The 56,790-nt window shown below is 59.5% G+C and carries 54 protein-coding genes and 1 pseudogene (2 of these 55 cut by a window edge); 29 read left to right on the forward strand and 26 right to left on the reverse strand.

Annotation, left to right across the window (positions count from 1 at the left end; all coding sequences use genetic code 11):
* Positions 1-1,667, forward strand: the 3' portion of a protein-coding gene (locus ACIQJ2_RS10330) for a response regulator (protein WP_400673447.1). The gene continues 1,585 nt to the left of window position 1, outside the view; the window shows 1,667 of its 3,252 coding nt (coding positions 1,586-3,252); the start codon falls outside the window, past its left edge; the stop codon is at positions 1,665-1,667.
* A gap of 108 nt (positions 1,668-1,775) precedes the next feature.
* Here ACIQJ2_RS10330 and mnmD read toward each other — a convergent pair whose 3' ends face one another.
* The gene (mnmD, locus tag ACIQJ2_RS10335; RefSeq protein ID WP_400673450.1) at positions 1,776-2,510 is read right to left on the reverse strand and encodes a tRNA (5-methylaminomethyl-2-thiouridine)(34)-methyltransferase MnmD; all 735 of its coding nucleotides are present in this window, start codon (positions 2,508-2,510) and stop codon (positions 1,776-1,778) included.
* Here mnmD and ACIQJ2_RS10340 point away from each other — a divergent pair.
* From ACIQJ2_RS10340 to ACIQJ2_RS10375, 8 genes are all read left to right on the forward strand, one after another.
* Positions 2,509-3,693 carry an NAD(P)/FAD-dependent oxidoreductase gene (locus ACIQJ2_RS10340; protein WP_400673452.1) on the forward strand — a complete coding sequence of 395 codons (1,185 nt, stop codon included), beginning with the start codon at positions 2,509-2,511 and terminating at the stop codon, positions 3,691-3,693. The genes mnmD and ACIQJ2_RS10340 overlap by 2 nt on opposite strands.
* 105 nt (positions 3,694-3,798) lie before the next feature.
* Entirely contained in the window at positions 3,799-4,506 is a 708-nt protein-coding gene (locus ACIQJ2_RS10345) for a DUF1045 domain-containing protein (protein ID WP_199142722.1), read from the forward strand.
* 219 nt (positions 4,507-4,725) lie between these two features.
* Positions 4,726-5,649, forward strand: coding sequence for an allantoinase PuuE (puuE, locus tag ACIQJ2_RS10350; RefSeq protein WP_400673455.1), 924 nt, complete (start codon positions 4,726-4,728; stop codon positions 5,647-5,649).
* A 1-nt stretch (position 5,650) separates the two neighbouring features.
* Positions 5,651-6,148, forward strand: a complete 498-nt coding sequence (uraD, locus tag ACIQJ2_RS10355; protein WP_400673457.1) for a 2-oxo-4-hydroxy-4-carboxy-5-ureidoimidazoline decarboxylase — start codon at positions 5,651-5,653, stop codon at positions 6,146-6,148.
* A gap of 77 nt (positions 6,149-6,225) precedes the next feature.
* Positions 6,226-6,588: a HepT-like ribonuclease domain-containing protein gene (locus ACIQJ2_RS10360; RefSeq protein ID WP_199142716.1), complete on the forward strand. Its 363-nt coding sequence runs from the start codon at positions 6,226-6,228 to the stop codon at positions 6,586-6,588.
* Between the two features lie 7 nt (positions 6,589-6,595).
* A complete protein-coding gene (locus ACIQJ2_RS10365) occupies positions 6,596-7,096 on the forward strand; it encodes an ureidoglycolate lyase (RefSeq protein WP_400673460.1) in 501 nt (166 codons plus the stop codon).
* Positions 7,093-7,449 (forward strand): hydroxyisourate hydrolase, encoded by a 357-nt coding sequence (gene uraH / locus ACIQJ2_RS10370; RefSeq protein ID WP_400673463.1) that lies wholly within the window; start codon positions 7,093-7,095, stop codon positions 7,447-7,449. Before ACIQJ2_RS10365 ends, uraH begins: the two co-directional genes overlap by 4 nt.
* A gap of 3 nt (positions 7,450-7,452) precedes the next feature.
* Positions 7,453-8,193: a metallophosphoesterase family protein gene (locus tag ACIQJ2_RS10375; RefSeq protein WP_400673465.1), complete on the forward strand. Its 741-nt coding sequence runs from the start codon at positions 7,453-7,455 to the stop codon at positions 8,191-8,193.
* Positions 8,194-8,233: 40 nt separating this feature from the next.
* Here ACIQJ2_RS10375 and ACIQJ2_RS10380 read toward each other — a convergent pair whose 3' ends face one another.
* From ACIQJ2_RS10380 to ACIQJ2_RS10395, 4 genes are all read right to left on the reverse strand, one after another.
* A complete protein-coding gene (locus ACIQJ2_RS10380; protein ID WP_199142701.1) occupies positions 8,234-9,373 on the reverse strand; it encodes an alpha-hydroxy acid oxidase in 1,140 nt (379 codons plus the stop codon).
* Between the two features lie 45 nt (positions 9,374-9,418).
* A complete protein-coding gene (gene guaD / locus ACIQJ2_RS10385) occupies positions 9,419-10,726 on the reverse strand; it encodes a guanine deaminase (RefSeq protein WP_400673469.1) in 1,308 nt (435 codons plus the stop codon).
* Positions 10,723-11,961 carry a urate hydroxylase PuuD gene (gene puuD / locus ACIQJ2_RS10390; protein WP_400673472.1) on the reverse strand — a complete coding sequence of 413 codons (1,239 nt, stop codon included), beginning with the start codon at positions 11,959-11,961 and terminating at the stop codon, positions 10,723-10,725. Before puuD ends, guaD begins: the two co-directional genes overlap by 4 nt.
* Positions 11,962-12,150: 189 nt before the next feature.
* Positions 12,151-13,047: a LysR substrate-binding domain-containing protein gene (locus ACIQJ2_RS10395; protein WP_400673475.1), complete on the reverse strand. Its 897-nt coding sequence runs from the start codon at positions 13,045-13,047 to the stop codon at positions 12,151-12,153.
* 126 nt (positions 13,048-13,173) lie between these two features.
* Between ACIQJ2_RS10395 and ACIQJ2_RS10400 the strand changes: the two genes are divergently transcribed.
* The gene (locus ACIQJ2_RS10400; RefSeq protein ID WP_400673477.1) at positions 13,174-13,353 is read left to right on the forward strand and encodes a hypothetical protein; all 180 of its coding nucleotides are present in this window, start codon (positions 13,174-13,176) and stop codon (positions 13,351-13,353) included.
* A gap of 222 nt (positions 13,354-13,575) precedes the next feature.
* Here the strand turns inward: ACIQJ2_RS10400 and xdhB are convergent, their stop codons facing one another.
* The 3 genes from xdhB to ACIQJ2_RS10415 all read right to left on the reverse strand — a co-directional run bounded on the left by xdhB (position 13,576) and on the right by ACIQJ2_RS10415 (position 18,235).
* On the reverse strand, positions 13,576-15,915 hold the full coding sequence (xdhB, locus tag ACIQJ2_RS10405; protein WP_400673479.1) for a xanthine dehydrogenase molybdopterin binding subunit: 2,340 nt from the start codon (positions 15,913-15,915) through the stop codon (positions 13,576-13,578).
* A gap of 3 nt (positions 15,916-15,918) precedes the next feature.
* Entirely contained in the window at positions 15,919-17,388 is a 1,470-nt protein-coding gene (xdhA, locus tag ACIQJ2_RS10410) for a xanthine dehydrogenase small subunit (protein WP_400673480.1), read from the reverse strand.
* A 70-nt stretch (positions 17,389-17,458) separates the two neighbouring features.
* The gene (locus ACIQJ2_RS10415; RefSeq protein ID WP_400673482.1) at positions 17,459-18,235 is read right to left on the reverse strand and encodes a 3-hydroxybutyrate dehydrogenase; all 777 of its coding nucleotides are present in this window, start codon (positions 18,233-18,235) and stop codon (positions 17,459-17,461) included.
* Positions 18,236-18,464: 229 nt separating this feature from the next.
* On the opposite strand from ACIQJ2_RS10415, the gene glpK reads away from it, so the two are divergent.
* The 9 genes from glpK to map all read left to right on the forward strand — a co-directional run bounded on the left by glpK (position 18,465) and on the right by map (position 26,385).
* Positions 18,465-19,961 (forward strand): glycerol kinase GlpK, encoded by a 1,497-nt coding sequence (gene glpK, locus ACIQJ2_RS10420; RefSeq protein WP_400673484.1) that lies wholly within the window; start codon positions 18,465-18,467, stop codon positions 19,959-19,961.
* A 75-nt stretch (positions 19,962-20,036) separates the two neighbouring features.
* Entirely contained in the window at positions 20,037-20,984 is a 948-nt protein-coding gene (locus ACIQJ2_RS10425; RefSeq protein WP_400673486.1) for an LD-carboxypeptidase, read from the forward strand.
* 123 nt (positions 20,985-21,107) lie between these two features.
* On the forward strand, positions 21,108-22,157 hold the full coding sequence (locus tag ACIQJ2_RS10430) for a serine hydrolase domain-containing protein (RefSeq protein WP_400673488.1): 1,050 nt from the start codon (positions 21,108-21,110) through the stop codon (positions 22,155-22,157).
* A 65-nt stretch (positions 22,158-22,222) separates the two neighbouring features.
* On the forward strand, positions 22,223-22,597 hold the full coding sequence (locus ACIQJ2_RS10435) for a YciI family protein (protein ID WP_400673490.1): 375 nt from the start codon (positions 22,223-22,225) through the stop codon (positions 22,595-22,597).
* Complete coding sequence (locus ACIQJ2_RS10440; protein ID WP_400673491.1) at positions 22,594-23,850, forward strand: RNA polymerase sigma factor; 1,257 nt, start codon at positions 22,594-22,596, stop codon at positions 23,848-23,850. Before ACIQJ2_RS10435 ends, ACIQJ2_RS10440 begins: the two co-directional genes overlap by 4 nt.
* Before the next feature lie 99 nt (positions 23,851-23,949).
* Complete coding sequence (locus tag ACIQJ2_RS10445) at positions 23,950-24,420, forward strand: SRPBCC family protein (RefSeq protein WP_400673493.1); 471 nt, start codon at positions 23,950-23,952, stop codon at positions 24,418-24,420.
* A 30-nt stretch (positions 24,421-24,450) separates the two neighbouring features.
* Positions 24,451-24,879 carry a DoxX family protein gene (locus tag ACIQJ2_RS10450; protein ID WP_400673495.1) on the forward strand — a complete coding sequence of 143 codons (429 nt, stop codon included), beginning with the start codon at positions 24,451-24,453 and terminating at the stop codon, positions 24,877-24,879.
* A gap of 52 nt (positions 24,880-24,931) precedes the next feature.
* On the forward strand, positions 24,932-25,444 hold the full coding sequence (locus tag ACIQJ2_RS10455) for a GNAT family N-acetyltransferase (RefSeq protein ID WP_400673497.1): 513 nt from the start codon (positions 24,932-24,934) through the stop codon (positions 25,442-25,444).
* Between the two features lie 182 nt (positions 25,445-25,626).
* Positions 25,627-26,385 carry a type I methionyl aminopeptidase gene (map, locus tag ACIQJ2_RS10460; protein ID WP_400673499.1) on the forward strand — a complete coding sequence of 253 codons (759 nt, stop codon included), beginning with the start codon at positions 25,627-25,629 and terminating at the stop codon, positions 26,383-26,385.
* 202 nt (positions 26,386-26,587) lie between these two features.
* Here the strand turns inward: map and ACIQJ2_RS10465 are convergent, their stop codons facing one another.
* Complete coding sequence (locus ACIQJ2_RS10465; protein WP_199142660.1) at positions 26,588-27,154, reverse strand: PadR family transcriptional regulator; 567 nt, start codon at positions 27,152-27,154, stop codon at positions 26,588-26,590.
* Positions 27,155-27,557: 403 nt separating this feature from the next.
* On the opposite strand from ACIQJ2_RS10465, the gene sbmA reads away from it, so the two are divergent.
* Entirely contained in the window at positions 27,558-28,823 is a 1,266-nt protein-coding gene (sbmA, locus tag ACIQJ2_RS10470) for a peptide antibiotic transporter SbmA (RefSeq protein WP_400673501.1), read from the forward strand.
* A gap of 140 nt (positions 28,824-28,963) precedes the next feature.
* Here the strand turns inward: sbmA and ACIQJ2_RS10475 are convergent, their stop codons facing one another.
* Complete coding sequence (locus tag ACIQJ2_RS10475; protein ID WP_400673503.1) at positions 28,964-29,944, reverse strand: polysaccharide deacetylase; 981 nt, start codon at positions 29,942-29,944, stop codon at positions 28,964-28,966.
* A 176-nt stretch (positions 29,945-30,120) separates the two neighbouring features.
* Here ACIQJ2_RS10475 and ACIQJ2_RS10480 point away from each other — a divergent pair, with 176 nt between their 5' ends.
* The 3 genes from ACIQJ2_RS10480 to der all read left to right on the forward strand — a co-directional run bounded on the left by ACIQJ2_RS10480 (position 30,121) and on the right by der (position 32,929).
* Positions 30,121-30,702, forward strand: a complete 582-nt coding sequence (locus ACIQJ2_RS10480) for an NnrU family protein (protein WP_400673505.1) — start codon at positions 30,121-30,123, stop codon at positions 30,700-30,702.
* 101 nt (positions 30,703-30,803) lie between these two features.
* Entirely contained in the window at positions 30,804-31,487 is a 684-nt protein-coding gene (locus tag ACIQJ2_RS10485) for a tetratricopeptide repeat protein (RefSeq protein ID WP_400673507.1), read from the forward strand.
* Positions 31,488-31,498: 11 nt separating this feature from the next.
* Complete coding sequence (gene der, locus ACIQJ2_RS10490; RefSeq protein WP_199142652.1) at positions 31,499-32,929, forward strand: ribosome biogenesis GTPase Der; 1,431 nt, start codon at positions 31,499-31,501, stop codon at positions 32,927-32,929.
* Positions 32,930-33,054: 125 nt separating this feature from the next.
* On the opposite strand, the gene ACIQJ2_RS10495 is transcribed toward der, so the two are convergent.
* From ACIQJ2_RS10495 to ACIQJ2_RS10530, 8 genes are all read right to left on the reverse strand, one after another.
* Positions 33,055-33,495 carry a MarR family winged helix-turn-helix transcriptional regulator gene (locus tag ACIQJ2_RS10495; RefSeq protein WP_400673509.1) on the reverse strand — a complete coding sequence of 147 codons (441 nt, stop codon included), beginning with the start codon at positions 33,493-33,495 and terminating at the stop codon, positions 33,055-33,057.
* 256 nt (positions 33,496-33,751) lie between these two features.
* The gene (locus ACIQJ2_RS10500; protein WP_400673512.1) at positions 33,752-34,864 is read right to left on the reverse strand and encodes a glycosyltransferase family 4 protein; all 1,113 of its coding nucleotides are present in this window, start codon (positions 34,862-34,864) and stop codon (positions 33,752-33,754) included.
* A gap of 238 nt (positions 34,865-35,102) precedes the next feature.
* The gene (locus ACIQJ2_RS10505) at positions 35,103-36,017 is read right to left on the reverse strand and encodes a sugar kinase (RefSeq protein ID WP_199142648.1); all 915 of its coding nucleotides are present in this window, start codon (positions 36,015-36,017) and stop codon (positions 35,103-35,105) included.
* A gap of 179 nt (positions 36,018-36,196) precedes the next feature.
* Entirely contained in the window at positions 36,197-37,195 is a 999-nt protein-coding gene (locus ACIQJ2_RS10510; protein WP_400673515.1) for an ABC transporter ATP-binding protein, read from the reverse strand.
* Positions 37,188-38,183: an ABC transporter ATP-binding protein gene (locus ACIQJ2_RS10515; RefSeq protein ID WP_199142638.1), complete on the reverse strand. Its 996-nt coding sequence runs from the start codon at positions 38,181-38,183 to the stop codon at positions 37,188-37,190. The genes ACIQJ2_RS10510 and ACIQJ2_RS10515 overlap by 8 nt, the downstream gene beginning before the upstream one ends.
* 1 nt (position 38,184) lies before the next feature.
* Positions 38,185-39,102, reverse strand: coding sequence for an ABC transporter permease subunit (locus ACIQJ2_RS10520; protein WP_199142636.1), 918 nt, complete (start codon positions 39,100-39,102; stop codon positions 38,185-38,187).
* Positions 39,099-40,022: an ABC transporter permease subunit gene (locus ACIQJ2_RS10525; protein ID WP_199142634.1), complete on the reverse strand. Its 924-nt coding sequence runs from the start codon at positions 40,020-40,022 to the stop codon at positions 39,099-39,101. Before ACIQJ2_RS10525 ends, ACIQJ2_RS10520 begins: the two co-directional genes overlap by 4 nt.
* A gap of 48 nt (positions 40,023-40,070) precedes the next feature.
* A complete protein-coding gene (locus ACIQJ2_RS10530) occupies positions 40,071-41,651 on the reverse strand; it encodes a peptide ABC transporter substrate-binding protein (protein ID WP_400673519.1) in 1,581 nt (526 codons plus the stop codon).
* A 295-nt stretch (positions 41,652-41,946) separates the two neighbouring features.
* Here ACIQJ2_RS10530 and ACIQJ2_RS10535 point away from each other — a divergent pair, with 295 nt between their 5' ends.
* Entirely contained in the window at positions 41,947-43,593 is a 1,647-nt protein-coding gene (locus ACIQJ2_RS10535) for an alpha-glucosidase family protein (protein ID WP_400673522.1), read from the forward strand.
* On the opposite strand, the gene ade is transcribed toward ACIQJ2_RS10535, so the two are convergent.
* From ade to ACIQJ2_RS10570, 7 genes and pseudogenes are all read right to left on the reverse strand, one after another.
* Positions 43,594-45,291, reverse strand: a complete 1,698-nt coding sequence (gene ade, locus ACIQJ2_RS10540) for an adenine deaminase (RefSeq protein ID WP_400673525.1) — start codon at positions 45,289-45,291, stop codon at positions 43,594-43,596.
* A 93-nt stretch (positions 45,292-45,384) separates the two neighbouring features.
* Positions 45,385-46,713, reverse strand: a complete 1,329-nt coding sequence (locus ACIQJ2_RS10545) for an aspartate aminotransferase family protein (protein ID WP_184703075.1) — start codon at positions 46,711-46,713, stop codon at positions 45,385-45,387.
* A gap of 368 nt (positions 46,714-47,081) precedes the next feature.
* Positions 47,082-47,399 carry a metalloregulator ArsR/SmtB family transcription factor gene (locus ACIQJ2_RS10550; RefSeq protein WP_199091911.1) on the reverse strand — a complete coding sequence of 106 codons (318 nt, stop codon included), beginning with the start codon at positions 47,397-47,399 and terminating at the stop codon, positions 47,082-47,084.
* Positions 47,400-47,774: 375 nt separating this feature from the next.
* Positions 47,775-48,260, reverse strand: a pseudogene (locus tag ACIQJ2_RS10555) (HugZ family protein); the annotation flags it as partial.
* Between the two features lie 36 nt (positions 48,261-48,296).
* Positions 48,297-49,346 carry a choline ABC transporter ATP-binding protein gene (gene choV / locus ACIQJ2_RS10560; RefSeq protein WP_199142624.1) on the reverse strand — a complete coding sequence of 350 codons (1,050 nt, stop codon included), beginning with the start codon at positions 49,344-49,346 and terminating at the stop codon, positions 48,297-48,299.
* Positions 49,343-50,188, reverse strand: coding sequence for a choline ABC transporter permease subunit (gene choW, locus ACIQJ2_RS10565; protein WP_400673530.1), 846 nt, complete (start codon positions 50,186-50,188; stop codon positions 49,343-49,345). Before choW ends, choV begins: the two co-directional genes overlap by 4 nt.
* 180 nt (positions 50,189-50,368) lie before the next feature.
* On the reverse strand, positions 50,369-51,325 hold the full coding sequence (locus ACIQJ2_RS10570; RefSeq protein WP_199142620.1) for a choline ABC transporter substrate-binding protein: 957 nt from the start codon (positions 51,323-51,325) through the stop codon (positions 50,369-50,371).
* A 234-nt stretch (positions 51,326-51,559) separates the two neighbouring features.
* Here ACIQJ2_RS10570 and ACIQJ2_RS10575 point away from each other — a divergent pair, with 234 nt between their 5' ends.
* From ACIQJ2_RS10575 to ACIQJ2_RS10590, 4 genes are all read left to right on the forward strand, one after another.
* A complete protein-coding gene (locus ACIQJ2_RS10575; RefSeq protein ID WP_400673533.1) occupies positions 51,560-52,141 on the forward strand; it encodes a thymidine kinase in 582 nt (193 codons plus the stop codon).
* A 96-nt stretch (positions 52,142-52,237) separates the two neighbouring features.
* The gene (locus ACIQJ2_RS10580) at positions 52,238-52,624 is read left to right on the forward strand and encodes a c-type cytochrome (RefSeq protein ID WP_400673536.1); all 387 of its coding nucleotides are present in this window, start codon (positions 52,238-52,240) and stop codon (positions 52,622-52,624) included.
* A 70-nt stretch (positions 52,625-52,694) separates the two neighbouring features.
* Positions 52,695-53,717 (forward strand): hypothetical protein, encoded by a 1,023-nt coding sequence (locus tag ACIQJ2_RS10585; RefSeq protein WP_400673539.1) that lies wholly within the window; start codon positions 52,695-52,697, stop codon positions 53,715-53,717.
* A gap of 198 nt (positions 53,718-53,915) precedes the next feature.
* On the forward strand, positions 53,916-55,055 hold the full coding sequence (locus ACIQJ2_RS10590) for a DUF2333 family protein (protein ID WP_400673542.1): 1,140 nt from the start codon (positions 53,916-53,918) through the stop codon (positions 55,053-55,055).
* A 150-nt stretch (positions 55,056-55,205) separates the two neighbouring features.
* On the opposite strand, the gene ACIQJ2_RS10595 is transcribed toward ACIQJ2_RS10590, so the two are convergent.
* Positions 55,206-55,937, reverse strand: a complete 732-nt coding sequence (locus tag ACIQJ2_RS10595; RefSeq protein WP_199142611.1) for a helix-turn-helix transcriptional regulator — start codon at positions 55,935-55,937, stop codon at positions 55,206-55,208.
* Positions 55,938-56,512: 575 nt separating this feature from the next.
* Between ACIQJ2_RS10595 and ACIQJ2_RS10600 the strand changes: the two genes are divergently transcribed.
* Positions 56,513-56,790: the 5' end (the start) of a hypothetical protein gene (locus ACIQJ2_RS10600; protein ID WP_400673546.1), read on the forward strand. 670 nt of this gene lie beyond the right edge of the window; the window shows 278 of its 948 coding nt (coding positions 1-278); its start codon is at positions 56,513-56,515; its stop codon lies off the right edge, out of view.

Here is a 56,790-nt window from a genome sequence, read left to right on the forward strand (position 1 = left end):
TGCTGGCCCGCAGCAATGCGGCGGATCGGGCGAAGTCCGAATTTCTTACCCATATGAGCCACGAGATCCGCACGCCGATGAACGGAGTTCTCGGCATGGCGGAGCTGCTTGCAAAAACCGGTCTCGACCCCAGGCAGAAGACCTTTGTCGATATCATCGTCAAATCCGCCAACGCACTCCTGACCATCATCAACGACATTCTCGATTTCTCGCGGATCGATACCGGCGAGATGCACCTGCGCAAGATGGCGTTCGATCCGGTCGAAGCAGTCGAGGATATAGCCGCGCTGCTGGCGGCTGCGGCATCGGAAAAGAACATCGAGCTGATCGTGCGCGCCGCTCAAGGCGTGCCGGCGGCCGTACTTGGCGATGCCGGGCGCTTTCGGCAGATCGTGACCAATCTTGTCGGTAACGCCATCAAGTTCACCGAGCGCGGTCATGTCCTGGTGGAGCTGGATAGCCAGCCCGATGTCGGCGAAGATGTCCTGCTCATGTTGCGTATCGCAGATACGGGCATCGGTATCCCGGAAGAAAAGCTCGGCAGCATCTTTGACAAGTTCTCGCTTGCGGATTCGTCCTTTGCGCGGCGCCTCGAAGGCTCCGGTCTCGGGCTTGCTATCACCGCCGGCCTGGTCGATCTTTTCGGCGGCTCGCTCTCTGTGGAGAGCGAATGGGGCAAGGGATCGGCCTTCACGGTTCATTTACCGATGCCGCTGGTTGCCGAGCGCGGCAGGGCGCCGGAATTGCCCGCAGACGTCAAGGGCGCGCGCATCCTGATTGTCGAGGACGGTGAGATCCACCGGAGCATATCCGGCGAACAATTGGCGCAGTGGGGCTTTGATGGCCATGTCGCCGAGGATGGCATGACCGCGCTCGCCATTTTGAATACAGCCTTCGACATGGGCGTGCCGGTCGATGCATTGGTGATCGACTGCAATATGCCCGATCAGAACGGCTATCAGCTGGCGCGAACCATGCGCGCGGATGTGCGTTTCGATGCCTTGCCGGTGATGTTTCTGACGTCGATGGGAGCGGTCGGCTGGGACAAGGAGTTCACGGCAATCAACGGCCAGGCGCATCTGATGAAGCCGGTGCGTGCCAATGTGCTGCGGAATGCGATCATCGACGTCGTGCGTACCTCGCGACGGCGACGAGCGAACAGTCAACAGAGCGCAGCCGTCCGGCATGTGCCGATCGAGGTCGAGGCTGCGGCTGCCATAAAGGCGACTGAGGACATGGATTCGACAGGCGCTGCCAATTCTATCGACGTTCTCGTCGCCGAGGATAACCAGGTAAACCAGATCGTCTTTACGCAGATTCTGCAGGCCACAAAGCTGCGTTTCTTGGTCGTCGAGAATGGCCAGGAAGCGGTGAACGCATGGCGCCAGCTACGGCCGTCGGTGATCCTGATGGATGTTTCCATGCCGATCATGAACGGTCATCAGGCGACGCGGATGATCCGCCAGTTCGAGGCGCAGGCAGGGCAGGGTTGGCATGTGCCCATCATCGGCGTAACGGCGCAGGCGCTGGAAGTGGATCGGGTCATGTGCATGGAAGCGGGCATGGACGATTGCCTGTCGAAGCCGATCAGCCCGGAGCTTCTTGAAGGAAAGATCCAGCGCTGGCTCGGCGATGGTGCAATGCACGCCGATCGCTCCAACACCTAGGGCATGATGCCGAAAAGACTATGCGGCTTTCGGGCGACATCCGCCTTACATGTTTGCTTCTGGAGCGGCTTCGGACTTTAGGTCGAGCAGACCTGAAGTCATCCGACTCTAGGCCGGTTTGACGCCGCAGAGCATTTCACGTTTGCCGGCAAAGCCTTGCCGTCTTTCCACTGTGAAACCCGAGGCCTGCAGATTGCGGCGCACGAAACCGGCCGCCGCGTAAGTGGCGAAGGTGCCTTTCGGAACCGTCTTGTCATAGAGCGCCTGCATTAGATCCATCGACCACATGTCGGCGTTGCGCGATGGCGCGAAACCATCGAGATACCAGGCGTCGAAGCCCGGCTGCGCATTGCTCACGCCTTCCAGCGCAGGGCCGCAGACGACGGTGAGACGTGTATGGGCATCGAGCCTGAGAGACAGGACACCTTGCGGGTCGCTCGGCCATGCGGCGACCAAAGCTTTGCGTTGATCGTTGATCTCGGGCCAGTGCGACAGGGCGCGATCGATTTCCGCGGCGCGCATCGGGTAAAGCTCGAAGGACATGAAGTGCAGCTCCGAGCCCGAGGTTGCCTGTTGTTGCCACTGGCGCCATGTCTCGCAGAAATTCAGACCGGTGCCGAAGCCAAGCTCGCCGATGAGGAAATGCTTCTGCTGCTCCCACCGTGAAGGCAAGCCATTCCCGGCCAGGAAGACATGGCCGCATTCCAGCCGCCCATCGGTCTGGCAATAAAAATGGTCGCCAAACGCCGGCGAATAGGGCATATCGCCGTCGCGCCATTCGAGCTCCGGGCTTGCCGCATTGGTTTCGGACGTGTCAGTCCGATCTGAAACTGGATCTGTCATGGAAAAAGCCGATAATCCTCCGAGACCTGCCGGTCAATCGTTCGTCGATCTGCTGATCGTCGGCGGTGGCATCATGGGCTTGTGGGCGGCCGTTCATGCCGAGCGTCTCGGCATTCAAACGCTGCTCGTCGATTCCGGCGGATTCGGACAGGGCGCGAGCGGCGGCCTGCTCGGGGCGCTGATGCCGCATATGCCGGACAAGTGGTCGGAAAAGAAGCAGTTTCAGTTCGATGCGCTCGTATCTCTGGAGGAAGAGATCGCCGGGCTGGAGGCTGCGACGGGTCTTTCTGCCGGCTATAGACGCGCAGGTCGTTTGATTCCGCTGCCGAAGCCGCATCTGCGGCAGATTGCGCTGGGTCATCAGAAGGATGCCGCAAACCATTGGCATCAGGGTGGGCGGGAATTTCACTGGCAAGTGCTTGATGCTGCACCCGCTTCGGACTGGATCGATCCCGGCGCCGGTGAGAGCGGCTTCGTCTTCGATACGCTGGCGGCGCGCGTGGCCCCGCGTGCGCTGCTGAATGTGCTGCAGAGGTTTCTCGCCTCAGCCAGACATGTAAGACTTGCGAAGGGGTTGAGTATCGATCGCATCGATCCCGACAATGGTGTGGCGACGACAGGTAGCGAGGATATCCGTTTCGGCCGCTGCATTCTGGCCGCCGGATACAGATCCTTTCCGGTCCTGGACGAACTGACACGCGATCGAAAATCGGCTTTGGGGCAGCCGGTCAAAGGGCAGGCCGCTTTGTTGAAGGCGGATGTCGATAGCACGCTTCCAGTCATCTTCCGCGACGGCCTCTACATTGTTCCGCACGAAGGCGGTCTGGTTGCGGTCGGCAGCACCAGCGAAAACCGCTTCGAAGATCCTCTGTCCACCGACCGTCAGCTCGACGATCTGCTGATTGCAGCCCGTGCGATGGCGCCGGTTTTGGCTGGTGCCGATGTGGTCGAACGCTGGGCCGGCTTGCGGCCGAAGGCTGTGGACCGCGATCCGATGGTGGGGCCTCATCCCGATCACCCGTCGTTGATCGCCCTGACCGGCGGTTTCAAGGTGAGCTTCGGACTGGCGCATCGGCTTGCGCAGGCGGCCGTTTGCGAGGCCGCAAGTGTGGCTTGCAGCTTCAACTTGCCGCAGAGTTTCACACTCGCCAGTCATATTGCAGTCGTATCACATAAAACGTGAATATACGCCCTTTCGGGTCGTCAATCTGTCACGCAAATCACCTATCTCCTTGGCCGTCGGGACCTGGCTCGGTCAGCCGGTTTGCTGTGATCTGGAGGAGATCTTATGCGCTATGCCATTTGCTTCACGCCGTCTGCGAGCGATCCGCTGACGCTCGTGGCCGCAAATTGGCTCGGCCGCAACGTCTACTCCGGCGAGATGGTCGAGCCGCCCGCTATACGCGGGCTCGGGATCCATGAGATTGCTTTTTATACCGCCGTCCCCCGTCGATATGGCTTCATGGGCCTGCTGAAGGCGCCTTTCAGATTGGCAGAGGAGATGTCCGAAGCGGCGTTGCTGCGCGATCTCATGCGTTTTTCAGGCTCGACCTCACCGTTCGAAATCCCGCGGCTGGAAGTTGCGCGGCTTGGCGGCGCATTGGGCCTTGTTCCGTCCGCGCCCAGCCAGCAGATGCACTTTCTCGCGGCTTCGCTGGTTCAGGCTTTTGATCTCTATCGTGCCCCGCTCACGGAGGCGGAAATCGAACGCATCGATCCGGACGGTCTTTCTGCCACGCAGTTTGCCAATCTGCATCGCTGGGGCCATCCGCATGTGATGGACGAGTTCCGCTTTCAGATGATGCTGACGGGCACCGTCAACCCCGGCGACATGCAGCGGATGGAACATGCAATGCGTGATTTCTTTGAGCCTTCGCTCATGGCACCCATTCCGGTCTCCAACATCGCGTTGATGATGGAAGACGGCTCCGGCGGCCCCTTCCGGGTTCATTCCCTCCATCCGATGGGCAAGGTGAGCGCGCGCAAGATTGCCTAGGTAGTCGGCAACCTTGTCTTACAGCATCGGCCCGAAAATCTGATACGCTTTTCGGAAAGCCTGATGCGTGGAATAAAAGAGATAGAGCGACTTCTGTGCTTACTAAACGAAGCACGGTGCTCTCGTGGCTTGCCATTGAAGAGAAAGTGATTTTCCCACTTTCCATCTCGACTTTCGTGGCATGGGTGCTACCGTTCCCCCACTAGAAAAGGTGGTTCAATGTCGGAAAATTACGCGCGCAATCTCATCGGCTACGGCCGTAACACACCCGATCCGAAATGGCCGGGCGACGCCCGCGTCGCGGTGCAGTTCGTGATCAACTATGAAGAGGGCGGCGAAAGCTGCATTCTTGATGGCGATGCGGGCTCGGAGAACCTGCTGTCAGAGATCGTTGGCGCCGCATCCTGGCCGAACCAGCGCAACCTCAACATGGAATCCATCTACGAGTATGGTTCACGCGCCGGCTTCTGGCGCTTGTGGCGGTTGTTTACCGAACTCAAGGTTCAGGCGACGGTCTATGGCGTGACGCTTGCCATGGCGCGCAATCCGGAAGCGGTTGCCGCGATGAAGGAAGCCGGATGGGAAATCGCCAGCCACGGCTATCGTTGGCTGGAATACAAGGATTTCTCCGAGGATCTGGAGCGCAAGCACATCCAGGAGGCGGTACGTCTGCACACCGAACTGACAGGCGAGCGCCCCTACGGCATGTATCAGGGCAAGCCATCCGACAATACGCTGCGGCTGGTCATGGAGGAGGGCGGCTTCCTCTATTCCTCCGACTCCTACGCGGACGATCTGCCTTTTTGGGTCGACGGCCTGAACGGCAAGCCGTTCCTGATCATCCCCTATACGCTTGAAACTAACGATATGCGCTTTGCCACGCCGCAGGGCTTCAATTCGGGCGACCAGTTCTTCACCTATCTCAAGGACGCTTTTGATACGCTTTACGAAGAGGGCAAGGAAGGCAGTCCGAAGATGATGTCGGTCGGCTTGCATTGCCGCCTTGTTGGCCGCCCGGGTCGCGCCGCGGCGTTGCGCCGCTTCATCGAGTATGTGCTGAAGCACGACAAGGTCTGGATTCCCCGTCGTGTCGAGATCGCCAACCATTGGCACCAACATCATCTTCCGACGGGCGAGCGCTAAGATGGTGTCGCGCGATGAATTCGTGAGCCGCTTCGGCGGCGTTTTCGAACATTCTCCCTCTATTGCCGAGCGCGCCTTTGACAGGGGTGCCATCACCGAGCCATTGACCTCGGGCGGCGTGCACGGCGCTCTGGTTGACGTTTTTCGCGCGGCGAGTGCCGACGAGCGGCTCGGCGTCCTGCGGGCGCATCCGGATCTCGCCGGTCGGCTAGCCATTGCCGGCGAGCTCACCGAAGACAGCCGCAAGGAGCAGGCGGGGGCTGGGCTCGATCGGCTGAGCCCGGCTGAGCATGCCCGGTTCACGGAGCTCAATTCTTCCTATGTGACGAAATTCGGGTTTCCCTTCATCATTGCAGTCAAAGGTCTCGGCAAGAATGATATCCTTGCCGCCTTCGAGACACGGATCGGCAATGACCGCGATGCCGAGTTTGAGACGGCAACCGCGCAGGTGGAGAAGATCGCGCTGCTGCGGTTGCAATCCATGCTTCCGGAGAGCTGATTTGCAGTCGGCGCTTCGTCCTGCCGTTCAGGCTTACGGCTGCCATTTGAGAATTGGCCCGGGAGGCGCCGCGTGACATGAGCCTGGACCGGCTGATTGCCCATCTCGACCATATACAGCAGGCCGGATCCGAAATCGGTCAGTTTCTGCAAGCAGCGGACAGGGCTGCCTTCTCCAATTCGGTTGAAAAACAGCGGGCCGTCGGCATGAATCTTATGCTGATTGGCGAAGCAGCGACCCGCATCGAGCAAGAATATCCGGAGTTTGTCGTTGACCATCCCGACTTGCCTTGGCATGTGATGCGCGACTTCAGGAATCGGATTGCGCAAGGGTATTTCGACATCGAGTTGAACGCCCTTTGGGATCTCGCCCATACATCTGTTCCTGAGTTGCTCCTGCAACTGGACTCCATTCGCCATTGGCGAGCGGAAGGCGAATAATCATTCAATGACACAGCATCTAGACATCAAACCTTTGACAAAGGCCGCATTCGCACCGTTCGGCGATGTGATCGAGGCCGATCCGGCAACGATGCGCTTCATCAATGGCGGAACCACAGAGCGCTTCCATGCGCTCTCCGCCGCCGAAGCCATCGGCGAGGGCGCGCGGGTTATCCTGAACATCTTCCGCGGCCAGCCGCGGGCCTTTCCTTTTGCGATCGAGATGATGGAGCGCCATCCGTTCGGCAGCCAGTGTTTCATCCCGCTGAACGGCCGGCCGTTTCTCGTCGTCGTCTCGCAGGATGATGACGGCAAGCCCGGCAAGCCGCAGGTCTTCTTGGCGCGCGGCGATCAGGGCGTGAACTACCGCGTCAATGCCTGGCACTATCCGCTGATGGCGCTTGGCGAGCAGAGCGATTTCCTCGTCGTCGATCGCGACGGGCCGGGAAACAATCTCGAGGAATATTTCTTCGATATTCCCTTCACCATCGGAGTGCCAGTGCTATGACCGGACTGACCACCCATGTGCTCGACACCGCCCTCGGCAGGCCGGCCGAAGGCCTGACCATCGACCTTTTCAGGATAGAGGGCGAAGCCCGTACCCATCTGAAGACGGTCGTGACCAATTCCGACGGGCGCGTGGATGGTGGCCCCATTCTCATCGGCGACAGTTTTGTCGCCGGCACTTATGAGCTGCTGTTCCGCGCGGGCGATTATCTGCGTGCGAGCGGTGTCAAGCTGACTGAGCCCGCCTTCCTCGACCTCGTGCCGATCCGTTTTGGCATTGCCGATACGACGGCGCACTATCATGTGCCGCTGCTGATTTCGCCCTATAGCTACTCCACCTATCGCGGGAGCTGACGCTTGCGGTTTGCTGCCATTGCGGATGTCCACGGCAATCATCTGGCACTCGAAGCGGTGCTGGAGGATATAAGTGCGCAGGGCATTACCGACATCGTCAATCTGGGCGATTGCTTCAGCGGTCCGCTGACCTCGGGCAAGACGGCGGACAGGCTGCTGGCGCTGAATGCTCTGACCGTGCGCGGCAATCACGACCGGTATCTGATCGAGCAGGCGCCGGAAGCGATGCATCCCTCCGACAAGGTGGCCTGTGCACAACTGACCGAGCAACATCTCGATTGGCTGCGCGGCTTGCCCTTTAGCGCGGTATACAGGGACGCTGCCTATCTCTGCCATGCCACGCCGGCGGCCGATAATGTCTATTGGCTGCAATCCGTCTCGGCGGATGGCCATGTCTATCAGAAGCCGGTCGAAGACATCGAGGCGCTGGCCGCAGGCATCGATTTTCCGCTGATCTTGTGCGGACACACGCATATTCCCCGTGTCGTCAGGCTTTCCGATGGCCGCCTGATCGTCAATCCCGGCAGCGTCGGCTGCCCCGCCTATGATGACGATCTGCCCCACTATCACAAGGTAGAAGCCGGCCACCCCTTCGCCTCCTACGCCATTCTTGAAAAGCAGGGCGAGACTTGGCTGCCAGTGTTTCGACAGGTCGCCTATGATCACATGGCGATGGCAGAGCTAGCGGCTGAAAATGGTCGCGCCGAGTGGGCGAGCGGCCTGGCGACGGGCTGGCTGCGGTAGAGCATGTCGCGAAAGTCTGCAGCGGTTATCGACACGCGTTTCAAAGATCAGCCAGGATCGACCGATCTACAGTCTTGATATCCCTCTTGCCGCAGAGTGCCATGGAGATATCCAGCTCCTTGCGGATGATCTCCAGAGCCAGCGTCACGCCCTCCTTGCCCATGGCACCCAGGCCATAGAGGAAGGGGCGGCCGATGAAGGTGCCCTTGGCGCCGAGAGCCACGGCCTTCAGCACATCCTGGCCGGAGCGAATGCCGCCATCCACATGCACCTCGATCCTGTCGCCGACCGCATCGACAATCCGGGGTAGCATGCTGATAGAGGAGAGGGCGCCGTCGAGCTGCCGGCCGCCATGGTTGGAGACGATGATGGCGTCGGCACCGGTATCGACGGCGGCCTTCGCATCTTCGACATCCAATATGCCCTTGATGATGAGCGGGCCACCCCATTGCTCCTTGATCCAGGCGACATCGCTCCAGGAAAGCTTGGGGTCGAACTGCGAATGCGTCCAATGCGACAGCGTCGTCATGTCGGAAATATCTTTGGCATGGCCGATGATGTTGCCGAAGGAGCGACGCTTGGTCTTCAGCATGTTCATGCACCAGCTGGGCCGTGTTGCCATCTGCCAGAGATTCTTCACCGTCATTTTCGGCGGTGCCGAGAGCCCGTTGCGGATGTCGTTATGGCGCTGGCCGAGGATCTGCAGGTCGGCCGTCAGCACCAGCGCCGAGCATTTTGCCGCCTTGGCGCGCTGGATCAGATTGAGAACGAAATCGCGGTCCTTCATCACGTAGAGCTGGAACCAGAAAGGCTGCTTCGTCACCGAGGCGATATCCTCGATCGAGCAGATGCTCATGGTCGAGAGCGTGAAGGGAATACCGAACTCCTCTGCCGCGCGCGCCGCCAGCATCTCGCCATCGGCGTGCTGCATGCCGGTCAGGCCGGTCGGCGCCAGCGCCACCGGCATGGAAGCCTTCTGACCAACCATGGTGGTGGCGAGCGACCGGTCGGACATGTCGACGAGGACGCGCTGGCGCAGCTTGATCTTGGCGAAGTCAGCCTCGTTCGCCTGATAGGTCGACTCCGTCCACGAGCCGGAATCGGCATACTGGAAGAACATTTTCGGCACGCGCCGCTCGGCGAGCTTCTTCAGTTCGGCGATGGTCAGCGGCGCGGTCATGGCTCTATGCTTTCTCAGTGGTGGTGTTGTGGTGGGTTCCCGACCCTATTGCAGGGTCGATTTCATCGGCTTTCCGGCGACGTAGGTTTCGACGACGGCGCGGTCGTCGCCCATGGTCTGCAACAGGAACAGCTCTTCGGTGAGGCTCTTCGTCACCTCCATCTTCAGCGCCATGGCCGGCGTTGCGGCGGCGTTGAGGACGATGAGGTCGGCTTCGGTGCCGGTGTCAAGCGTGCCGATCTTGTCGACAAGCGAGAGGGATTCTGCATTCCCGCGCGTCATGTAGTAGTAGCTTTCCAGCGGGTTCAGGCGTTCGCCGAGCAGCTGCTGGATCTTGTAGGCCTCATCCATGGTGCGCAGCATGGAATAGCTGGAGCCGCCGCCGATATCGGTGGCCACGCCGATGCGAACGGGCTTTTCGCGGCGCGCCAGCGCCTTCAGCGGGAAAAGGCCGGAGCCGAGAAAGAGGTTTGAGGTCGGGCAATGCACAGCGACGGAGCCCGCTTCGCTCATGGCGTCGGCTTCGCGCTCGGAAAGGTGGATCGCATGACCGAACAGGCTCTTGGGGCCAAGCAGGCCGTAGCGGGCATAGATATCGGTGTAGTCGATCGCGTCCGGATAGAGCTCGCAGGTGAACGTGATTTCGTCATGGTTCTCTGAGAGGTGCGTCTGGATATGCAGGTCTGGGAATTCGCGGGCAAGCGCGGCCGTCGCTTCCATCTGCGCCGGCGTCGACGTGATGGCGAAACGCGGGGTGATGGCGACGTGGTTGCGGCCCTTGCCGTGCCAATCAGCAATGACCTGGCGGGTCTCGTCGTAGCCCATTTCGGGCGTGTCGAGCAGGCCCTGCGGCGCGTGGCGGTCCATCATGACCTTGCCGCCGACCATGCGCAAGTTGCGCCGCATGGCTTCGCCAAAATAGGCGTCGGCCGAGGTCTTGTGTACGGAGCAATAGGCGACGGCCGTCGTGGTGCCGTGGCGGATCATTTCGTCGTAGAAATGTCTGGCGATGCGCTCAGCATGGGCGCTTTCGACGAAGCGGCATTCCTCGGGGAAGGTATAGGTGTTCAGCCATTCCAGCAGGTTTGCGGCATAGGAGGCGATCACCTGCATCTGCGGGAAATGCAGGTGCATGTCGATGAACCCCGGCAGGATCAGGTGCGGGCGATGGTCGACTTCGGTCACGCCTTCCGGCGCCTGCGCCTTGACATCAGCGTAGGGGCCAGCCGCGGCGATCACACCGTCTTCGATCAGCAGTCCGCCGTCGCTCTCATAGCTATAGCTATCGGCATCATCGAGGCTTTGAGGCAAACGCTTGAAGGACAGCAGGCGGCCGCGCAGAAGGGTGGTCATTGGCTTTTTTCTCCGATGGAGCTTTCGAACCAGGCGACCAGCAGCTTGCGTTCCTCGGGCGTCACTTCGGTGACGTTGCCCGGAGGCATGGCATGGCTGCGGCCGGCCTGGATATAGATCTCCCGGGCATGCATAGCGATTTGCTCGTCATTTTCCAGCACGACGTCCTTCGGCGGGCGGACAATTCCCTCAAAAACGGGCTCGGCCGCATGGCACATGGAACAGCGCGTCGAAACCATCTGCTTGACGGCCGGAAAATGCGCATCCGAGGCGAATTGCTGGAAGGCAGGCGAGACGGCATTGGCCTCTTTTTCGCCCGTCAGCACCTTCGGAACGGTCGAAAGCCATATGATGACGATGAAGAGGACGAGGGTGACGATCCAGGTCCACGTCGGGCGCCCCTGGCGGGCATGCGTAGTGTTAAACCAATGGCGGATCGTGACGCCCATCAGGAACACCAGCGCTGCGATGACCCAATTGTAAGCCGTGCCGAAGGCCAGCGGGTAATGGTTCGACAGCATGAAGAAGATGACGGGCAGCGTCAGGTAATTGTTGTGCAGCGAGCGCTGCTTGGCGATGCGGCCATATTTCGGGTCCGGCGTACGTCCGGCGATGAGGTCGGCGACGACGATCTTCTGATTGGGGATGATGATCATGAAGACGTTTGCCGACATGATCGTCGCTGTGAAAGCGCCGAGATGCAGGAAGGCAGCGCGACCGGTAAAGAGATGCGTATAGCCCCAGGCCATGAAGACCAGGACGGCGTAAAGCACGATCATCAGGCCCCAGGTATTGTTGCCGAGCGGTGATTTGCAGAGCAGGTCGTAGATGATCCAGCCGACTGCGAGCGAGGCCAGCGATATCAGGATTGCGACGGGAACGCTGACGTCAAGCACATGCCGATCGATCAGGAAGAGATTGGCACCACCGTAATAGACGATGCACATCATCAGGAAGCCCGAGAGCCAGGTGAAATAGCTCTCATATTTGAACCAGGTGAGGTGCTCCGGCATCTGCGCTGGCGCCACCAGATATTTCTGGATGTGATAGAAGCCGCCGCCGTGAACCTGCCATTCCTCCCCGTAGGCGCCGACCGGAAGATGCGGCCGCTTCACCAGCCCCAGATCGAGGGCGATGAAGTAGAATGAGGAGCCGATCCACGCTATGGCGGTAATGACGTGGAACCAGCGCACGGCAAAGGCCAGCCACTCCCACGCTATGGCGTATTCATACATTCGGTTCCCCTTTTCGTTCTTCGGCCAGATACCTTGCAAAATGTTGAGGTCGGATGGAAGGGGAGAGTTTGATCCACCGGCCGAAAGCCACGGTCTTATCGATTTTCGATCTACCGTCGGGCAGAATGGCAGAGACATAGCCGCCACAAGGCCGCCGCGACGCAATATGTCGGCAAGGCTTGATGAATCCTATGCCAGCGGCTGGCCGAACTCGCCGAGGATCCAGTTCCTGAATGCGCGAATTCTCGGCGTATGGCGCCTGTTTTCGGGATAAGCGACCCAGTAGTCTACACCATCCGTCGAGAGGATATCGAAGGGCTGGATCAGCCTGCCAGCGGCAACCTCGTCCGCGTAGAATTCCGGCGTCAGCACGGCGACCCCCTGACCGGCTATGGCTGCCGCGGCCTCGAAAGATTGCGCGCCGAGCCTGCTGCGGGGCCTGCCCTGAAGGCCCGGGTCGGGTATGCCCGCATCCTCAAACCACTGAACCCACCAGGGGTCGCCCGCGTCGATGATGCGAAGCTTCAGAAGGTCAGCAGGTTCATTTACGCCGCCGATGGTTGCCGCCAAAGCGGGGCTCAGCATGGGCGTGAAATTCATCTTCATCAACAGATGCGCGCGCAGTCCGGGCCACGATCCGCGGCCGGCGCGGATGGCGATGTCGGAAGGTACCCGGCCGAAATCGATGATGGATTCGGATGAGGACAAGCGAACGGCGACATTGGGATGCTTGAGCTGGAAGGTGCCGAGATGGCGGGCGAGCCACTGCGAGGCGAAAGTCGGGGTTGAGTGGATATGCAGCGTGGTCTCCGCGTCACCGCTAATCGAGGCCATGGCATCCTGCAGCATGGCGAAGGCCTCGGCGACTTTCGGCGCCAGCTGTTCTCCGGTGTCCGTCAGTTCGATCTGCCTCGGCCGGCGGAGGAAAAGGGGCTCGCCCACGGTCTCTTCCAGCAATTTGATCTGATAGCTCACGGCCGTCTGTGTCATGCCCAGTTCGTCGCCAGCGCGGGTAAAGCTACCAAGCCGGGCGGCGGCCTCAAAAACCCGCAGGGCATTCAGAGGGAAGCGTTTTGAAAGCTTCATGGATAAGTTCTCTTTATCTATACAGATGATAGTTCCATTGGAATATCAGCACTTTTAGCAGCAAACTACAATTCATATCGTTGATGGAATTGAGGTGTCGTTATGGATTGCTGTGTTGTGGAGCAAATGGAAGCAGCCAGGCCCACGGTTCTGGCGCGTGTTCTGGAAGCGCTGTCGCAGATCTTCACACGGTCGGGCGACCCATCGCCTGAGCTCAATCTGGATGAGGTTCCCGATCGAGTGAAGCGCGATATCGGTTTTCTCGACGGGCGCGAGCCACGTTATGAGGATAACAGGCTTCGATAAGCATCTATAGCGCCGCACTTCCTATGCGATGCGCAAAGGTCGCTGTAGCACTTTAAATCGTCTGCATAATTCTGTCCTCAAATCGATTCCGATTTAAGGAATTATGCATAGGCCGCTGGATGCTTATGGATGACGGGCGCTCGTATGAGCGCCCTTTTTTTATCGCAGCAAACCCCGATGCCTCGGGGCAACGGCCTAACCGCAGCGCCGCCGCTCGCATCGTCACATTCCCTTCAGTCGCTCGACGGCCATCAGCACTCGCTCGGGCGTTGCCGGTGCATCGAGGCGTGGGCAGACACGATAGTCCGCGACGCTTGCAACCGCCATGGATAGCGCCTCCAGCACCGAGATCGGCAGCATGAAGGGCGGCTCGCCGACGGCCTTGGAACGGCCGATGGTGGCTTCGGTATTTTCCGACCATTCGGCAAGACGGACGTTGAAGATCTTTGGCCGGTCGGAAGCGAGGGGAATCTTGTAGGTCGACGGTGCATGGGTGCGCAGACGGCCCTTGGCGTCCCACCAGAGCTCCTCGGTCGTCAGCCATCCCATGCCTTGCACGAAGGCGCCTTCGACCTGGCCGATATCGATCGCCGGATTGAGGGAGCGGCCGACATCATGGAGGATATCGGCGCGGTCGATCAGATATTCGCCGGTCAGCGTATCGATCGACACTTCCGAGCAGGCGGCGCCATAGGAGAAATAATAGAACGGCGTGCCGCGGCCAGCCTTGCGATCCCAATGGATCTTCGGCGTCTTGTAGAAACCGGCGGCCGAAAGCTGGACGCGGGCGAAATAGGCCTGCTTGACGAAATCGGGGAAGGGAATTTCCTCGGCACCGACGCGCACGCGGTTCGGAAGGAACTGAACCTCCTCGGCGCCTACGCCCCACTTTTCGGCCGCGAAAGCCACGAGCCTTTCCTTGAGCTGCCGGGCAGCGTCATAGGCTGCCATGCCGTTCAGATCCGAACCGGAGGACGCCGCCGTTGCCGAGGTGTTCGGCACCTTGCCCGTGGTCGTCGCCGTGATCTTCACCCTGTCGACATCGACCTGGAAACTGTCGGCAAGAACCTGCGCCACCTTGGTATAGAGGCCCTGACCCATTTCGGTGCCGCCATGGTTCAGGTGGATGGAGCCGTCCTGATAGATATGCACCAGCGCGCCGGCCTGATTGAAGGCGGTCATGGTGAAGGAGATGCCGAATTTCACCGGTGTCAGCGCGATGCCCTTGCGGATGAAGCGGCTGGAGCGGTTGAACTCGATGATCGCTTTGCGTCGCGCCTGATAGTCGGAGGACTGTTCCAGTTCATCGACGATGCGGTTGATGATGTTGTCGGTGACTTCCTGATGGTAGGGGGTCAGCGTTCGGCCCGAGCCTGGCTGGCCGTAGAAATTGGCGCGTCGCACCTCCAGCGGATCCTTGCCGAGGGCATAGGCGATCTCCTCGATCATGCGCTCGCCGCCGACCATGCCCTGTGGACCGCCGAAACCACGGAAGGCCGTGTTGGAAACGGTGTGCGTTTTCAGCGGCTTCGAGACCAGATGCACATGCGGGTAGAAATAGCTGGAATCCGCATGGAATAGCGCGCGGTCGGTGACCGGGCCGGAAAGATCGGAGGAAAAGCCGCAGCGTGCGGCATAGGTCGCGTCGACGGCATGGATGCGGCCGTCTTCGTCGAAGCCGACCTCATAGTCTACGAGGAAGTCGTGCCGCTTGCCGGTTGCGCTCATATCCTCGTCGCGGTCGGGACGGAATTTCACGGCGCGGCCGAGTTTCTTGGCGGCAACGGCTGCCAAAGCCGCAAACTGGTTGCCTTGCGTTTCCTTGCCGCCGAAGCCACCGCCCATGCGGCGCACGTTGACGGTTACGGCGTTCGACGGAATACCGAGGACATGGCCGACGATGTGCTGAATTTCGCTCGGATGCTGTGTCGACGACCAGACGGCGACCTCGTCATCCTCGCCGGGAACCGCCAGAGCGATATGGCTCTCGAGATAAAAATGCTCCTGGCCGCCGATGCGCATTTGCGCCTTGATGCGATGCTTGGCGTTGGCCATCTCGGCCTCAGGCTCGCCGCGCTTCAAAGTCATAGGCTCATAGACGAGCGGCGAACCATTGGCGAGCGCGCCGTCGATATCGCTCCAATGTGGCAGCTCGCGGTAATCTATCTTGGCAAGGCGGGCGGCGCGACGGGCTGTGTCGCGGGTTTCGGCGATGACGGCGAAGATCGGTTGGCCGTGGAATTCGACCTTTGCTTCGGCGAGCAAGGGCTCGTCATGCATGCCGTTGGAACTCGTGTCGTTGACGCCCGGAATGTCCGCGCCTGTGAAGACCCAAACGACGCCGGGATAGGCGCTGACGGCCGAAAGGTCGACGGAGACGATCTCCGCATGCGGGCGATCCGAGAGGCCGAGAGCGCCGTGGAGCAGGCCTGCGGGTTCGGGAATATCGTCGATATAGTCGGCTGCTCCGGTCACATGCTTATGCGCGGAATCATGGCGCAAAGATCCGTGCATCGATCCGTTGATGACGACCTTGGCTTCTTCGAAAGTGGACTTGTCCATGGCTCAGACCTCCTCCGCCGCAAAGCGCTTCAGTTCCTGCGGCGCACCAGCCGTTTCCAGGTAGAATCGGAGCAGCAGGTTTTTTGCTGTCAGTTGCCTGTATTCGGCGGTGGCGCGCCAATCGGTCAATGGCTTGTAATCGGCATCGAAAGCGGGGCGGACAGCTGTGACCGTCGCCTCCGTCCAGGGCTTTCCGACCAGTTCGGCCTCGACCGTGCGGGCGCGCTTCGGCGTGCCAGCCATGCCGCCGAAAGCGATGCGGATATCCGCGACCTTGCCTGCATTATCCAGCGTCAGATGGAAGGCCCCGAGCACGGCGGTGATATCTTCATCGCGGCGCTTCGTGATCTTGTAGACGGCAAAATGTGCGTCGGCGGCCGGATAGGGGACAAAGATGCTCTCGACGAATTCGCCGGGATTGCGATCCTGCTTGCCATAGTCGATGAAGAAATCTTCGAGCAGGAGGCTGCGGGTACCCGCTGCCGAGCGCAGCCTGACGGTGGCGCCAAGGGCGATCAGCGGTGGAGGACTATCGCCGATCGGCGAACCATTGGCGATATTGCCGCCGATGGTGCCCATGTTGCGAACCTGCTCGCCGCCGATGCGATTGATGAGGTTGGCAATAGCCGGGATTTTTTCCGCGATCACGGTAAAGGCTCGGCTGTAGCTGACGCCGGCGCCGATGGTCAGGCCCTCATCTTCGACCGCGATCTTTTGCAAGTCGGTCAGATGGTTGATGAAGACAACCGGGTTAAGCCTGCGCATCTGCTTCGTCACCCACAGGCCGACATCGGTCGAGCCGGCAACCACGGTCGCCTTGGGCTCATCCGCAAGCACCTGCGCCAAGGCAGCAACGGAGCCGGGCACGATGAGGCGGTCCTCACCCTCGGTAATGGTAATAGTGTCGCCGCCCTGCATGGCCCAGAGGCGGGCGATGATATCGGCTCGCGTCTTTTCCAGCGGATCGAAAAGAGCGCTCGGCCGCTTCTGGCTGACCTGCTCTGCCGCCTTGACGATGGGCTCATAGCCCGTGCATCGACAGAGATTGCCCTGAAGCGACTTTTCGATCTGCGCGCGGCTCGGCTTTTCCGTCGACAGCCAGAGGCCATAGAGCGACATGATGAAGCCCGGGGTGCAGAAGCCGCATTGCGAGCCGTGGCAATCGACCATGGCCTGCTGCACCGGATGCAGCGTGCCATTCTGGGCGGCGAGATGTTCGACGGTGACGACATGTGTTGCGTGCAGCGAGCCGACGAAGCGGATGCAGGCGTTGACGGACTCATATTGAAGCCCGCCATCGATGAGGCGTCCGACCAACACCGTGCAGGCGCCACAGTCGCCCTCCGCGCATCCTTCCTTGGTTCCCGTCAGGCGCCGCTGGAGGCGCAGGAAATCGAGCAGCGTCTCGGTGGGGCGCAGGCTGGATAGCGTGATATCCTCGCCGTTGAGGATAAAGCGGATGCTGTCGCTCATGTCGTTCCCGTTTTTTATTCGTTTGTCGGGCCGGAGGTGCTGACGCGAATCCGGCCCTAACCGCATATGGTTATGCCGCGGTCCAGCCACCGTCAATCGAGACGTGTGTGCCGGTGACCTGGCGTGCCTCGTCGCTTGCAAGATAGAGCGAAAGGGCTCCGATTTCCTCGGCCTTGACGAATTCATGCGTGGGCTGAGCCTTGAGGATGACTTCGTTCTTCACCTGCTCCTCAGTCATCCCTCGCGCCTTGGCCGTATCCGGGATCTGCTTTTCGACGAGCGGGGTCAGGACATAGCCGGGGCAAATGGCGTTTACCGTGACGCCGAATTCGGCAAGCTCAAGCGCTGCCGTCTTGGTCAGGCCGAGTATACCATGTTTTGCCGCGACATAGGCTGATTTGAAAGGGGAGGCGACGAGCCCATGCGCCGAGGCGATGTTGATGATGCGGCCGTACTTCTTCGCCTTCATCAGCGGGATGGCGGCGCGCATGGTGTGGAAGGAGCTGGAAAGATTGATCGCGATGATCTGGTCCCACTTCTCGATCGGGAAATCCTCGATCTTCTCCACATGCTGGATACCGGCATTGTTGACGAGAACATCGACGCTGCCAAAGGTGGAGTTGGCCGTTGCGATCAGATCGGCGATTTCGGCGGGTTTCGTCATATCGGCAGGATGATAGATCACCTTGCCGCCGCCTGAAGCTTCCAGCTTATCCTTGATAGCGTCGATTTCCTCCGGCTTTCCGAAGCCGTTGATGACGACGTTATCACCCTTTGCAGCGAAGGCCGCCGCGATGGCGAGGCCGATACCGCTCGTGGAACCGGTGACGACAACTGTTCTTGCCATGATCTTCTCCTTGGACAGCGCAGCTTTCTGCTGCAATGCAAAAGCGTTCGAACCTAGTCCCAAACCCGCGAACATGGCAATCGTATCGCCGTTAGGTTCTTTTGCGGCACCGCTGGCCGCGATGGTGTGAACAGGAAAGCAAATTTTCGATAAAAATTTCGTTTTGCTTTCTTTTCACATTCGTTTTGCTCGCGTATCTGTTGGTCGGACGAAAAATCGGGAGGAATGCATGAGCGGTTATGTCTTGGCGATCGATCAGGGGACGACGTCAACGCGGGCTATCGTTTTCGACGGCAAGATGAAGGTTGCCGGTGTGGGGCAGAAGGAATTCACCCAGCATTACCCGAAGCCGGGCTGGGTAGAGCACGATCCGGAAGAGATCTGGTCGTCCGTCCTCTTCACCGTTCGCAAGGCCATCGACGCCGCTGGCATTACCGCCAAGGATATCGCAGCACTCGGCATTACCAATCAGCGTGAGACCGTCGTCGTCTGGGATCGCGAGACCGGCAAGCCGATCCACAATGCCATCGTCTGGCAGGATCGCCGTACGGCCAGCTATTGCGAGAAGCTCAAACGGCAGGATCTCGAAAAACTGTTCACGCGCCGCACCGGCCTGCTGCTCGATCCCTATTTTTCCGGCACCAAGCTCTCCTGGCTGCTCACCAATGTGAAGGGCGCGCGTACTCGGGCGGAAAAGGGCGAGCTGTGCTTCGGTACGATCGACACTTTCCTGATCTGGCGACTGACGGGAGGTAAGAGTTTCTCCACGGACGCGACCAATGCCTCGCGAACGCTGATGTACAATATTGCCAGTAACGAATGGGACGACGAGCTGCTGGACATCCTGCGCGTGCCAGCCGCAATGCTGCCTGAAGTGAAGGATTGCGCCGCCGATTTCGGCGTGACCGATCCCGCGCTCTTCGGCGCAGAAATCCCGATCCTCGGTGTTGCCGGCGATCAGCAGGCGGCGACAATCGGCCAAGCCTGCTTCGAGCGCGGCATGATGAAATCCACCTATGGCACCGGTTGTTTTGCGTTGCTCAACACCGGTGCCGATATGGTGCGGTCCAAGAATCGCCTGTTGACCACCATTGCCTACCGGCTGAACGGCAAGACGACATATGCGCTTGAGGGATCGATCTTTATCGCGGGCGCGGCAGTGCAATGGCTGCGGGATGGCCTGAAGGCCATCAAGCGCGCCTCCGATTCTGGCGATCTGGCGGCCAAGGCGGATCCACTTCAGGAGGTTTATCTCGTGCCGGCCTTTACCGGCCTTGGCGCACCCCATTGGGATCCGGATGCGCGCGGTGCGATCTTCGGGCTCACCCGCAATATCGGCCCGGAGGAAATCGTCCGCGCAGCGCTGGAGGCGGTCTGTTATCAATCGCGTGACCTGCTGGATGCGATGCACAAGGATTGGCGCAACGGCAATGGTGAGGACACGGTGCTGCGCGTCGACGGCGGCATGGTTGCCTCCGACTGGACCATGCAGCGGCTGGCCGATCTGCTGGATGCGCCCGTCGACCGCCCCATCATCCTGGAAACCACGGCGCTTGGGGCTGCATGGCTGGCGGGCAGCCGCGCCGGCGTCTGGCCGGACCGGGAAGGCTTCGCCAAGGCCTGGGCGCGCGACCGCCGGTTTGAACCGGCCATGGATGACAAGATCCGGAACGCAAAGCTGAAAGGCTGGAAGAACGCGGTGAAACGGACCCTGACTAACGGATAGGGGCTGCTGGAATCCTTCATCGGACCAGTCATCGCGCGGGCTGACGTTGCCTGATGTTTCGTGCAAGAATTCGGCATGAACTCATTGAGTCGGATCAGCACGGATCGGATCCTGATCCCGCCGCCATTGCGGCCGGGCGACAAGGTCCGTTTTGTTTCGCCCGCGAGCCCGCCCGATAGAGATAGGGTTCTAAAATTTGCCGAAATCCTGAAAGGCTGGGGACTGATCATCGACTTCGGCGAACATGCCTTTTGCAAGCGGGATTATCTTGCGGGCACCGACGAGGAGCGATTGGCGGATCTCAACGCTGCTTTTCGTGATCCCGATGTTCGGGCTGTTTTCGCCACAACCGGCGGCAAAGGTTCGTATCGCATCGCCGACCAACTGGACTTCGAGGCAGTCCGACGCGACCCCAAGTTCGTTATCGGCTTCAGCGACATCACGGCATTGCTGCTCAGCGTTCTGAAGAACGGCCAATTGGCCAGCATTCACGGAGCCTTCTTTTCCGGGGTCAATGACGATGGTGTCAGTGCTTACACGCGCGAGCTGCTACACCGGGCGATGATGACGGCCGAGGACATCGTCATTGCCTCGCGCCCTGAGGAGCCGACTTCGGCTTTGACGACAAGCGGGGAGTGCAAGGGCCGGTTGATCGGCGGCAATCTCGACATGGTTGCGACATGTGCCGGTTGGGCGCTGCCGGATCTGCATGGCGCGATCCTGCTGCTCGAGGCGGTGGGCATGTATCGCGGCCAAGTGGATCGCCAGATGACCATGCTGCGCAAGGCGGGACATTTGAGCGGCTTGGCGGGGGTGGCTATCGGCCAGTTCACCGATTTCGAATTCGATCGCCGTTTTTCGGTGATCGATATCCTGCGAGAACATCTGGCCGAACTCGATGTGCCGGTGCTTGGCGGTCTGCCGCTGGGGCACGGAGATAGCCCGGCGAGTGTTTTCATCGGAGCTGACGCTGAACTTGAAGCAAAGGCGGGCGTGCTGAGGATCAGGCGGAACGGTACTTAGCGGCTGTGGCTGCCAAAGATTCACCCTGATGTTGCAGAAAAGGTAAGTGTTGCTGTGCTCTGTCACTGAAAAGGCTCAATATCTCGGGACGTCACTGACGACGTTTGAAACAGGGCATCGGCCATGCGCTTCATCTCGCTGCTATTCGTTGCAATGCTATCGGCTCCGGCGATGGCGCAAACGGTTCCTTCCGCAGAATGGGCGCATCCATCCCCTGATACGTCCGGGTGGTCGGCGGTAAAACTCGCCGAGGCGAAGGCCTTTGCGGACGAGCATAGTGTCAGCGCCATGGTCGTCGTTCAGCATGGGGCGGTCGTTGCCGAATGGGGGAATACGCACAAGCCGATGGAATTGGCATCCATCCGCAAAAGTCTCCTGGACGCGCTGATCGGGATCGCGGTGGCGCGGCGCAAGATCGACCTCGACACGACGCTGCAACAGGCTGGTATCGACGACAGGCCGCCACCGCTATCCGCGCAGGAAAAGCAGGCGACGATCCAGATGCTGCTTGAGGCGCGGTCGGGCGTCTACCATTCGGCTCTCTACGAGACAAAGGCCATGGCAGCTGCGCGGCCGCAACGGTTCAGCCATGCGCCCGGAACTTTCTGGTATTACAATAACTGGGATTTCAACGCTCTCGGAACGATTTACGAGAAGGCGACCGGTGCCTCGATCTACGATGCCTTTGAAGACGAGATTGCCCGCAAGATCGGCATGCAGGATTACGATCCGCATGCACAGCGCAAGTTTTTCGGAGCGGCATCCATCCATCCCGCCTACACATTCCGAATGAGCGCGCGCGACCTTGCCCGGTTTGCGCTCCTCTTTCTGAATGATGGACGCTGGAACGGCCAGCAGATCGTTCCTCAGCAATGGGTAAGCGAAAGCACGACGCCCCATTCGGATGCCGACCATGGGTTGGGCTACGGCTATCTCTGGTGGACGGGAGATGCGGCGGCGTCGGCCGGGAATGGTAACGGGAACGTATTTCATCTTCCGGCAGGCTCTTATTTTGCCTGGGGAGCGGGTGGGCAGTATGCCTTCGTCATTCCGCATGACGATCTCGTCATCGTCGAGCGTACCGATCGCGATCTACCACTGCCGTCTCCGAGGCTGCACGAGGTTGCCGGCCTGATCGACCTCATTCGCCAAGCCGGTCATTTCCAACGATAATTTTTTGGCGCGGCCTGTCGGAGCAGATGCTATTCCTTCGTCATTATAACGGAAGGAAGCCATCAATGCTTTATGCGATCCTATGCTACAACGATGAAGATGCGGTCTTTGCCTGGTCCAAGGAACAGGAAGACGCGACGATGGCGCGGTTGATAGCCGTGCAGACGCCGCTGGCCGAAGCCGGCAAGCTTGGTCCCGTCGCGCGTCTCATGCCGACGACGGCGGCGACGACCCTGCGCAAGGGCAAGAATGAGCCGATTGTCATCGACGGACCTTTCGCCGAAACGAAAGAGCAATTGCTGGGCTTCTATGTCGTTGACTTCGAGACGCTCGACGAGGCGCTGGAATTCTCCAAGGAGCTGGCTGTGGCCAATCCGGGCGTCGGTTCCTACGAGATCCGTCCGCTCTACGTATTCCGACCGGGGACGATTGCAACATGACGGATCTCGCCTGGATCGATATCGCTCTGACCAATGCGCGGCCGCAGGCGCTGGGCGCGCTGTTGCGCTACTTCCGCAATCTCGACATCGCCGAGGAGGCCTTTCAGGAGGCCTGCCTCCGTGCCTTGAAAACTTGGCCCGACAAGGGGCCTCCGCGCGATCCGATTGCGTGGCTGATCTTCGTCGGGCGCAATAGCGGCATCGATACGGTGCGCAAGCAGTCGAAATTGCAGAGCCTGCCGGACGAGGAGGTGATTTCCGATACCGGCGATGCCGAGAGCGATCTTGCCGAGCGCCTCGATGGCTCTGGCTATCGCGACGATATCCTCCGGCTGTTGTTCATCTGCTGTCATCCCGATCTGCCGGCGACGCAGCAGATAGCGCTTGCGCTGCGTATCGTCTCCGGCCTCTCCGTGCAGCAGATCGCCCGCGCGTTTCTGGTCAGCGACAGCGCGATGGAACAGCGAATTACCCGGGCGAAGGCGCGCGTCGCTGCGGCCGGCGTTGCCTTCGAAACGCCGGGTGCGGTGGAGCGAAGCGAACGGCTGACGCTGGTCAGCGCCATGATCTACCTCATCTACAATGAAGGCTATTCGGCCGGCGGAACGCATCGCGACGCCGCCGCCTTTGCGGATGAGGCCATCCGTCTCGGCCGGCTCCTGCTGCGGATCTTCCCTTCCGAGCCGGAAACCATGGCGCTGCTGGCGCTGATGCTGCTGCAGCAATCGCGCAAGGCGGCACGTTTCGATGCCGACGGACAGATCATCCTTCTGGAAGAGCAGGATCGCTCGCTCTGGGACAGGACATCCATCGACGAGGCGTTGGCGTTGCTCGACAAGGCGATCCGGCATCGTCGGCCCGGGCCATATCAGGTGCAGGCAGCGATCGCCGCGCTGCATTCGCGGGCGAAGCGCGCCGCTGATACGGATTGGGCCGAGATCGATCTGCTCTATCAGATGCTGGAAAGGCTGACCCCATCTCCCGTCGTCACGCTCAATCGCGCGGTCGCCCTGTCGAAATTGAAGGGCGCCGAGGAGGCGCTGGCATTGATCGCTCCGCTCGAGGCGCAACTCGACAGCTATTTCTATTTCCACGGGCTGAGAGGCGGTTTGCTGATGCAACTTCAGCGCCCTCAGGAAGCGCGTATCGCCTTCGATAGAGCCATCGCGCTTGCGCGCTCACCCGCCGAGGCCGCCCATATCCGTCATCAGCTCGATTGTCTGAATGCTGATGCGGTTGCCGCGACAAAATAATCGAAAAAATTGTGTCCGCGCTGTCGGAAACTGACCTTGCCGAACGTCGTTAGAATATAGGCGGCGCGGCCGCGCCAAATGACAAAGAGGAACCGAGATATGACCGAGCAGAGCCAACGGCACGAACTTTCGCTGACCCGCGTTATCGACGCGCCGCGCGAGAAGATCTTTCGGTGCTGGACCGAGGCCGACCTTCTGAAGCAGTGGTTTGCGCCACTGCCTTGGACGGTATCTGCCGCCAAGATCGATCTTCGCGCCGGCGGTGCGAGTTCGATCACCATGCGCAGCCCCGAAGGCGAAGATTATCCCGGTAACGGCGTCTATCTGGAGGTGATTGCGAACGAACGGATCGTTTTCACCGATGCCTTCACCAGCGCCTGGGTGCCGTCGGCAAAGCCGTTCATGGTGGTGACGATCCAGCTCGACGATCTCGGTGGCGGCAAGACGCGCTACACGGCAACCGTGCTGCACTGGTCAGCCGAAGACCGCGACGCGCATGAGAAGATGGGCTTCCATCAGGGATGGGCCCAATGCGCCGACCAGCTTGCCGCGCTGGCAGCGAAGATCTGAATTACTGATTCAATTCCGGGGGATATATAAATGTCTTATGCAGTCGATTCATCTTCACCTTCAGTCACGCGAGCCCAGCGCGTTGCCGGCATGATCCTCAGCGGGCTGATCATCGCCTTTCTCGTGTTCGACGGTGTGATCAAGCTCATTCCGCTTCCTGTCGTGACGGAGACAATGGCGGGGCTTGGCTATTCCGCCGATCCGGCGCTCGCGCGGCTCCTCGGCGTCATCACGCTCGGTTGCGCAATTCTCTATGCCGTTCCGAGAACATCAGTGCTTGGCGCGATCCTGCTGACAGGTCTTCTCGGTGGTGCGATGGCAACTCATTTGCGTGTCGGCAGCCCGATCTTTTCGCATCTGCTGTTCGGCCTCTATGTCGGCGTGATCGCCTGGGCCGGCCTTTATCTTCGTTATGAAGCGGTTCGGAGAATGATTCCGTTCTTTCCGCGAAGCTTTTGATTTCGGACTCAATTTGCTAAGGCTCGCTCCTTCTAGCAACGGGGAGCGAGCCATGCCGCAAGTGATCATCGCGCCTGTCAGGCAATCGGACGCGGACGAGCTGATCGCGGCCAATATCGCCAGCAGCACCCATCACGTGCCATGGGCGCATCCTTTTCTCGATAGGCCAGGTTTCGACGCATGGTTCGGGCAGACGGTGATCGGACCGAACATCGGTCTGGTGGCTCGCGATGCCGGCTCCGGTGGTATCGTCGGCGTCGTCAATATCAGTCAGATGGTTTGGGGCGGTTTTCGCAGCGCCTTTCTCGGCTATCACGGTATGGTGGGTTTTGCCGGACGTGGGTTCATGACGCAGGCGGTTCGCCTGGCCGTCGCCCATGCCTTTGATGCGGTCGGCCTGCATCGGCTGGAAGCCAATATTCAACCCGGCAATCACTCTTCGATTGCGCTGGTGAAGCGCCTCGGCTTCCGCAAGGAGGGGTTTTCGCCGAAGTATCTGAAGATCGGCGGCGTCTGGTGCGATCACGAGCGTTGGGCGCTGCTATCTGACGATCCGCGCCTTTGATCCGTCTTGGAGGGATGAAAGTCACACCTGTCGGTCAAAAAGGCATTGACTGCGTGGGATGAAGAGGCGAAAGCCAGATCTCAACCCCTTTGAAGTTGGGGGCATGATGTCGGCCGAAAACCGCTTACACTTTTCGGCATCATGTTCTATTGCCGAGAGCGCGAGACTGCCGGAAGCCGTAAATGATCATCTCGACTGAAGACGAACTGACCAAGCTGAAAGATATCGGCCGCATCTGCGCCAATGCATTGCATGCCATGGCCGCCGCGCTCGAGCCGGGTATTACCACGCTGGAACTCGATGCTATCGGCCGCAAGGTGCTGGAAGATGCCGGCGCGCAGTCGGCGCCTGAGCTGGTCTACAAGTTCCCCGGCGCTACCTGCATCAGCGTCAACGAGGAAGTCGCTCACGGCATTCCAGGCCCGCGCGTGATCCGGGCGGGCGATCTCGTCAATCTGGATGTTTCGGCGGAAAAGGATGGTTTCTTCTCAGATACGGGCGCATCTTTCGCCGTGCCGCCCGTTAAGCCGAAGATCGAACGCCTGTGCCGTGATGGCAAGCGGGCGCTCTGGGTCGGCCTCAACCAAGTGCGCAGCGGCGCGCCGCTCTCCAAGATCGGCCACGCCGTCGGCGCTTTCGCACAGAAGAACCGCTATACGCTGATCGCCAACCTCGCCAGCCATGGTATCGGCCGTTCCTTGCACGAGGAACCGGCGGAACTCTCCACCTGGGCGGATCCGGACGAAACGCGGATCATGGAAGACGGATTGGTTTTCACCGTAGAGCCGTTCCTATCGCTGGGCGCGACCTGGGCTGAGGGCGGCGACGATGCGTGGACGCTCTATGCCGATCCGCAGGCGCCTACGGTTCAGTACGAGCATACGATCGTCGCCACCCGCAACGGGCCGGTGATCCTGACCTTGCCTGACGTGCAGGTTTAAAGCGCACTGCGATCCTTAGGATTCGCTTTTGCGCTTTAAGCCTTTGTTTTGCGCATGTCGTTGTCGCAAAACCGCCCGGCACTTTTGCGCGACTACAGCGCCGCGCGTCATACACGACGCGCAAAGGTCGCTGTAGCACTCTAAAACTGCCGCATAATTTTATCCTCAAATCGATTCCGATTTAAGGAATTATGCAGTGTCGTCAATCTTCGTTCTTCACGTCGCCGCGGATGATATCAGCTGCGGCACGCTCGAGAATGGCTGCGATGCGTGCACCTTCGGCCTTCGTCCAAGGGAACTTCGAGCGAAGGGCTGAGCGCAGCAGATGGCGGGCGCGATGCACGTCGCCGGAACCGTGACGATCGAACGGGCTGTCGCGGCCATCATCCTCACCGCCGTCGAAGACTTCGCGCACGCGTGCCATCTTCTCGCCGATTGCGGCCAGTTTGGCGAATGTCGCTTCCACCAACTCGCTGTTGTCGTCGACGCGCTTCTGGCCGCTTTCGGTAATGCGATAAAGCTTCTTGGTGCCGCTCGCTTCGACCTCGGCCTGCCCGGTTTCTTCCAGATAGGTGAGGGCGGGATAGATGACGCCCGGGCTCGGCACATAGAAGCCGCCGGAACGCTCCTCGAAAGTCTTGATCAGCTCATAGCCATGGCGCGGTTGCTCGGAGAGCAGGGCGAGGATTATGAGCTGCAGGTCGGCTGCATCGAACTTGCGGCCGGTGCGAAACCCGCCGCCGAACATGCCGCCCTTGAAGCCTCTCATAAAGTCTCTCCTGTGCTCGCCGCGTGATTCACGGCCTCGACCATGTCGTAGGATATATGCCTCGACCATGTCAAAGCCCTCGCCGAACATGTGATCTCTAAAACCTCTCATTGCTGTTTCTCCTTTGCTGCGTGAGATTTTATATCGTTAGTCATGTCGTAAGATATATATCGTAAGATAGTATTCTGCAAGGGGGTGATGTCGTGACATTCAAAAGGGGGAGGATTCATCCATTGGGTGAAAATCCACAGCTGAACAACTGCATCACGATCGTGGGATAAGCGATTACATCTACGTAAGAATAGGTCTCTGCCGGTTGCCGCTCCCGGAGAACTGTCCTAGGCTCCCCATCAACAAACGCCACGGCGGTTCGAAAATCCCAATCAAGAAAGCTGCGCTTCCCGTGTTTCTGTCATTCTTCCCCAAGCCGAAACCTTTTTTCATCTCGGCCGCTCTCTGGTCGCTTGCCGCTATATTGCTTTGGTACTTCGGCGGGGAGAAAGCGGGCGCCTATATCGGCCTGGCGCCGCTGGCGGACGGGCAGGATGCGCCGGTTGGCGTTTCGATATTTTGGTCCGCGCCGTTCATCTGGTTCTACATCTACTATGTTGCGGCTGTCGCTTTGTTCGCGCTCTTCTGGTTCCGCTTCAGCCCGCATCCATGGCAATATTGGTCGGTTCTGGGCACAGCTCTAATCATCTTCAACACCTATTTTTCGGTGCAGGTGAGCGTTGCCGTCAACGCGTGGTACGGACCGTTCTACAATCTGGTTCAGAAGGCGCTGACGACCGTCGGCTCGGTGTCTAGCTCCGAGTTCTACATGAATATGCTGGTTTTCGCGGGTATCGCGTTCGTCGCCATTACCATCGGCGTGTTCAATCTGTTCTTTGTCAGCCATTGGGTGTTTCGCTGGCGCACAGCAATGAACGACTACTATATGGCCAACTGGCAGAAGCTACGGCATGTCGAGGGCGCCTCGCAGCGCGTGCAGGAGGACACGATGCGGTTCTCCCAGACGGTTGAATCCCTTGGCGTGAGCTTCATCGGCTCCATCATGACGCTGATTGCCTTCCTGCCAGTGCTCTTCCGTCTTGGCGCCAGTATCACGGAGCTGCCGATTATCGGCAATATTCCGCATGCGCTCGTTTGGGCTGCGATCTTCTGGTCGATTTTCGGAACTATGTTCCTGGCGGCGGTCGGCATCAAGCTGCCTGGTCTTCAGTTCATCAATCAGCGCGTCGAGGCATCCTACCGCAAGGAGCTTGTCTATGGCGAAGACCATGGCGACCGCGCCTCGCCACCGACTGTGGCTGAACTCTTCGCCAATGTGCGCCGCAACTATTTCCGCATCTACTTCCACTACACCTATTTCAACGTTGCGCGCATTTTTTACTCGCAGGCGGATAATATCTTCAGTTTCGTCGTGCTGGTTCCCTCGATTGTCGCCGGTAAGCTGACGCTCGGTCTGATGACGCAGATCACCAATGTTTTCGACCAGGTGCGCGGGTCCTTTCAGTATCTTGTCAGTTCATGGACGACGATCATCGAGCTTCTGTCGATCTACAAGCGCTTGCGAGCTTTCGAAGCTGCGATCGATGACGAGCCCTTGCCATCGATCGACCAGCGCTATCTGGAGCGCGAGCCGGGCGTCATTCACGTCGACGGCTAACGAAACAAGGCCCCGGACACGGGGCCTTTTTCACGAGTTGATGCCGTTCAGTATGTCATCGAATTTCGGGCGAACGGAGAGCTCTCCTTCGCCCTGACTGCCGTCCCTTCGCTTTGGCTCCGGCTTTGCCCGACTATTCCTTACCCCTGCTGGGGCTTGCCCCGAGCAGCGATCAGCGGAATGGCTTCGGAATAGCTGACGCAGGCGACATCCTGCTTGTGGCAGACATCGCTCACAAAGCGATCGAGCGCACGCCAATAGGCGCCGTCATTCATCTCGACGAAATGGAAGCCGAGCTGCAGCGGAATGCGCTCGCCGTCATACTGCTTGTTGAAGGCCGCTTCGAAGGCATCGAGAGTGCGGTCCTCATAGGTCTTGGCGTTTGCCTTGTCCTCGGCGCCCTTGGAGTGACGGACGTAGAGATTGTAGTCCATGCCGATAACCAGGCGATGCTCAGGCCCTTCGGGTATCAGCGGCAGGCCGAAGCGATAAATACCGTCGACGACCTGCGGCAGGGCAGGGCCTTTGGTTACCAGGCTTGCATCATATTGGAAGCCCATCTCCTTTTCCGCTGGCATCAGGCCGTCGCTGGTGGAGAGGTAAGGGGCGCGAAAGCCTTTGACATCGTGCGTCGCGAAATCTTCCCAGCCCTGTGGCTCCTTGTCGGCAAGGCCGACATTCTTCCAGGCATCGCGAAGGGCGACGCGGGCATTCATGAATTCCTGTTTCCAGTCGGCCGCACTCCAACCCTTGCCGTCGAAATGGCCGCAGGCATGGCTGGAAATGTCGTGGCCTTCCTGATGGGCGCCCCAGATGTTGGCGATGCGGGTGCGCACATCGTCCTCGCTCTTGGCAAAGCCGACATTCGATTTGCCCACTCGTTGCTTCGGTCCCTGGTAGGCCTTGGCCTGCGTCTTGTTCATCAGGAACGTACAGGACAGAAAATAGGTGAAATGCGCGCCGTTGCGCGAAGCGATCTCGCGGCTCTTCGTCCAAAGCGCATTGTCATGGGCGCCGTCGAAGGAAATCATCACGAGCTGCTTGGGCTTTCCATCAGCCTGGGCGATGGCCGGAAGGGCAAGGGAAAACGCAAGGGAGAGACAGGAAACGAAGCGAAACATAGGCACCGGTTTTGTTTGATCGAGCGTGCCTTGCCAAAGATCATCCAGCGATTTTGGATGGCATGCTCCGGGTCGTTTCCTTCCTTTCGCGTAAATGCGGCGAAGCTGCGGTGATGCTGGCATTTTTTTAATGATGTCGGTAAGGATGTTCCTACAAAACCGAAGGGATTTCATCCATGGCATTGCTTATTCTCGGCATTGTTCTTTTTCTCGGCATTCACCTTATCCGCGTCGTGGCGCCCGGCCTGCGTACCTCCTTGATCGCGAGCCTCGGCGATGCCGGCTGGAAAGCCGCCTATTCCGTTGCGAGCATCGTCGCATTGATCGTTCTGATCTACGGCTTCGGCCAGGCGCGCGACATGACCCCGATCTGGTCGCCGCCGTTCTGGATGAGCCATATCACTATTCTTCTGATGCTGTTTGCGATGATCTGTCTGGCCGCCTCGCTGCTGCCGGCGGGGCATATCGCAACAAAAACCAAGCATCCGATGGTGCTGTCGGTGAAGATCTGGGCGCTCGCGCATCTGCTGTCGAATGGCGATGGCGCGGCGATGCTGCTGTTCGCTGCCTTTCTTGCCTGGGGTGTCATTCTGCGCATCTCGCTGAAGCGGCGCGAGCGTGCTGGCGAAATCAGCCGTCGCCCATTCGTTTCGGCGAAATACGATCTCTACGCGGTCATCCTCGGTGTCGTCGCCTGGGTACTGATCATTTGGAAGCTTCATGCGTGGATTATCGGGGTTTCGCCGCTGGTTATGTGACGATTTCTGCCATTCCCCCTTACATCGGCCGCAAAATGGAGTAGAAGGCCCAACTAACCCCTAAGCTTGGTGGAATTATTTGGCCTGGGCCGGAGACGAGAATGGCATTCAATGACGATAGCTTCATCCGCGAGGTGAACGAGGAACTGCGTTCGGACCAGTTACGGTTCGTATGGCGCCGTTTTGGCCGGCTCATCATCGGCGGAGCAGTGCTTATCGTTCTCGGCACTGCAGCCTATAGCGGTTACCGTTATTGGTCCGGCAACCAGGCCGGCAGCGGCGGCGATCAGTTCCTCGCCGCTTTGACACTGGCCGATCAGGGCAAGACGGATGACGCGCTTGCGGCACTGACTGCCATTGAGAAGGACGGTCCCGGTTCGTATCCATTGCTTGCACGTCTGCGTGCGGCAACGCTGCAGGCGCAGAAGGGCGACAAGGCCGGCGCAATCGCTGTCTTTTCGGCCGTCGGCAAGCAGACGGATATTCCTGTCGTGGTTCGTGATGCTGCACGCCTGCGCGCCGCCTATCTCCTGGTTGAAACTGGCACCTATGATCAGGTTGCTGCCGAAGTGCAGGAGCTTGCCGTACCGGCAGATGCCTTCCGTCATTCGGCGCGCGACGTTCTCGGGCTCGCCGCCTATAAGGCCGGTGATTTTGCCAAGGCACGCCAATGGTTCCAGGCGATCGTCGATGATCCGCAGAGCCCACGTAACGTTGCCAATCGTGCCCAAATGCTGCTCGACCTCATCACCGCATCGGGCAAGGCTCCGGTCGCTAAAGGCTGAAGGATCGCTAAATGAGTTTTACGGTCGCGATCGTCGGTCGCCCGAATGTTGGCAAGTCAACCCTTTTCAACCGTCTGGTTGGCAAGAAGCTGGCGCTTGTCGACGATACCCCGGGCGTCACGCGTGACCGCCGTCCCGGTGATGCCAAGCTGATCGATCTTCGCTTCCGCATTGTCGACACCGCCGGTCTCGAAGAGGCAGACGAAGAGACGCTCGAAGGCAGAATGCGCGCGCAGACTGAAACTGCGATCGATGAAGCCGATCTGACGCTGTTTGTCGTCGATGCCAAGATGGGCCTTACCCATGTCGACAAGACGCTAGCAGAAATGCTGCGCAAGCGCGGCCGTCCGGTCGTGCTCGTCGCCAACAAGTCCGAAGCTCGCGGTTCCGACAGCGGATTTTATGATGCTTTCACGCTTGGCCTTGGCGAGCCTTGTCCGATCTCGGCCGAGCATGGCCAGGGCATGATGGATCTGCGCGATGCGATCGTCGAGGCGATCGGTCATGAACGCGCCTTCCCCGAAGCCGATGATGAGGCGGAAACCAATGTTTCCATCCCGCGCCCGGTTGCCGGCGAGGATGGCGAGGAGATCGATGAAGAGCCCGCTTACGACGATACGCGGCCGCTGCGCGTCGCCATCGTCGGCCGTCCGAATGCGGGTAAATCGACGCTGATCAACCGCTTCCTCGGTGAAGACAGGCTGCTGACCGGCCCCGAAGCCGGTATTACCCGCGACTCCATCTCCGTCGACTGGAGCTGGCGTGGCCGTACGGTGAAAATGTTCGACACGGCCGGAATGCGCCGCAAGGCCAAGGTCACGGAGAAGCTTGAGAAGCTTTCAGTTGCCGATACGCTGCGCGCCATTCGCTTTGCCGAGACCGTCGTCATCGTCTTCGACGCGACCATCCCCTTCGAAAAGCAGGATCTTCAGATTGTCGATCTCGTGATTCGCGAAGGCCGCGCCGCCGTGCTCGCCTTCAACAAATGGGACATGATCGAGGATCGTCAGGCCGTTCTTGCCGATCTGCGCGAGAAGACCGATCGGCTGTTGCCGCAGGCCCGTGGTATTCGCGCCATAACGATTGCCGGCCAAACGGGCGAGGGCTTGGATCGGTTGATGCAGGCGATCGTCGATACCGACAAGGTCTGGAACAAGCGTGTTTCCACCGCGCGTCTCAATCGTTGGCTTGAGACCCAGCAGGTTCAGCATCCGCCACCGGCTGTTTCCGGCCGCCGCATCAAGCTGAAATACATGACGCAGGTGAAGGCGCGGCCTCCGGCCTTCATGATTTCCTGCACGCGCTCCGACGCGCTGCCGGAGTCCTATGTTCGCTATCTGATCAACGGCCTGCGCGCGGATTTTGCCTTGCCTGGCGTGCCGATCCGCATCCACTTCCGTTCGTCGGAAAATCCATACGAAAACAAGAAGAAGAGAACCTGATCTTCTTTGCCCGCAGAATGCGGCTGCCTAAAGCGCGCCGCGATCTTTCAGATTTTCTTTCCGCGCTTTAAGTCGTTGTTTTTGTTTTTTTTCCGAAAGCTACCGCGCGCGTTCGCGCGGCCTGATCAGGCCGCGTTCTTGCTCAATGCATCGCGCAATGTGGTGATCTCGGCCTTCAATCGCGTCAGTTCCTCGACCGTATGGTCCGAGGCGTCGAGGATGCAGGCGGGAATGCTTGCCGCCTTCTTCTTCAAAGCGACGCCTTCGCTGGTCAGGTGGATCAGCACCTGACGCTCATCTTCCTTGCTGCGGATGCGCTGGATGAAGCCGGCGGTTTCCAGGCGCTTCAACAGCGGCGTCAGCGTGCTCGATTCGAGAAACAGCTTTTCGCCGATACCGCCGACGGTCTGGCCGTCCTGTTCCCACAGCGTCACCATGACGAGATATTGCGGGTAGGTGAGGTTCAGCGCGTCGAGCATGGGTTTGTACAGACGATTCATCGCATGGTTTGCCGAATAGAGGGCGAAGCAGATGAAGGTGTCTAATTTCAGCGGGTCGTCCGCCATTTCCGTACTCCCTGGAATGCTTTCTAAATCGTGCGATAAATAATCGTACACCTAAACGCGCGTAGCGGCTATGGGTTTCTTGTCGTTTTCTGACGGATTAACTTGCGACAGCCGCTCTTGGTTGCGTGGGATATCGTCGCTCCTTGTGCCGAGGGCAAACTTGCAATCGACGCGCGAACACGGCCGCAGCTCAGGGTGCTGCTATTGAATATCTGGAGATGACTGTCAAGAATTCAACGCCGCGCCTTGTGGTGCGCTACATGCTCAACCCGTGCGTCTGTCTTTTGCCGCGATGATTGGCGACGCGGACATTGCCGATGAACTGCGTCGTGGCGGCTTCCCAGGAATAGTTGAGAGCGACGGTGCGGGCCGCTTCCCTAGAACAGGAGAGGGCGGCAAGGCACGCCGCCGCCAAATCCGCATCGACGACGCCGGCATTGCTGTTGCCGGCGAGAATATCGGCCGGGCCGGTCACGGGATAGGCCGCCACCGGCACGCCGCTTGCCAGTGCTTCCAGAATGGCATTGCCGAACGTGTCGGTCTTTGACGGAAAGACGAAGACGTCGGCCTGGGAATAGGCATGCGCCAGTTCCTCGCCGAACTTCGCACCCAGGAAGTGCACATCGGGATAGAGCTTCTGCAGCTCCGCTCGCGCCGGTCCATCGCCGATGACCACCTTTGACCCCGGCAGATCGAGGTCGAGAAAGGCCGGCAGGTTCTTCTCCAGGGCCACCCGGCCGACAGTCATGAAGATCGGGCGCGGCAGGCCGAAGGGATTGTCTTCCAAAGGATTGGGGCGAAAAAGATGGGAATCGATGCCACGGCTCCAAGAGAGCAGATTGCGGATGCCGCGCTGCTTGAGTTCGTCTGCCAGGCTCGGCGTCGCCACCATGCAGCCATAGCCTGCGTTATGAAACCATTTGACGAAGGCGTAGAGCCAGCTTTCCGGTATGGGCAGGCGGGCCGCAACATATTCGGGGAACCGCGTATGGTAGCTGGTCGAAAAGGGCATGCCGTTGCGGATGCACCAGCGGCGCGCCGTGAGCCCAAGGGGGCCTTCGGTGGCAATGTGGATATAGGTCGGATTTGCCGCTTCGATCCTCGCGGCAACCTTATGATAAGAGGCAATCGAAAGCCGGATCTCGGGATAGGTCGGGCAGGGGATGTTGCGAAAGCCGTCCGGCGTGATCATCGACACATCCACCCCACGGCGGATGAGTTCGCGATTCGTGTTTTCGATCGAGCGGACGACACCGTTGACCTGCGGGTGCCAGGCATCGCTGACGATGAGCAGCCGCTCCGGTATCGCGACAGGTGTAGCCGCCTGGGCCCAGATATTGTTTTCGATGTCCGACAAGCGTTGCAACATGCCCAAAACAGCCCATCCGCACCACATCCTCATGATGATGGCGCTAGAGCATGATGCCGAAAAGTGTCAGTAGATTTCGGACGACGTCATGCTCTACTTGTTTGATTCCGGAGCGGATTCAGACTTCAGGTCGAGCAGACCTAAAATCATCCGGCTCCAGCGATTGCGGTGCTTCGAACATGATTCCCGCGCCCACTCTATTGTGGCGGGTGTCCATGATGGAAATATTACTGCCCGATCAGGCGATCTTCAGCTTCTTTGGCGAGACGAGCGCGCCATGTTCCTGAATGACTTTTGCGGCGATTTCGGCGGCAAAGGCCGCAGCGGCGATGGGATCGCCGTGTTGCAGATAGTGGGCGAGAAATCCGCCGTTGAAGCTGTCGCCAGCGCTGGTGGTGTCGACAACCTTGCTGACCTTGGTGGCGGGGACCAGCGTTTCCTCGGAGCCAGATCCGATCGTCGCGCCTTCGGGCCCGTTCTTGACGACGACCATATTGGTTCCGTACTGATGGTAGCGGCGGATGGTGCTGGAGATGGAATCATCGCCGAAATGCGCAGCTTCGTCATCGAAGCTGGGCATGGCCAGCGTCGAGGCGCGGGCACCATCGGCAATCAAGGTATGCATGGCGTCGAGACTGGACCAGAGGCGCGGGCGCAGATTGGGATCGAAGGCGACGAGCTTGCCGATTGCCTTGGCGCGGCGAAGCTCGGCCAGCAGCGTATAGGCGTCTTCACGCGGCAGGATCGCCAGCGTAATGCCCGAAAAATAAAGCACGTCGGAGGCTTCGATCGCGGTGCGCAAGGCGTCGCCGTCGGCCGCAAGCTGACGGGCGGCGGAGCTGTCGCGCCAATAGCTGAAAGAGCGCTCGCCATCTTTCAAATTGATCATGTAGAGGCCGGGCGTCTTGCCGCGAAGCCTGCGGATGCTGGCGGTGCCGATGCCTGCCGCACCCATGAAAGCGGCCATCTCATCGGACATGGCGTCATCGCCGAGTGCGGTGAAATAATCAATAGACCAATCGGAAGGCAGGCAGGCGCGGGCGTACCAGGCTGTGTTGAAAGTGTCGCCAGCGAAGCCTTTGCGCAGGTGCCCGTCATCGGCCTGCGACAGTTCCACCATGCATTCGCCGATCGATAGAAAACGTCCGCCCAAGTCTTCCTCCTGCACTTTGCCTTGCTGCTGCATACGCGCAAGCAACAACTTGGGCAAGGTGGGCAGCGCCTGCCGCCGCCCACTTTTCAAGCTCGAAAGCAGCTCACCTCCTTACGGAATCTCCGAACCGCTCTCTCCTTGTCTTTCGCAATCGCGGACGGAAAACCGCCGCGCATTTTTTAAGAACTGCTCGACGGCCCGTCCATATGGTAGCAGGCCGCCGTTTGGCCGGGGCGCACCTGCTGGGTCGGCGGCATCTTCGTGCGGCAGATATCCGTCGCCTTCCAACAGCGGGGCGAGAATACGCAACCCGAGGGCGGGTTGAGCGGCGAGGGCGGGTCTCCCTGCAGACGGATGCGCTCGCGGCCGCGCGCCAGTTTCGGATCCGGAATCGGAGCGGCGGAGAACAATGCCTGCGTATAGGGATGGGCCGGATGATCGAACACCGTGGCCGCATCGCCAGCTTCCACCACCTTGCCGAGATAGAGCACCAGCACGTCGTCCGAGATCAGGCGCACCACCGAGAGGTCATGGCTGATGAAGATCAGCGTCAGGCCGAACTCCTTGCGCAGCCGGCGCAGGAGCGTGATGACCTGCCCCTGGATCGAGACGTCGAGAGCCGAGACCGGCTCGTCGCAGATGATCAGCTTCGGCCGGGTGATGACCGCTCGCGCAATGCCGATGCGCTGCGCTTGCCCGCCCGAGAACTCGTGCGGATAACGATTGATCATCTCGGGAACGAGGCCTACCGCCGCCATGATCTCGCGCACGCGATCCTGCCGCTGCGCGCGGCTCAGTTTTGGCTCGAAGACGATGAGCGGCTCGGCGATGATGTCGCCGACGGTCATGCGCGGATCGAGCGAGGCGATCGGATCCTGGAAGATGATCTGCATGTCGCGTCGCGCGGTACGCATTTCCTCATCGGAGAGGTCGAGCAGGTTGCCGCCCTGCCACATGATGCGGCCCTTCTGCGCCTTGATCAGCCGCAGGATGGAGCGGCCGAGGGTCGACTTGCCGCAACCGGATTCGCCGACGATGCCGAGCGTGCGCCCGGTCTTCAGCTCGAAGCTGACATCGTTCACCGCGGTCAGGATCAGCGGCGGCTTGAAAAAGGATTTCGCCGGCAGCTCGAATTCCGTGGTCAGGTGTTCGACCTTTAGAAGCGTTTGTTCAGCCATGGACGAGGCTCCGTTCCTGATTAGCCGAAAGGGGGTGGAAGCAGGCGGCACAGCGCTGGGCCGCAAGCCGGTCGAGCGGCGGTGCTGCGTCCAGGCAGTCGTCTTCCACATGTGCGCAGCGCGGCGAGAAGGAACAGCCGCGCGGCAGGTGCATCAGGTTCGGCGGTCGACCGGGAATAACGGCGAGATCGTCGACATCCTGATCCGGCCGCGGGATCGAGGCATGAAGCGCTGCCGTGTAGGGATGCGCCGGATCCTCGAACAATTCGTCGACCGGAGCTTCCTCGACGATGCGGCCCGCATACATGACGGCGACGCGGTCGGCGAGGCCGGCAACGACCCCGAGATCATGTGTGATCATGACGAGTGCGGTGTGCATTTCCGCCGTCAACTCGTTGAAAAGATCCAGAATTTGCGCCTGGATCGTCACGTCGAGCGCCGTCGTCGGCTCGTCGGCGATGAGGAGTTTCGGCTTGGTGAGCAACGCCATGGCAATGACGATGCGCTGGCGCATGCCGCCCGAAAGCTCGTGCGGATAGAGGTTGAATCGGCGTGTCGGGTCGGGAATCCCGACGCGCTTCAGCATGTCCAGTGCCGCAGCTGATGCCGCCCGCGCCGTGAGGCCGCCATGGACCTCAAGCTGTTCCGTCAACTGCCTGGATATGCGCAGTGACGGATTGAGCGCGGTCATGGGGTCCTGGAAGACCATGGCCATGTCCTTGCCGCGCACATGGTCGAGTTCGCGCGGCTTCAGCGTCAGCAGGTCCTTGCCGTCGAGCAGGGCCTGGCCGCTGGTGCGGCCGTTCTTGGCGAGCAGGCCCATCAGTCCGAGGAAGGTCTGGCTTTTGCCGGAACCGGATTCGCCGACGATGGCGATGCGCTCGCCGCGTCCGACCTTCAGGTTCATCTTCGAAACGGCGGCAACTTCGCCTTCCGGCGTGCGGAAGGTGATGGAGTAGTCTTTGAGTTCGAGAAGGGTGTCTGTCATGTCAGCGATCCTTCGGGTCGAAAGCGTCGCGCAGGCCATCGCCGATGAAGAGCAGGCTCATCAGCAGCGCGACCAGGAAACCGGCGGGAAAGAACAGCAGCCATGGGGTCGTTTCCATACCTGCCGAGCCTTCGGCGATCAGGGTGCCGAGCGATGTCAGCGGCTCCTGCACACCGAAACCGAGGTAGGAGAGGAAGCTCTCCGTGGCGATGATTTCAGGAATGGTCAGCGTCGCATAGATGACCACCGGTCCCACGAGGTTCGGTACGATATGTTTGAGGATGATCTTGAACGATCGTTGTCCCGAGGCACGGGCCGCCTCGATGAACTCTCGCTGCTTGATCGACAAGGTCTGACCGCGGACGATACGCGCCATGGTCAGCCATTCGAGCGCGCCGATCGCCGCAAACAGCAGATAGACGTTACGGCCGAAGATCACCATCAGCAGGATGACGAAGAGGACGTAGGGCAATGCGTACATGATATCGACGAAGCGCATCATGATCGCATCGACGCGACCACCGAAATAGCCCGACACGGCGCCGTAGAGCACGCCGATGATAACGGAAACCAGCGTTGCCACGAGCGCGACGGTCAGCGAGACCCGCGTGCCGTAGAGCGTGCGCGACAGCAGGTCGCGACCGTTGCCGTCGGTGCCGAAATAGTGCCCAGCCGCAAAATCCGGGGCGCCTCGGAAGGAATTCCAGTCTGGATCCTCATAGTTGAAGGGTAGGAAATAGGGGCCGAATATGGCCACCAAGACCAGTATCGTCAGGACGATCAGCGAAAGTGCTGCCGCCTTGTTGCGCAGGAGACGACGCATCGCATCGCCGGTGAGGGAGCGCCCTTTGGGTGCAAGACCTTCTGCCGAAAGCAACTCTGCTTCCAGCAATTCTCTTTTGGCGGAATTGAGGATCATCGCATTCTCACTTTCGGGTCGAGCCAGGCATAGGCGATGTCGACCAGCAGGTTGAGGATCACGATCAGCACCATGTAGAAAATGACGGTGCCGAGGACCATGCCGTAATCGCGATTAAGGGCGGCACCGACGAAGTAGCGGCCGACGCCGGGAAGGCCGAAGATGCTTTCGACGACGAGCGAACCGGTGAGCAGATAGCTTGCCGCCGGTCCGAGATAGGAGACGACAGGCATCATGGCCGGCTTCAAGGCGTGCCGCATGATCGTCAGCCGTGGGCCGATACCCTTGGCCTTTGCTGTGCGGATGAAGTTCTGGCTCATCACCTCGATCATCGAGCCACGCATCAGACGCGAGATGCGTGCCGCATGCGGCAGCGTCAGGACGATGATGGGCAGGATCAGGAACCTGATCGAACCGTCACCCCACCCGCCGACCGGCAGCCAGCCGAGCGTATTGCCGAATATGAGCTGAAGGATCGGTGCGATGAGAAAGCTCGGCATGACCAGGCCGATGAGAAGGCCACCGCCCAGCCAATAGTCGGCCGCTCGGTTCTGATAGAGCGCCCCAAGACAGCCTATGAACACGCCGACAATGGTGGCGAGCACGAAGGCGGAGCCGCCGATGGTCAGCGTGTAGGGGAAGCCGGACATGATTTGCTGGGTGACGGTGAAATCCTGATTGGCGAAAGAGGGGCCAAGGTCGCCCTTCATAACGTCGCCGACATAGATCAGATATTGCTCAACCAGGGGCTTGTCGAGGTTGTAGTGAGCCGCAAGGTTGGCTTTGACTTCCGGCGGCAATGGCCTTTCGCCATCGAATGGGCCGCCGGGAGCGAGGCGCAAAATGAAAAAGCACACTGTCACGGCAATCCACAGAACGGGGATTGTCGACAGCAGACGACGGAGAGCGTAGCGGAACATGGTTTTAAACGGCCCCTCCCGAATAGACCGGGAGGGGCCTGTTCCCAATTATTCTTTGATCGACAGCCAGCGAGTGCGGTGGATGTCTTGAATATTATCGACGAAGCCCTCTACCTTCGGGGCGACGATGTTCTGGGAAACGTAGTAGTAGATCGGGATCGCAGCGCTGTCGTCCAGCGCCAGCTGCTCGGCCTTCTTGTAGATTTCGGCGCGCTTCTTCAGGTCAGTCTCTTCGTTGCCCTGCTTGATCAGCGCATCGTAATCCTTGTTGCTCCAGCGACCGTAATTCATCTCGACGCCGGTGGACAGCAGGTTCAGGAAGTTGATGGGGTCGTTGTAGTCGGCCAGCCAGCCGGCACGGCCGATCTGCACCTCGCCACGCTGCATTTCATCGTAATGCACCTTGGTTTCGGTGTTGTAGAGTTCGATGTCGACGCCCAGCGGCTTCCACATCGCGGCGATTGCGACTGCAATGCGCTTGTGGTTGTCGTTGGTATTATAGCGCAGCTGCGCCTTCAGCGGGTGATCCGGGCCGAAACCTGCGTCCTTCAGCAGTTTCTTGGCCTCTTCGACCTTCTGCTTGTAGGGTTCGTCCTTCCAGCTGACATAGGCCGGCTCGCCATAATTGGCCGTGCCCGGCGGCACCCAGGAATACATCGGCAATTCACCGGTGCCGAGGATCTTCGGGCCGATCACTTCGCGGTTGACGGCCATGGAAAGGGCCTGGCGGACGCGCTTGTCGTTGAAAGGCGGCTTCGTGGCATTCATGACGTAGTAGTAGGTGCCAAGGAACGGCACCACATGCGCCTGACCGGGAAGGTTCTTCTGGATCCATTCGTACTGATCGGCGGGGAACGAGGTCAGGATATCGAATTCGCCGGCGCGATATCGCTTCAGGGCGGCGGCTTGATCTTCCAGCGTGTAGAAGTTTACCTTGTCGATCTTCACATCCTTGGCGTCATAGTACTGATCGTTCTTGACGTTGGTGACATGTGAGCCGGGCACCCACTCGACCGGCTTGTACGGGCCGTTGGTGACGATGTTGCCGATCTTGACCCACTGGTCGCCCTTTGCTTCCACGACATGCTTCGGCAGCGGATAGGCCGTGTAGTGCATCAGCGCGTTGAGGAAGTAGGGGGTCGGGTTTTCGAGAGTAATCTCAAGCGTCTTGTCGTCGATCGCCTTGACGCCGAGTTGGGTCAGATCCTTGATCTCGCCCTTGTTGATCTTTTCCGCGTTGTGGATCGTGTATTGCAGGTAGGCGTATTGGGCTGCGGTCTTCGGATCCATCAGGCGCTGAAAAGCGAAGACGAAATCCTGAGCCGTTACCGGCTGGCCGTCGGACCATTTGATACCGTCACGCAGCTTGAAGGTGTAGACCTTCTGGTCGGCGGAAATAGTCCAGCTCGCAGCTTGGCCCGGTATGGGGCCGTCCTTGGGATCTTCGGTCACAAGACCTTCGAAAATGTCGCCGTCGATACGATTTTCCCAGTCGCCGGAAATCTTTTGCGGGTCGAGCGAAGTCGGGTCGCCGCCGTTGTGGATATTGAGGGTCGCGGCATGTGCGGAGAAGCTCAATACTGTGCTGACGAGTGCCGTCGCTAGGAATTTTCTGGCGAAATGAGTCATGCGTTTTCCCACCTTTTTGGAGTTATTATCCCTGATTTTACAGGGGTATTTTTGATCCCATAGGTGACCTGTACGTGCAGGTCAGTCGCGGAAGTTATCCGAAGCCGCGTCGCTTTCAAGCCCAAAAGAGACGGACTTGATGTCGGTGCGAACTTCCATGTTGATAATTCTCTAAAATTGATAGCCCGAATTTACACATCCTCCTAGTAGCATTCGCCTACCGGCCGATTGCGGCTTGCTGCCTGCGCCCGAGTGTGCAAACTGAGAGGTCTTGTGCGATATCGAGGCGGTTTTGATGAAATCGACGAAGAAGACGGCAGGAGCCGATTGGTGGCGCGGTGCGGTGATCTATCAGGTCTATCCGCGGTCGTTTCAGGATACGGACGCCAATGGGCTTGGCGATGTCAAGGGGATTACCCGGCGTCTGCCTCATATTGCCGCACTCGGGGTCGATGCGATCTGGCTGGCGCCGTTCTTCACCTCGCCGATGGCCGATATGGGCTACGATGTTGCCGATTATTGCGATGTGGATCCGATTTTCGGCACGCTTGCCGATTTCGATGAGATGATGTCAGCAGCGCACGAACTGGGGCTGAAGGTAATCATCGACCAGGTCATCTCGCACACTTCGGATCGGCATCCGTGGTTTGTCGAAAGCCGGGCAAGCCGCGACAATCCCAAAGCGGATTGGTACGTCTGGGCCGATCCGAAGCCGGACGGCACGGCGCCGAACAACTGGTTATCGATCTTCGGCGGCCCCGGCTGGGAATGGGACGGTGTGCGTCGGCAATATTACCAGCACAATTTCCTGACGTCGCAGCCAGACTTGAACTTCCACAACCGGGAGGTTCAGGATGCGGTGCTGGCTGCAGTGAAGTTCTGGCTCGACCGCGGCGTGGACGGTTTCCGGCTCGACACGGTGAATTATTATTTCTGCGACAAGGACCTGCGTGACAATCCGCCGGCGCTCGTCGCTACGGGCGGCCTCGATGCGCCCGAAAGCAATCCCTACGGAATGCAGAACCATCTCTACGACAAGACGCAGCCGCAGAATATCGCTTTCCTCAAGCGATTCAGGGCATTGCTCGATCAATATGACGATCGCACGACGGTCGGCGAGGTGGGCGATGGCGCACGTTCGCTGCAGACGGTAGCCGCCTATACCAGCGGCGGCGACAAGCTGCATATGTGCTACACTTTCGACCTGCTCGGTCCCGATTTTACGCCGGCGCATTTCCGCCGCTGCGTCGGCGACTTCCAGGATAATGTCGTCGACGGCTGGGTCTGCTGGGCATTCTCCAACCATGACGTGCAACGCCATGTCAGCCGCTTTGCCGAGACGGAGGAAGAGCAGTCGCGCGTCGCTAAGCTCGCCATCTCGCTGCTGTCGACGTTGCGTGGCTCGATCTGCCTTTATCAGGGTGAAGAGCTTGGGCTGCCCGAGGCGGAGCTTGCCTTCGAGGATCTGCGCGACCCCTACGGCATTCGTTTCTGGCCGGCGTTCAAGGGGCGTGACGGATGCCGCACGCCGATGCCCTGGGAAGCCAGCCGCGCTCATGCGGGCTTCACGACTGCCGAGAAATCATGGCTGCCGGTTCCCTACCAGCACGCGGCGCTTGCGGTCGACAAGCAGGAAGCGGACAACGATTCCGTGCTGCACCACTATCGGGAGACGCTGGCTTTCCGTGCGGCGCATGCGGCCTTGCGCGACGGCGACATGACCTTCCTCAATACCAAGGAGGATGTTCTCGCCTTCACGCGCTCCAAGGGAGACGAGACGCTGCTGTTCGTTTTCAATCTCTCCCGCAAGCCGGTGAAGGTCGCGTTGCCGGAAGAGATCAAGCTCGGCAAGACCATTCCCATGCCGGGCTTCACCACCGCCGACGCAGGATCCACGGTGGCGCTCGCCGCACTGGATGTCTATTGCGGCAAGCTCGCCTGATCAGCCGATCAGCATGAACTTGTCGACATCGACCAGACCTCTGTCCGATATCTTCAGGTGCGGGATGACGGGCAGGGGCAGGAACGCCAGTTGCAGGAAGGGCTCTTCCAGCGTCGCGCCGAGAGCATAGGCTGCCTGGCGCAAATGGTGCAACGTATCGCGCACGCTTTCGTAAGGTTCCAGGCTCATCAGGCCGGCGATAGGCAGAGCAATTTCTCCGGTAACAACGCCGTTCTCGACAACGACGAACCCGCCGTTGATATCGCTCAGGCGATTGGCGGCAAGCGCCATGTCGTCCTCGTTGACGCCGACCACGCAGATATTGTGGCTGTCGTGGCCGACGGTCGAGGCGATTGCGCCCTTCTTCAGACCGAAACCCTGGACGAAGCCGTTGGCGTGGTTGCCGTTCTTGCCGTGCCGCTCAATGACGGCGACCTTGATGACATCATTGCCGAGATCGATATCGGTTTGATTGCCCTTGGTCGGCAGGCGATAACGGCGGTGTTCGGTAATGATCTTGCCGGGCATGACGCCGATGACGGAACTTTCGCCTTCCGTGGCGGGTACGCCGAATGCTGCGGCGTTGATCGGGCGGGCCTTGACGCTGTCGAGGCCGACCGGAGCGACAGGCTTGCGGGTTGCGAAGAGTTCAGCCGTGACACGGCGCCCAGCCGAGAAGACCATCTCTGCCTTGCAGTTCTCGAGGCTGTCGATGACGACGAGATCGGCGCGCCAGCCGGGTGCCACCAGGCCGCGATCGCGCAGGCCGAAGGCGCGGGCAGCAGAGATTGAGGCGGCGCGATAGATCGCGAGCGGCTCGATACCATGCGCGATCGCTGTGCGAATCATGTAGTCGAGATGGCCTTGCTCGGCGATATCGAGCGGATTGCGGTCGTCGGTACAGAGTGCGAGATGCGGCGACAGGCGCTCGGTGATGATAGGCATCAGCGCGTGCAGGTCCTTGGAGACCGACCCCTCACGCACCAGCACCTGCATGCCCTTGCGGATCTTCTCCAATGCCTCCTCAGCCGTCGTCGATTCATGTTCCGTGCGGATGCCCGCAGAGAGATAGCCGTTGAGGTCGTTGCCGCGCAGCAGCGGGGCGTGGCCGTCGATATGGCCGCCCTGGAAGGCTTCGAGCTTCGCTATGCAAACGGGATCCTTGTGGACCACGCCGGGGAAATTCATGAACTCGGCAAGGCCGATCACCTGCGGATGGTTGCGGAATGGCAGCAGCGTTTCGATCGGCAGGTCGGCGCCGGAGGTTTCCAGATGCGTCGCCGGTACGCAGGAGGAGAGCTGAACGCGGATATCCATGATGGTTTCGAGCGAGGAATCCAGAAAATACTGAATGCCTTCGGTGCCGAGCACATTGGCGATTTCATGCGGATCGCAGATCACGGTCGTGACGCCATAGGGCAGGACGCAGCGATCGAATTCATGCGGTGTTACCAGCGAGGATTCGATATGCAGATGTGTGTCGATAAAGCCCGGCACGACGATACGGCCGGCAATATCGATTTCTTCGCGACCTTTATAATCGCCGCAGGTACCGACGATGCGGTCGCCGCAAATGGCGATGTCCGAAGCGACCAGCTCTCCCGTGACCAGATCAAAGAACCGCCCGTTCTTCAGCACGATGTCCGCAGGCTCGCGGCCGACGCCCTGGTCGATATAACGTTCGAGTTTGGTGGTCATGTTCTTCCCTCGCATATGGATCGCCCCTCATGCCGGCTCTTCTGCTGAAGCAAAAGGAGGCGTGAGGGGCGCAGTTGTTTTCGAGCTTATGCTTTAGATATTATTCTGCAAGATCTCGCGGAGCTTGCCGAACAGCTCGTCGATATGATGCTTCTCGATGATCAGAGGCGGCGAGAGGGCGATGATGTCGCCGGTGGTGCGGATCAGGAGGCCCTTCTCGTAGGCCTTCAGGAAGGCCGTGAAGGCGCGCTTGGTCGGTTCGCCGGCGATCGGGTCCAGCTCGATGGCACCAATCAGGCCGGTGTTTCTGATGTCGATGACATTCGGGCAATCCTTGAGCGAATGCAGGGCGTCGGCCCAGTAGTCGGAAAGCTCGGCGGCGCGTGTGAGCAGGCCTTCTTCCTTGTAGGTGTCGAGCGTCGCGAGCGCTGCGGCAGAGGCGATCGGGTTGCCGGAATAGGTGTAGCCGTGGAAGAACTCGATCATGTGCTCGGGTCCCTGCATGAAGGCGTCATGGATCTCCGAAGTGACGAACACTGCGCCCATCGGGATGACGCCATTGGTCAGGCCCTTTGCCGTGGTGATCATATCAGGCTTCACATCGTAATATTGAGCGGCAAAGGGGGTGCCGAGGCGGCCGAAGCCGGTGATGACTTCGTCGAAGATCAGCAGGATGCCGTGCTTGGTGCAGATTTCCCGCAGCTTCTGTAGGTAGCCCTTCGGCGGGATGAGCACACCCGTGGAACCAGCAACCGGCTCGACGATGACGGCAGCGATTGTGGAGGCGTCATGCAGGGTGACGATACGCTCCAACTCGCTGGCAATGTCGCCGCCATGCTCGGGCTCGCCGCGCGTGAAGGCATTCTTGCCGGGGAGATGGGTGTGCGGCATGTGATCGACGCCGGTCAGCAGCGTGCCGAACATCTTGCGGTTGGTGACGATGCCGCCAACGGAGATGCCGCCGAAGTTGACGCCGTGGTAGCCGCGTTCGCGGCCGATGAGGCGGAAGCGCGAGCCATTGCCTTTCACGCGATGATAGGCCAGCGCGATCTTGAGGGCGGTCTCGACCGATTCAGAACCGGAATTGGTGTAGAGGACGTGGTCCAGCCCTTCAGGGGCGATATCGACCAGCCGGTTCGCCAGCTCGAAGGCCTTCGGATGACCGAGCTGAAAGGCGGGAGCGTAATCGAGCTCACCGGCCTGCTGGGCAATGGCTTCGGTGATCTTCGGCCGGCAGTGTCCTGCGTTCACGCACCACAGTCCCGCAGTTCCATCCAGCACCTGACGACCGTCATGGGTGGTATAGTACATATCCTTGGCGCCCACGAAGAGCCTGGGCTCCTTCTTGAACTGACGGTTTGCCGTAAATGGCATCCAGAAGGCGCGCAAATCGTTGGGGGTGGCATTCAAACGGTCCGACATGCTGTTCTCCAATGGCCATTCGGGGGCCATTTCCCGTCCGCGACGCTGCGCCGCGCGATTATATTTACTGCTTGGTCAAATTATCAGCCGGCCTTTTGGCGTCAAGACAAAGATGGCATCGGGGGGGAGGTGGTCCGACGCGAAGGGCTGCGCCTGCGCGGCCATTTCGGCCGCCTAGATTGATTTCAGCGTGAAGTGGACTGTGCCCAGGCGGAATGGAAAAGTATCTAGAAAGGAAAAAACCGGCAAATCGGAGATTTGCCGGTCGCAGCAGTCAAACTTGTGGTGATGAAAGCAAGTCGATCTTCCGGGTATTAAGTGTCCCCCATAGGATCGTTCGCCGGCAAACCTGGAGCTTATTTCAGCTCTTAAGCGGCCGATCTACTTTTTTCAGGTTCGCAATAAATGTCTTCCAGCGTCTCGAGAACTCGAATGACCGATTCCGAAGTGCTGGAGTAGTAAATCGTCTGAGCATCACGACGCGTCTTTACCAGCTTCTGAGCGCGCAGCTTAGAAAGGTGCTGAGAAAGTGCCGACTGGCTCAAGCCGACCTGATTGGCCAAAACGCCAACAGGAACTTCGCCTTTGACAAGGCTGCAAAGGATCAAAAGACGCTTTGGGTTCGCCATTGCTGATAATAATGCTGCCGCAACATTGGAATGCTCGGCCAAATTCATTGTCTTCATGTTTTGATCTTCCTAATGCGGAGCGCACATCAGAAATTGTGCTATTTCCAAGCCGGTATCAAACCGATAAGCAACAATACCAAGAGCGGGCAAAGATTGTATATACCTAAATTTAAGGTATCGGGTATGCTATTTTAGATATGTATGTATGACTGCCGAACGACAGCGCAAAGAGCGCTGAGGAATGTTTTCGGGACACTAATTTACCCAAAATAGGTCGTTTATGATCGTTTCCGGGCCATAAATAAGCCGATTTTTGGGGATGCCGCGCGGAACCATACCAATAATGGTCGCTACCACCTCCGGCTGTCCGGGTACTAATTCTCGCACTATTGTATGGTCTTACTGCCGTGGAAAAATGTTTTCAGCTTAAAGAATCATAAGGTCCTGCGCGGCCAGAATGTAGGCCCGTCCGAAGCCGCCGTTAAGGCTGGCATCGAGAGGAACAAGCCGAAAAAAGCAGAAGTCCGGGAAGTCGACATAGAGCTTGGATTTCGGGTGACGTTCGAGGAAAAAACCACGAATGCGATGGTGCGCATCGCCTTGCTGATCGACACGTTCGGCGCTGCATCGCACGCTCAAGCGAGGATGGGCGAGGGGATCGCCCTTGCCTGGTTCGCCGAAAAGCATCGAGGCGCGCGGATCCTTCATCAAGGCCTTGGTATGTGCGGAAAGGCCTGAAACGAGGATAACGGGAGCGCCGTCTGAATCCATGGCAGTCAGAACGCGGCTGACATAAGGAAAACCCGTCTCCGGGTCGATGACCGCCAAGGCCGCGTGAGGAGCCGTATGCATGAGATCGCGCGCCAATTTGCGCGCGTCCTCGTCCGTTTCCCTGATTACCGATGGTTTATCGTTCATTAACTGCTCCATGGATTGAGGAGCAGTCGCGAACGACTACTCCTTTCGCCGGTGGCTGGTCAGGCCGGCCACCACGTCTTGCGCCGAGATCGTTCCGATAATCGTACCGTTGTCAACCACGCCGATGTTTCCCGGCTGGCGTGTGAGCGCATCGAGAATATCGATAAGCGGCGTGGCGGCGGTTGCCGTCGCGGTGACGGAACCGGCATTGGCGGAATGTCCGACGCCCTGCTGCATCACGTCTCGCGCCGTCAGCATGCTGATCGGGTTCATGTGCTGCACGAAATCGGCCACGTATTGATCGGCCGGGTTCTTGACGATCTCCTGCGGGGTGCCGCACTGGATGATGTGGCCGCTCTCCATGATGGCGATGCGGTTGCCGATGCGGAATGCCTCGTCGAGGTCATGGCTGACGAACAGGATGGTGCGCTTCAGGCGGCGCTGGAATTCCAGCAGCTCATCCTGGAGGCGCGTGCGGATCAGCGGGTCAAGCGCGGAAAACGGTTCGTCCATGAGCAGGATCGGCGCGCCGGTGGCGAAAGCACGCGCCAGGCCGACACGCTGCTGCATGCCGCCTGAAAGCTCGTTGACCTTGCGGTTCGCCCATTGCGTGAGATTGACGAGTTCGAGCTGTTCGCCGACCCGTTTCTTGCGCTCTGCTTCGGGAACACCCGCGAGCTCGAGGCCGAAGCCGACATTGTCGGCAACTGTCCGCCACGGCAGCAGTGCGAACTGCTGGAACACCATGGAGACCGTATGCATGCGCAGGTCGCGCAACGCCTTCGGGCTGCAGGAATAGGGGTTTACGGGGCCGCCCTTGGTGTTGACGGTGACATCGCCGCGCACGACGGGCGCAAGGCCGTTGACGGCGCGCAGCAGGGTCGACTTGCCCGAACCCGAGAGGCCCATGAGAACGAGAATTTCGCCTTCTTCGATGTCGAGCGAAGCATTGGCAACGCCGAGCACCATGCCCGTGGACTTGCCAATGTCGTCACGCGATTTGCCTTCGTCGACGAGTTTCAGTGCGGCATCGGGACGATCGCCGAAGATGATGCTGACATTCTTGAACGAGACAGCGGTGGTCATGAGCGATCTCCTTCGCCAGGGGCGCGGAACATGCGGTCGAGGATGATCGCCAGAATGACGATGCAGGCGCCGGAGTCGAAACTCTTGGCGACATTGACGCTATTCAGCGCGCGCAGGACCGGGACGCCGAGACCCGGAGCGCCGACGAGGGCGGCGATCGACACCATCGAGAGCGACAGCATGATGGTCTGCGTCAGGCCGGCCATGATCTGCGGCATGGCAAAGGGCAGCTCGACCTTGCGAAGCACCTGCCGTGGCGTGGCGCCGAATGATTCCGCCGCTTCCACGAGAGACGGAGGCGTCGAGATGATGCCGAGCCGGGTCATGCGGATCGGGGCGGGAATGGCGAAGACGACGGTCGCGACGAGGCCGGGCACCATGCCGAGGCCGAGCAGGATCATAGCCGGCACCAGATAGACGAAGGTCGGAATGGTTTGCATCAGGTCGAGGATCGGTCGCATGAAGGCGAAGAGCCAGGGGCGTCGCGCGGCAGCGATGCCGAGAGGCACGCCGACGAGCATGCTGACGAAGGTTGAGGCCAGCACGAGCGCCAGCGTCTCGGTCGTTTCCTTCCAGTAGCCCTGGTTGATGGTGATGAGGAGGCCGATGAAGGTGAGGGCCGTCACCCCGACGCTTCGGCGCATCCCGTAGGCAACGGCGGCAAAAACGACGACGACGACCAGCGGATGTGGCGTTTGCAATAGAAACAGCAACGCGTTGATCACATGCGCGACGATGAAGGAAAGGCCGTCGAAGAACCATGTGACGTTTGTCGTCAGCCAGTCTACGACGGCTTTGGCCCATGGCCCGATGGGGAGGCGGTAATCGGTTAACCAGTTCACGTCTTTGCCCACGATTGGGGGCGGTCGTTCCGATGCAATCTCATGTTCCGGAAGTTGCCGCCGAAGAATAACGGTCTGTCACGCCACTCGGACCTTGTCCTGGTGGTGGCGGAACGCGAAGGAAGCAGTCCGTCCCTGGAAGAGAAAGGGGCGGTTTTGCCGCCCCTTGATCTGCCAGTGTTACAGGCCAAGCTTGGACTTGACCGCCGCCAGGCCGTCGCCGCCGTCCTTGGTGGTGACGCCGGCGAGCCAGGGAGTGACGGCTGCCGGATTGGCCTTCAGCCATTCCGTCGCTGCGGCTTCCGGTTCCTTGCTGTCGTTCAGGATCTTGCCCATGATTTCGTTTTCCATCGGCAGCGAGAAGACGAGATTCTTGACGAAGGTGCCAACGTTCGGGCACTCCTGCAGATAGCCTGCACGCACGTTGGTGAAGACGTTCGCGCCGCCGTAGTTCGGTCCGAAGACGTCGTCGCCGCCGGACAGATAGGTCATCTTGTAGGTCGTGTTCATCGGGTGCGGAGCCCAGCCGAGGAAGATGATCGGCTTGCCTTCCTTGTCGGCGCGCGACACCTGCGCCAGCATGCCCTGCTCGGAGGATTCGACCACTTCGAAGCCCTTGAGGCCGAAGGTGTTCTTGTCGACCATGCCGAGGATCAGGCGATTGCCGTCATTGCCAGGCTCGATGCCGTAGATCTTGCCGTCGAGATCGTCCTTGTGGGCGGCGATATCCTTGAAGTCCTTGATGCCGAGCTCTTTACCCTTTTCGTTGGTCGCCAGTGTGTACTTGGCGCCTTCCAGGTTGGCGCGGACGGTTTCGACCGACTTGTCGTCTGCGAACGGCTTGATGTTCTCAGCCATGGACGGCATCCAGTTGCCGAGGAAGACGTCGATGTTCTTGTTCTTGAGGGACTGATAGGTCACCGGCACGGCAAGCACCTTGACGTCGGTGTCGTAGCCCAGCGCCTTCAGAAGGACGGAGGCGGTCGCCGTGGTGGAGGTGATATCGGTCCAGCCGACATCGGCGAAATGCACGGTGCTACAGCTTGCCGGCTCGGCTGCGGAGGCAGCGGTGGTGGTGAGTGTCAGGGCCGAAAGTGCTGAAGCGAAAGCGACTGCGGTAAGGGTCATTTTTATCATTGCGTGACTCCCAGTGTAACGTTCCCAAGCAACCATCAATAACTGACATTTTCAAGCGACTACAGTGTATTTGCGCCGGTTTGAGGGGGCTGATTGCGACGCGGGTATTTTTCTGTGCGAGCGTTGCCAGGGCTTTGCACGTGAACCGGGAAGGCTTCTGAATCCTGTGGTTTTCTTCGGGGATGTCTTTTCTTCTCGCCGCGCAGCTCCCATGAAGCATTCAAGGAGAATGTCATGGCTAAGCTCTATTTCCACTACTCGACGATGAATGCCGGCAAGTCGACGATGTTGCTGCAGGCAGCCTATAACTATCAGGAGCGCGGCATGCGCACCGCCGCCTTCATCGCCGCCTTGGACGACCGCGCCGGACGCGGCAAGATTGCTTCGCGCATCGGCCTGACGATGGACGCCATACCCTTCGACACCAGCGACAATCTCTATTCAATGGTCGAGGAAATGCATGCGAGCGAGCCATTGAATTGCGTCTTCGTCGACGAAGCGCAATTCCTGTCGCGGGAGCAGGTGTGGCAGCTCGCTCATATCGTCGACCGGCTTGGCTTGCCTGTGATGGCCTATGGGCTGCGGACGGATTTTCATGGAAGGCTGTTCCCCGGGTCGCAAGAGCTGTTGACCATCGCAGACGAGCTGCGGGAAGTGCGGACGATCTGCCATTGCGGCCGCAAGGCGACGATGGTTGTGCGGCTCGATGCTGCGGGCGACGTCGTGCGCGAGGGCGCGCAGATCGAGATCGGCGGCAGCGACAAATATGTCTCGCTCTGCCGGCGTCATTGGGAAGAGGCGATATCGGGCGAATGAAGCATCGCGCCGCTTTCCTCTCCGGCTGCCTCGGCGCATTCTTGTCGGTCGATGGTGGAGAGCAGAGCAGGAAACGCGAGGGGAGCGGGGGGCATTATGAGATTGTTCTGTCTGACATTGACGACGATCATGCTTGCGTCTAGCTCGGTGGCGCTTGCTGACGGAGACGCCATAGCGGGCGCGGCCGTTTTCAGGAAATGTGCCGCATGTCACACCGCGACCGAGAGGCAGAACCGTGTGGGGCCATCGCTGATGGGTATCGTTGGCCGACCGGTCGCGAGCCTGCCTGACTATAACTACTCGCCGGCGATGAAGGCCTTTGGGGCTGACGGCAAGGTTTGGGACGAAGCCTTGTTGCGCAAGTATCTGCCGGCGCCGCAGTTTCTGGTGAAGGGGATCAGAATGACATTCCCCGGTCTGAAGAGCGATAAGGATCTCGACAATCTGATCGCCTATTTAAGGAATCCCGCTGTCGCGCAATAACGCGGCCGGGCATTTTCATGTTGGACGGAAGCGGCTAGTCTCCCTTTATAGGCAGGGGAGAGACGCTTTCATGGCCATACCTCATTCCTTCGACGGCATGCTCGACAAGGCGCAGACGACGCTCGACGACGCTATCGCTAGTGCGACGGCGGCCGTGACAACGCTGGCGGGGCACGCCAGAGGTGAGGGGAGGGTCGAGGCCGTCAATTTCCCGGTAGAAGAAGCGCTGGTGCGGGAGACGGTCGAAACGCTGGAACGATGGAAGTCTCTCGCGCTGTCGCTGGTGAAAGATCTGGATCGGACGACCGCGAATGCCGATCTGCAGCATCGCCGGTTATTTGACGAAAGTGCCGGCCTTGAAGACGCCGGTATGCTCCGCAGGAAGCTGGCCGGCGGTCCGATGAAACCCGAAGCGATCGTCGCCGATATCGATGCGACTCTTGGCGCCTCGGCGGCCCTCGATCTCCTGTTCAAGCAGGCCAGACCCGCTTTGTCGCGCTGCTTTCGCGATTGCGAAAGCCATTTGGACGGGACGATCGAGCGGCGGCGAAAACTGGACTTCGAAATCGAGGAAGTGCAGCGAGAGGCCGATGCGATCATAGCAAAGGTTACTGACTTGCGTCGCAGCCTGTCATCGACAAGGCATGGCGATACCCATCTGGATCTGGATGCTGACTATCGGGATCTGCTGACAGAGCAGGATGCGCTGCGCAAGCGGGAGAGGGAATTGCAGTCCGATCGAACGGTGCGCCAGCGCCTTATCGATCTCTATGAAGGCTTGGTGGGTGTCCTGAACGTGCAAATCGCTGCCGTCGGAGCGATGGCAGGCAAGCTTACGGTCGATATTGAACAGCGGATCGCCTTGCTGAAGGCATTGACGCCGGACGTCGATCCACAGTCATCCGTGGCGGCCCGGCCTCCGGCGGTCGAGAGCCTGATCCAGGCCTACGAGGCGAATGTGCTGGCCGGGCACGATCTTGCGGCACGCAAGGCGCATGTCGATTTCGTCTTCGCCAGGCGGTTGGAGCCGCATTCGCTTCCCGTGCCGGCCGAGCGGGGAGAAGCCTCGGAGGAGACGCAGCCGGACGGATGATCGGCATCTCCTGCTGAAAAAGCGGGGCAGACGGTTGTTGTTTTCCTCCAGAACACATATTTGCTGGAGCTGGAATAGCGCCGATGCTCTATAGCACGGAAATCGAAAGAGATTTTCGCAAGAGCAGATGCGCGGATTCTGTGTGGTGCGTCCTTCGCGTGTCGGCAGGATGCGCGTTGAGGTTTAGGAGGCGTATCCATGCTCGACTCGATCAAGGCGCTCTGGAAGCGGATGACTTCTGCCATCTGGCGTTGGCTGGGCCTGGTCTTCGTCGGGATTGCATGGCCTTTCCTGGCGGCGCATGGCTGGTATCGGCAGCGCAACTGGGTGATCAAGGTGCCGATCGCAGCCTTTGTGGTCCTGCTTGCGCTTCTCTACGTCTATTTCGTCTGGCAGACGCAGGTCTGGAGCGGCTTCAATACGGCCTATCCCGACGTCTACAAGTTTTCCGAACGCAAATTTTCCGCCGGGCAGGAACTGCCTGTAGCGAGCGGGCAGCAGGCTGTCGCCAGCGCCCCCAAGGCTTGCCAGACCTCGGCTGTCGTCGACGTTGCTGCCGATCTGACCGATTTCAACGTCAACCAGAATGCCTGGATTTCGTCGATGCTGCTCTACAAGGCCGGCTTCTTCGGGATATCTTGGGATGACACGCCGTTCCTCGACAACAAGGCTTCCTTCCAGCGTGGCGTGAATTCCATCGTCCGGCGCACCTCGGCCGAGCTCGTCGATACGATTGGCCGCGTGCGCGGGACGTCGGGTATCAACAGCGACCTGCAGAAAGCGCGAGGCAATCTGCAATTCGACGAATCGAGCTGGTATTTCGGGCTGCATCCGTTTGGACCGAAGACGCCGACGCCGAGCTACTTTCGCGCCGCAATCACCAATCTTCGCAGTTTCAATACGGATCTTAGCAGCTGCAAGACGATCTTCGACAGCCGCGCTGACAATTTGCTGCAGTTCGTCGACCACATCGCCGGCGATCTCGGCAGCACCGCCAATATCTTAGCCGAGCGATCTCAAAACCACAGTTACGGATGGTTCGACATGCGTGCAGACGATCGCTTCTGGTTCGCCTATGGCCAGCTTTACGCCAGCTATGGCATTCTCAGCGCTGCAGGCGTGGATTTTCAACAGGTCATCGCCGAGCGGAATGTCGGCGTGCTCTGGAGCGGCACCCTCGATATGTTGCGCGCGGCGTTGCGGATCCAGCCGTTCATCATCTCCAATGGCAGCGAAGACAGTTCTTTCATGCCAAGTCACCTTGCGACGATGGGTTTTCATGTGCTGCGGGTACGGTCGAATCTCGTAGAGATCCGCACGGTTCTTGGCGGGCGTTGATCTTTGCGCTGATAATGTGAGGCTTGCGGCCTGCATTTGCCTGCTGGGCTGAAGAGCAGCCATGCTCTTGGCTTGAGTTGGGCCTGGAGCTGGAGAGCTTAGAGCCCTTCCAGGGAAGGGCGCAGAGGGCTTCCATAAAGCGGAAACGCTCTAGCTGATCAGCTTGAGCCGAATGGCTTTCGCGACGAGTTGCGTGCGATTGACGCAATCGAGTTTCTTGATTGCGTTCGTCATATAGGCGTTGACGGTATGGTCGGAGAGCGAGAGGATCTGGCCGATCTCGACCGACGTCTTGCCCTGCGCCGTCCAGCGAACGACTTCGAGTTCGCGTGTCGAGAGCGTGTGCGGGACAGAACCATCGTTGCGCTTCAGGCAATTGTAGGCGTCGAGCGCTTGCAGCATGATCATGGAGAGTTCGTTGAGTTCGCTCTGTCCAAGACTGCTGCGGTTGCCCATGAACCAGAAAAGAAGGCGCTGCCCATCGGCGGAATTGATCGGGATGATCACGTTCATCGGGCAGTTATAGTTGATCAGCAGCGCCTGCAGCTCGCGCGACAACTCAACTTCTGGTGCATTATCCTTTTCGAGCAGATGCCAGGTGCGCGGCATTACTGAATCGCGAATACGGAGCAATGTCTGACACCGCCGCACGAGTTGCTGGCGATCGAACTCGCGCACGAATTGTGCCGGCACGGACCCTTCGATCAGCAACGGCGTCATCATTGAGTCGTCCGGGACCGGCGCGTTCATGAAGGCCATATGGCTGAAGCCAAAGGCTGTTCCCGACCGTTCCAATGCCTGAGCAAATGCCGTCTGTGTCCGAGCAGCGGCCAACTCGGCAGAAAGCAGCAATTGTCTCTCGGCAGCGATGATATAGGACATATGAGTTGAGGCGCCCACAGCGTGTTATCGTTATCAAATACCCGATCTATGAGTGAATGCTAGACGCAAAAATACCACAGGACCAGAAATAAATTCATTTTCATATATTTTGATATTTTAATATATTGAATTATATGACTTTTATCAAAGAGGCCCGTAAGAGCGAAATTTCTGCCTTCGGCATCTCGAAATGCGTCATCGATATACATCATACGACTCCGCACCGGCGGCGGCGAAACAATCTCATCAGCCCGGTCTCGCCTGGCACGGATTTGGTGAAACGCTCAAGTAATCTTCGAGATGATTTATGGACCTGACGTCAGTGCTGTTGCATGCCTGTGGTTGAATGATCGTTTGATCATGTTGTATGATGAGTGAAATACTCAGATTATCCGCGACCCGTGAAGTTTCACGCCGGAAAGTTTATGGCTGTTGTTGGCAGGAACCCGTATTCGGGGCTTGAGAATTGGCGCGTCTTTTCTGAAATGATGCTGCGGTGCAAAGCCCTGCCTTGCGAAGGCCCAAAGCGGTTGCTATCGGTCTTGCCAAGGCAATCGCTTCCAGGCGTGTATCTCATGAACTTTCGCATTCTGCCGCAGCTTGCAATGCGGTGTTGTCAAACGGCGCTATGGCTTCTGACGGCCATTTCGCTTCTGTTGTTGTCGTCCGTGTCTGCGGGAGCGGCCGAGGTCGCCGGTGGCCAGCCTATGCAATTTCGGCTTGTCCATGGCGATATGGGACAATGCCGCGGCGACAACAGTTGCCCGGACTGGATTTCGGCAGAAGGGCAGATCATGGCGGATTCGCCAAGGAAGCTGCAAAAGCTGCTGAAAAAGCTTGGCAATCGCAAGCT

This window comes from Rhizobium sp. NPDC092011, assembly GCF_044756305.1.
Taxonomy (GTDB): Bacteria; Pseudomonadota; Alphaproteobacteria; order Rhizobiales; family Rhizobiaceae; genus Rhizobium.

Coding starts and splice junctions, on each gene's coding strand:
- ACIQJ2_RS10340 (WP_400673452.1), top strand. CDS start 2,509: ATGGAAAAAGCCGATAATCCTCCGAGACCTGCCGGTCAATCGTTCGTC.
- mnmD (WP_400673450.1), bottom strand. CDS start 2,510: ATGACAGATCCAGTTTCAGATCGGACTGACACGTCCGAAACCAATGCG.
- ACIQJ2_RS10345 (WP_199142722.1), top strand. CDS start 3,799: ATGCGCTATGCCATTTGCTTCACGCCGTCTGCGAGCGATCCGCTGACG.
- puuE (WP_400673455.1), top strand. CDS start 4,726: ATGTCGGAAAATTACGCGCGCAATCTCATCGGCTACGGCCGTAACACA.
- uraD (WP_400673457.1), top strand. CDS start 5,651: ATGGTGTCGCGCGATGAATTCGTGAGCCGCTTCGGCGGCGTTTTCGAA.
- ACIQJ2_RS10360 (WP_199142716.1), top strand. CDS start 6,226: ATGAGCCTGGACCGGCTGATTGCCCATCTCGACCATATACAGCAGGCC.
- ACIQJ2_RS10365 (WP_400673460.1), top strand. CDS start 6,596: ATGACACAGCATCTAGACATCAAACCTTTGACAAAGGCCGCATTCGCA.
- uraH (WP_400673463.1), top strand. CDS start 7,093: ATGACCGGACTGACCACCCATGTGCTCGACACCGCCCTCGGCAGGCCG.
- ACIQJ2_RS10380 (WP_199142701.1), bottom strand. CDS start 9,373: ATGACCGCGCCGCTGACCATCGCCGAACTGAAGAAGCTCGCCGAGCGG.
- guaD (WP_400673469.1), bottom strand. CDS start 10,726: ATGACCACCCTTCTGCGCGGCCGCCTGCTGTCCTTCAAGCGTTTGCCT.
- puuD (WP_400673472.1), bottom strand. CDS start 11,961: ATGTATGAATACGCCATAGCGTGGGAGTGGCTGGCCTTTGCCGTGCGC.
- ACIQJ2_RS10395 (WP_400673475.1), bottom strand. CDS start 13,047: ATGAAGCTTTCAAAACGCTTCCCTCTGAATGCCCTGCGGGTTTTTGAG.
- ACIQJ2_RS10400 (WP_400673477.1), top strand. CDS start 13,174: ATGGAAGCAGCCAGGCCCACGGTTCTGGCGCGTGTTCTGGAAGCGCTG.
- xdhB (WP_400673479.1), bottom strand. CDS start 15,915: ATGGACAAGTCCACTTTCGAAGAAGCCAAGGTCGTCATCAACGGATCG.
- xdhA (WP_400673480.1), bottom strand. CDS start 17,388: ATGAGCGACAGCATCCGCTTTATCCTCAACGGCGAGGATATCACGCTA.
- ACIQJ2_RS10415 (WP_400673482.1), bottom strand. CDS start 18,235: ATGGCAAGAACAGTTGTCGTCACCGGTTCCACGAGCGGTATCGGCCTC.
- glpK (WP_400673484.1), top strand. CDS start 18,465: ATGAGCGGTTATGTCTTGGCGATCGATCAGGGGACGACGTCAACGCGG.
- ACIQJ2_RS10425 (WP_400673486.1), top strand. CDS start 20,037: ATGAACTCATTGAGTCGGATCAGCACGGATCGGATCCTGATCCCGCCG.
- ACIQJ2_RS10430 (WP_400673488.1), top strand. CDS start 21,108: ATGCGCTTCATCTCGCTGCTATTCGTTGCAATGCTATCGGCTCCGGCG.
- ACIQJ2_RS10435 (WP_400673490.1), top strand. CDS start 22,223: ATGCTTTATGCGATCCTATGCTACAACGATGAAGATGCGGTCTTTGCC.
- ACIQJ2_RS10440 (WP_400673491.1), top strand. CDS start 22,594: ATGACGGATCTCGCCTGGATCGATATCGCTCTGACCAATGCGCGGCCG.
- ACIQJ2_RS10445 (WP_400673493.1), top strand. CDS start 23,950: ATGACCGAGCAGAGCCAACGGCACGAACTTTCGCTGACCCGCGTTATC.
- ACIQJ2_RS10450 (WP_400673495.1), top strand. CDS start 24,451: ATGTCTTATGCAGTCGATTCATCTTCACCTTCAGTCACGCGAGCCCAG.
- ACIQJ2_RS10455 (WP_400673497.1), top strand. CDS start 24,932: ATGCCGCAAGTGATCATCGCGCCTGTCAGGCAATCGGACGCGGACGAG.
- map (WP_400673499.1), top strand. CDS start 25,627: ATGATCATCTCGACTGAAGACGAACTGACCAAGCTGAAAGATATCGGC.
- ACIQJ2_RS10465 (WP_199142660.1), bottom strand. CDS start 27,154: ATGAGAGGCTTCAAGGGCGGCATGTTCGGCGGCGGGTTTCGCACCGGC.
- ACIQJ2_RS10475 (WP_400673503.1), bottom strand. CDS start 29,944: ATGTTTCGCTTCGTTTCCTGTCTCTCCCTTGCGTTTTCCCTTGCCCTT.
- ACIQJ2_RS10480 (WP_400673505.1), top strand. CDS start 30,121: ATGGCATTGCTTATTCTCGGCATTGTTCTTTTTCTCGGCATTCACCTT.
- ACIQJ2_RS10485 (WP_400673507.1), top strand. CDS start 30,804: ATGGCATTCAATGACGATAGCTTCATCCGCGAGGTGAACGAGGAACTG.
- der (WP_199142652.1), top strand. CDS start 31,499: ATGAGTTTTACGGTCGCGATCGTCGGTCGCCCGAATGTTGGCAAGTCA.
- ACIQJ2_RS10495 (WP_400673509.1), bottom strand. CDS start 33,495: ATGGCGGACGACCCGCTGAAATTAGACACCTTCATCTGCTTCGCCCTC.
- ACIQJ2_RS10500 (WP_400673512.1), bottom strand. CDS start 34,864: ATGTTGCAACGCTTGTCGGACATCGAAAACAATATCTGGGCCCAGGCG.
- ACIQJ2_RS10510 (WP_400673515.1), bottom strand. CDS start 37,195: ATGGCTGAACAAACGCTTCTAAAGGTCGAACACCTGACCACGGAATTC.
- ACIQJ2_RS10515 (WP_199142638.1), bottom strand. CDS start 38,183: ATGACAGACACCCTTCTCGAACTCAAAGACTACTCCATCACCTTCCGC.
- ACIQJ2_RS10520 (WP_199142636.1), bottom strand. CDS start 39,102: ATGATCCTCAATTCCGCCAAAAGAGAATTGCTGGAAGCAGAGTTGCTT.
- ACIQJ2_RS10525 (WP_199142634.1), bottom strand. CDS start 40,022: ATGTTCCGCTACGCTCTCCGTCGTCTGCTGTCGACAATCCCCGTTCTG.
- ACIQJ2_RS10530 (WP_400673519.1), bottom strand. CDS start 41,651: ATGACTCATTTCGCCAGAAAATTCCTAGCGACGGCACTCGTCAGCACA.
- ACIQJ2_RS10535 (WP_400673522.1), top strand. CDS start 41,947: ATGAAATCGACGAAGAAGACGGCAGGAGCCGATTGGTGGCGCGGTGCG.
- ade (WP_400673525.1), bottom strand. CDS start 45,291: ATGACCACCAAACTCGAACGTTATATCGACCAGGGCGTCGGCCGCGAG.
- ACIQJ2_RS10545 (WP_184703075.1), bottom strand. CDS start 46,713: ATGTCGGACCGTTTGAATGCCACCCCCAACGATTTGCGCGCCTTCTGG.
- ACIQJ2_RS10550 (WP_199091911.1), bottom strand. CDS start 47,399: ATGAAGACAATGAATTTGGCCGAGCATTCCAATGTTGCGGCAGCATTA.
- choV (WP_199142624.1), bottom strand. CDS start 49,346: ATGACCACCGCTGTCTCGTTCAAGAATGTCAGCATCATCTTCGGCGAT.
- ACIQJ2_RS10570 (WP_199142620.1), bottom strand. CDS start 51,325: ATGATAAAAATGACCCTTACCGCAGTCGCTTTCGCTTCAGCACTTTCG.
- ACIQJ2_RS10575 (WP_400673533.1), top strand. CDS start 51,560: ATGGCTAAGCTCTATTTCCACTACTCGACGATGAATGCCGGCAAGTCG.
- ACIQJ2_RS10580 (WP_400673536.1), top strand. CDS start 52,238: ATGAGATTGTTCTGTCTGACATTGACGACGATCATGCTTGCGTCTAGC.
- ACIQJ2_RS10585 (WP_400673539.1), top strand. CDS start 52,695: ATGGCCATACCTCATTCCTTCGACGGCATGCTCGACAAGGCGCAGACG.
- ACIQJ2_RS10590 (WP_400673542.1), top strand. CDS start 53,916: ATGCTCGACTCGATCAAGGCGCTCTGGAAGCGGATGACTTCTGCCATC.
- ACIQJ2_RS10595 (WP_199142611.1), bottom strand. CDS start 55,937: ATGTCCTATATCATCGCTGCCGAGAGACAATTGCTGCTTTCTGCCGAG.